This window comes from Peptostreptococcus canis (assembly GCF_014229965.1).
In the GTDB taxonomy this organism is placed as follows: Bacteria; Bacillota; Clostridia; order Peptostreptococcales; family Peptostreptococcaceae; genus Peptostreptococcus; species Peptostreptococcus canis.
Genome location: NZ_JABGBW010000006.1, coordinates 1 through 57,671 on the forward strand (window position 1 = coordinate 1; position 57,671 = coordinate 57,671).

60 protein-coding genes (1 of these 60 running past the window's edge) are annotated in these 57,671 nt (G+C 29.4%); 3 read left to right on the forward strand and 57 right to left on the reverse strand.

Annotated features, from left to right (window positions below; translation table 11 throughout):
* From HLB29_RS07115 to miaB, 5 genes are all read right to left on the reverse strand, one after another.
* On the reverse strand, positions 1-226 hold a 226-nt coding region (locus HLB29_RS07115; protein ID WP_185624481.1), incomplete at its 3' end, for a hypothetical protein.
* Positions 227-622: 396 nt separating this feature from the next.
* Positions 623-1,237, reverse strand: coding sequence for a recombinase family protein (locus HLB29_RS07120; protein ID WP_185624482.1), 615 nt, complete (start codon positions 1,235-1,237; stop codon positions 623-625).
* A gap of 279 nt (positions 1,238-1,516) precedes the next feature.
* Positions 1,517-3,181 (reverse strand): glutamine--tRNA ligase/YqeY domain fusion protein, encoded by a 1,665-nt coding sequence (locus HLB29_RS07125; protein ID WP_185624483.1) that lies wholly within the window; start codon positions 3,179-3,181, stop codon positions 1,517-1,519.
* Between the two features lie 101 nt (positions 3,182-3,282).
* On the reverse strand, positions 3,283-3,861 hold the full coding sequence (locus HLB29_RS07130; RefSeq protein WP_185624484.1) for a hypothetical protein: 579 nt from the start codon (positions 3,859-3,861) through the stop codon (positions 3,283-3,285).
* 24 nt (positions 3,862-3,885) lie between these two features.
* On the reverse strand, positions 3,886-5,334 hold the full coding sequence (gene miaB / locus HLB29_RS07135) for a tRNA (N6-isopentenyl adenosine(37)-C2)-methylthiotransferase MiaB (protein ID WP_185624485.1): 1,449 nt from the start codon (positions 5,332-5,334) through the stop codon (positions 3,886-3,888).
* Positions 5,335-5,642: 308 nt separating this feature from the next.
* On the opposite strand from miaB, the gene lexA reads away from it, so the two are divergent.
* Positions 5,643-6,275, forward strand: a complete 633-nt coding sequence (gene lexA, locus HLB29_RS07140; RefSeq protein ID WP_185624486.1) for a transcriptional repressor LexA — start codon at positions 5,643-5,645, stop codon at positions 6,273-6,275.
* 84 nt (positions 6,276-6,359) lie between these two features.
* On the opposite strand, the gene HLB29_RS07145 is transcribed toward lexA, so the two are convergent.
* The 3 genes from HLB29_RS07145 to HLB29_RS07155 are packed head-to-tail and all read right to left on the reverse strand — an operon-like array spanning position 6,360 to position 9,843.
* Entirely contained in the window at positions 6,360-7,022 is a 663-nt protein-coding gene (locus tag HLB29_RS07145; RefSeq protein ID WP_185624487.1) for a methyltransferase, read from the reverse strand.
* A 9-nt stretch (positions 7,023-7,031) separates the two neighbouring features.
* A complete protein-coding gene (locus HLB29_RS07150; RefSeq protein WP_185624488.1) occupies positions 7,032-7,967 on the reverse strand; it encodes a magnesium transporter CorA family protein in 936 nt (311 codons plus the stop codon).
* A 25-nt stretch (positions 7,968-7,992) separates the two neighbouring features.
* A complete protein-coding gene (locus HLB29_RS07155; RefSeq protein WP_185624489.1) occupies positions 7,993-9,843 on the reverse strand; it encodes a tetratricopeptide repeat protein in 1,851 nt (616 codons plus the stop codon).
* 147 nt (positions 9,844-9,990) lie between these two features.
* On the opposite strand from HLB29_RS07155, the gene HLB29_RS07160 reads away from it, so the two are divergent.
* Positions 9,991-10,554, forward strand: a complete 564-nt coding sequence (locus tag HLB29_RS07160) for a chromate transporter (protein ID WP_185624490.1) — start codon at positions 9,991-9,993, stop codon at positions 10,552-10,554.
* On the forward strand, positions 10,544-11,095 hold the full coding sequence (locus HLB29_RS07165) for a chromate transporter (protein ID WP_185624491.1): 552 nt from the start codon (positions 10,544-10,546) through the stop codon (positions 11,093-11,095). The genes HLB29_RS07160 and HLB29_RS07165 overlap by 11 nt, the downstream gene beginning before the upstream one ends.
* Positions 11,096-11,211: 116 nt before the next feature.
* On the opposite strand, the gene HLB29_RS07170 is transcribed toward HLB29_RS07165, so the two are convergent.
* The 49 genes from HLB29_RS07170 to mtaB all read right to left on the reverse strand — a co-directional run.
* Positions 11,212-12,315, reverse strand: coding sequence for a DUF3810 family protein (locus HLB29_RS07170; protein ID WP_185624492.1), 1,104 nt, complete (start codon positions 12,313-12,315; stop codon positions 11,212-11,214).
* Between the two features lie 72 nt (positions 12,316-12,387).
* Positions 12,388-12,726, reverse strand: coding sequence for a 30S ribosome-binding factor RbfA (gene rbfA / locus HLB29_RS07175; protein WP_185624493.1), 339 nt, complete (start codon positions 12,724-12,726; stop codon positions 12,388-12,390).
* A gap of 50 nt (positions 12,727-12,776) precedes the next feature.
* Entirely contained in the window at positions 12,777-14,720 is a 1,944-nt protein-coding gene (gene infB, locus HLB29_RS07180; RefSeq protein WP_185624494.1) for a translation initiation factor IF-2, read from the reverse strand.
* Between the two features lie 30 nt (positions 14,721-14,750).
* On the reverse strand, positions 14,751-15,059 hold the full coding sequence (locus HLB29_RS07185; RefSeq protein ID WP_185624495.1) for a L7Ae/L30e/S12e/Gadd45 family ribosomal protein: 309 nt from the start codon (positions 15,057-15,059) through the stop codon (positions 14,751-14,753).
* A 13-nt stretch (positions 15,060-15,072) separates the two neighbouring features.
* A complete protein-coding gene (gene rnpM / locus HLB29_RS07190) occupies positions 15,073-15,348 on the reverse strand; it encodes an RNase P modulator RnpM (protein WP_185624496.1) in 276 nt (91 codons plus the stop codon).
* A gap of 21 nt (positions 15,349-15,369) precedes the next feature.
* On the reverse strand, positions 15,370-16,662 hold the full coding sequence (nusA, locus tag HLB29_RS07195) for a transcription termination factor NusA (RefSeq protein ID WP_185624497.1): 1,293 nt from the start codon (positions 16,660-16,662) through the stop codon (positions 15,370-15,372).
* Positions 16,663-16,681: 19 nt separating this feature from the next.
* A complete protein-coding gene (locus HLB29_RS07200) occupies positions 16,682-17,149 on the reverse strand; it encodes a ribosome maturation factor RimP (RefSeq protein ID WP_185624498.1) in 468 nt (155 codons plus the stop codon).
* A gap of 132 nt (positions 17,150-17,281) precedes the next feature.
* On the reverse strand, positions 17,282-17,824 hold the full coding sequence (locus tag HLB29_RS07205; RefSeq protein ID WP_185624499.1) for a hypothetical protein: 543 nt from the start codon (positions 17,822-17,824) through the stop codon (positions 17,282-17,284).
* Entirely contained in the window at positions 17,821-18,294 is a 474-nt protein-coding gene (locus HLB29_RS07210; protein WP_185624500.1) for a type II secretion system protein, read from the reverse strand. Before HLB29_RS07210 ends, HLB29_RS07205 begins: the two co-directional genes overlap by 4 nt.
* 73 nt (positions 18,295-18,367) lie before the next feature.
* A complete protein-coding gene (locus HLB29_RS07215) occupies positions 18,368-18,958 on the reverse strand; it encodes a hypothetical protein (protein ID WP_185624501.1) in 591 nt (196 codons plus the stop codon).
* Positions 18,959-18,960: 2 nt separating this feature from the next.
* Entirely contained in the window at positions 18,961-19,347 is a 387-nt protein-coding gene (locus HLB29_RS07220) for a hypothetical protein (RefSeq protein WP_185624502.1), read from the reverse strand.
* Between the two features lie 211 nt (positions 19,348-19,558).
* The gene (locus HLB29_RS07225) at positions 19,559-20,794 is read right to left on the reverse strand and encodes a peptidase U32 family protein (RefSeq protein ID WP_185624503.1); all 1,236 of its coding nucleotides are present in this window, start codon (positions 20,792-20,794) and stop codon (positions 19,559-19,561) included.
* 156 nt (positions 20,795-20,950) lie between these two features.
* Positions 20,951-21,616: an O-methyltransferase gene (locus HLB29_RS07230; protein WP_185624504.1), complete on the reverse strand. Its 666-nt coding sequence runs from the start codon at positions 21,614-21,616 to the stop codon at positions 20,951-20,953.
* Between the two features lie 64 nt (positions 21,617-21,680).
* A complete protein-coding gene (gene mltG / locus HLB29_RS07235) occupies positions 21,681-22,808 on the reverse strand; it encodes an endolytic transglycosylase MltG (RefSeq protein ID WP_330604441.1) in 1,128 nt (375 codons plus the stop codon).
* Positions 22,809-22,828: 20 nt separating this feature from the next.
* Complete coding sequence (locus HLB29_RS07240; protein ID WP_185624505.1) at positions 22,829-23,641, reverse strand: purine-nucleoside phosphorylase; 813 nt, start codon at positions 23,639-23,641, stop codon at positions 22,829-22,831.
* 115 nt (positions 23,642-23,756) lie between these two features.
* The gene (locus HLB29_RS07245; protein WP_185624506.1) at positions 23,757-24,836 is read right to left on the reverse strand and encodes a DUF3866 family protein; all 1,080 of its coding nucleotides are present in this window, start codon (positions 24,834-24,836) and stop codon (positions 23,757-23,759) included.
* A gap of 1 nt (position 24,837) precedes the next feature.
* Positions 24,838-25,665: an MraY family glycosyltransferase gene (locus tag HLB29_RS07250; protein WP_185624507.1), complete on the reverse strand. Its 828-nt coding sequence runs from the start codon at positions 25,663-25,665 to the stop codon at positions 24,838-24,840.
* A 2-nt stretch (positions 25,666-25,667) separates the two neighbouring features.
* A complete protein-coding gene (locus HLB29_RS07255) occupies positions 25,668-26,357 on the reverse strand; it encodes a glycosyltransferase family 2 protein (protein ID WP_185624508.1) in 690 nt (229 codons plus the stop codon).
* An 11-nt stretch (positions 26,358-26,368) separates the two neighbouring features.
* Entirely contained in the window at positions 26,369-27,232 is an 864-nt protein-coding gene (locus tag HLB29_RS07260) for a copper transporter (protein ID WP_185624509.1), read from the reverse strand.
* Between the two features lie 24 nt (positions 27,233-27,256).
* The gene (steA, locus tag HLB29_RS07265) at positions 27,257-28,378 is read right to left on the reverse strand and encodes a putative cytokinetic ring protein SteA (RefSeq protein ID WP_185624510.1); all 1,122 of its coding nucleotides are present in this window, start codon (positions 28,376-28,378) and stop codon (positions 27,257-27,259) included.
* A 1-nt stretch (position 28,379) separates the two neighbouring features.
* Positions 28,380-30,086 carry a DNA repair protein RecN gene (recN, locus tag HLB29_RS07270; protein WP_185624511.1) on the reverse strand — a complete coding sequence of 569 codons (1,707 nt, stop codon included), beginning with the start codon at positions 30,084-30,086 and terminating at the stop codon, positions 28,380-28,382.
* 12 nt (positions 30,087-30,098) lie between these two features.
* Positions 30,099-31,004, reverse strand: coding sequence for a TlyA family RNA methyltransferase (locus HLB29_RS07275; RefSeq protein WP_185624512.1), 906 nt, complete (start codon positions 31,002-31,004; stop codon positions 30,099-30,101).
* A 56-nt stretch (positions 31,005-31,060) separates the two neighbouring features.
* Positions 31,061-33,073, reverse strand: a complete 2,013-nt coding sequence (dxs, locus tag HLB29_RS07280) for a 1-deoxy-D-xylulose-5-phosphate synthase (protein ID WP_185624513.1) — start codon at positions 33,071-33,073, stop codon at positions 31,061-31,063.
* A gap of 17 nt (positions 33,074-33,090) precedes the next feature.
* Positions 33,091-33,522 carry a divergent PAP2 family protein gene (locus HLB29_RS07285; protein WP_185624514.1) on the reverse strand — a complete coding sequence of 144 codons (432 nt, stop codon included), beginning with the start codon at positions 33,520-33,522 and terminating at the stop codon, positions 33,091-33,093.
* 17 nt (positions 33,523-33,539) lie between these two features.
* Entirely contained in the window at positions 33,540-34,427 is an 888-nt protein-coding gene (locus HLB29_RS07290) for a polyprenyl synthetase family protein (protein WP_185624515.1), read from the reverse strand.
* A complete protein-coding gene (xseB, locus tag HLB29_RS07295; protein ID WP_185624516.1) occupies positions 34,428-34,664 on the reverse strand; it encodes an exodeoxyribonuclease VII small subunit in 237 nt (78 codons plus the stop codon).
* Between the two features lie 42 nt (positions 34,665-34,706).
* Positions 34,707-35,903 (reverse strand): exodeoxyribonuclease VII large subunit, encoded by a 1,197-nt coding sequence (xseA, locus tag HLB29_RS07300; protein WP_185624517.1) that lies wholly within the window; start codon positions 35,901-35,903, stop codon positions 34,707-34,709.
* Positions 35,904-36,278: 375 nt separating this feature from the next.
* Positions 36,279-37,262 carry a SipW-dependent-type signal peptide-containing protein gene (locus HLB29_RS07305; RefSeq protein WP_185624518.1) on the reverse strand — a complete coding sequence of 328 codons (984 nt, stop codon included), beginning with the start codon at positions 37,260-37,262 and terminating at the stop codon, positions 36,279-36,281.
* Positions 37,263-37,491: 229 nt separating this feature from the next.
* Positions 37,492-38,604 carry a DUF5305 family protein gene (locus HLB29_RS07310; RefSeq protein WP_185624519.1) on the reverse strand — a complete coding sequence of 371 codons (1,113 nt, stop codon included), beginning with the start codon at positions 38,602-38,604 and terminating at the stop codon, positions 37,492-37,494.
* On the reverse strand, positions 38,604-39,827 hold the full coding sequence (locus tag HLB29_RS09790) for a signal peptidase I (RefSeq protein WP_185624520.1): 1,224 nt from the start codon (positions 39,825-39,827) through the stop codon (positions 38,604-38,606). Before HLB29_RS09790 ends, HLB29_RS07310 begins: the two co-directional genes overlap by 1 nt.
* Positions 39,805-40,101: a hypothetical protein gene (locus HLB29_RS07320; RefSeq protein ID WP_185624521.1), complete on the reverse strand. Its 297-nt coding sequence runs from the start codon at positions 40,099-40,101 to the stop codon at positions 39,805-39,807. Before HLB29_RS07320 ends, HLB29_RS09790 begins: the two co-directional genes overlap by 23 nt.
* 31 nt (positions 40,102-40,132) lie before the next feature.
* A complete protein-coding gene (locus tag HLB29_RS07325; RefSeq protein WP_185624522.1) occupies positions 40,133-40,855 on the reverse strand; it encodes a hypothetical protein in 723 nt (240 codons plus the stop codon).
* A gap of 95 nt (positions 40,856-40,950) precedes the next feature.
* Positions 40,951-41,592, reverse strand: coding sequence for a response regulator (locus tag HLB29_RS07330; protein ID WP_185624523.1), 642 nt, complete (start codon positions 41,590-41,592; stop codon positions 40,951-40,953).
* A gap of 18 nt (positions 41,593-41,610) precedes the next feature.
* Positions 41,611-43,218, reverse strand: coding sequence for a sensor histidine kinase (locus HLB29_RS07335; protein WP_185624524.1), 1,608 nt, complete (start codon positions 43,216-43,218; stop codon positions 41,611-41,613).
* Between the two features lie 813 nt (positions 43,219-44,031).
* Positions 44,032-46,095: a glycine--tRNA ligase subunit beta gene (gene glyS, locus HLB29_RS07340; RefSeq protein WP_185624525.1), complete on the reverse strand. Its 2,064-nt coding sequence runs from the start codon at positions 46,093-46,095 to the stop codon at positions 44,032-44,034.
* On the reverse strand, positions 46,088-46,972 hold the full coding sequence (glyQ, locus tag HLB29_RS07345; RefSeq protein WP_185624526.1) for a glycine--tRNA ligase subunit alpha: 885 nt from the start codon (positions 46,970-46,972) through the stop codon (positions 46,088-46,090). The genes glyS and glyQ overlap by 8 nt, the downstream gene beginning before the upstream one ends.
* Before the next feature lie 65 nt (positions 46,973-47,037).
* Positions 47,038-47,631 carry a DUF4342 domain-containing protein gene (locus HLB29_RS07350; protein WP_185624527.1) on the reverse strand — a complete coding sequence of 198 codons (594 nt, stop codon included), beginning with the start codon at positions 47,629-47,631 and terminating at the stop codon, positions 47,038-47,040.
* A gap of 17 nt (positions 47,632-47,648) precedes the next feature.
* On the reverse strand, positions 47,649-48,395 hold the full coding sequence (recO, locus tag HLB29_RS07355) for a DNA repair protein RecO (RefSeq protein ID WP_185624528.1): 747 nt from the start codon (positions 48,393-48,395) through the stop codon (positions 47,649-47,651).
* A 177-nt stretch (positions 48,396-48,572) separates the two neighbouring features.
* Positions 48,573-49,949, reverse strand: coding sequence for a magnesium transporter (mgtE, locus tag HLB29_RS07360; RefSeq protein ID WP_185624529.1), 1,377 nt, complete (start codon positions 49,947-49,949; stop codon positions 48,573-48,575).
* A 16-nt stretch (positions 49,950-49,965) separates the two neighbouring features.
* Complete coding sequence (gene era, locus HLB29_RS07365; protein WP_185624530.1) at positions 49,966-50,868, reverse strand: GTPase Era; 903 nt, start codon at positions 50,866-50,868, stop codon at positions 49,966-49,968.
* Positions 50,869-50,968: 100 nt separating this feature from the next.
* Positions 50,969-51,703 carry a diacylglycerol kinase gene (locus HLB29_RS07370; RefSeq protein WP_185624531.1) on the reverse strand — a complete coding sequence of 245 codons (735 nt, stop codon included), beginning with the start codon at positions 51,701-51,703 and terminating at the stop codon, positions 50,969-50,971.
* Positions 51,693-52,169: an rRNA maturation RNase YbeY gene (gene ybeY / locus HLB29_RS07375; RefSeq protein WP_185624532.1), complete on the reverse strand. Its 477-nt coding sequence runs from the start codon at positions 52,167-52,169 to the stop codon at positions 51,693-51,695. Before ybeY ends, HLB29_RS07370 begins: the two co-directional genes overlap by 11 nt.
* Positions 52,170-52,177: 8 nt before the next feature.
* The gene (locus tag HLB29_RS07380; protein WP_185624533.1) at positions 52,178-53,161 is read right to left on the reverse strand and encodes a PhoH family protein; all 984 of its coding nucleotides are present in this window, start codon (positions 53,159-53,161) and stop codon (positions 52,178-52,180) included.
* Between the two features lie 200 nt (positions 53,162-53,361).
* Positions 53,362-53,913 (reverse strand): ribosome hibernation-promoting factor, HPF/YfiA family, encoded by a 552-nt coding sequence (gene hpf, locus HLB29_RS07385; RefSeq protein WP_185624534.1) that lies wholly within the window; start codon positions 53,911-53,913, stop codon positions 53,362-53,364.
* 179 nt (positions 53,914-54,092) lie between these two features.
* Positions 54,093-55,349: a TDT family transporter gene (locus HLB29_RS07390; protein WP_185624535.1), complete on the reverse strand. Its 1,257-nt coding sequence runs from the start codon at positions 55,347-55,349 to the stop codon at positions 54,093-54,095.
* A gap of 181 nt (positions 55,350-55,530) precedes the next feature.
* Positions 55,531-55,971, reverse strand: coding sequence for a GatB/YqeY domain-containing protein (locus HLB29_RS07395; protein WP_185624536.1), 441 nt, complete (start codon positions 55,969-55,971; stop codon positions 55,531-55,533).
* 23 nt (positions 55,972-55,994) lie between these two features.
* A complete protein-coding gene (gene rpsU / locus HLB29_RS07400) occupies positions 55,995-56,174 on the reverse strand; it encodes a 30S ribosomal protein S21 (protein WP_002844447.1) in 180 nt (59 codons plus the stop codon).
* Between the two features lie 152 nt (positions 56,175-56,326).
* On the reverse strand, positions 56,327-56,671 hold the full coding sequence (locus tag HLB29_RS07405) for a histidine triad nucleotide-binding protein (RefSeq protein WP_185624537.1): 345 nt from the start codon (positions 56,669-56,671) through the stop codon (positions 56,327-56,329).
* Between the two features lie 89 nt (positions 56,672-56,760).
* A protein-coding gene (gene mtaB / locus HLB29_RS07410; RefSeq protein ID WP_185624538.1) for a tRNA (N(6)-L-threonylcarbamoyladenosine(37)-C(2))-methylthiotransferase MtaB crosses the window boundary here: on the reverse strand, positions 56,761-57,671 show its 3' portion. Its footprint extends 385 nt past the window's final position; the window shows 911 of its 1,296 coding nt (coding positions 386-1,296); its start codon lies off the right edge, out of view; the stop codon is at positions 56,761-56,763.

Here is a 57,671-nt window from a genome sequence, read left to right on the forward strand (position 1 = left end):
CAACAGTAACATCACTTTTTACACTTCCATTTGATTTAATGCGTACTTTTCCTTCTTTTATTTGTTTTGTTTTTAAATCATATTCTGCATTACCTTCTAGTTCCTGTTTTGTCATTTGACTTGTGAATCCTGAATGTATATCAGTTTCTAAATCATTCTTTATTTCGACATACTGCACTTTATTATTTTTTTCTATTATTTGTTCTATTAATTCCTCCTTGCTCAATTTATTTCCTTGGCAACCCGAAAGAAAAAAGATTGTGCCAACAAAAATTAATCCTAACAATAAACAAATCTTTTTTTTCATATTTTATACTCGACTTTCTATCATAAAATATTTGATACAATAATTTTGTTTATATTTTTTATAATGCTTTAATTAGTAAATTTATAATATATATTCCTCTAAAATTCCACCTCCTTTCCCTAGAATATCGTCTGTCTGGTATTTGATATATTGGAATTAAACTTAGACATTTAAAAACAATATATGTTATAATTATTTAAATATAATATTCATGTATTTATAATACCTCTAAAAATTTTAATATATACTTGATTCTTTTTTAGGAATAAATTTTATTGTAAATAAATGTCTACTTTTATATACAGTCTTTATAATTTATTTATATTTTAAATGCTGACTATTATAATATTCCTCAATCCACCTAGAAAATATTGTATGGCTTGAATCCAGTAATTTAGCCCCTCCTCTAAGACTAACTTCTCCTCTTTCCCATTTCTTTAATACTTCTTCAAAATTATTTGGTATTTTCTTTTTTGGTCTACCAAATTTTACTCCCTTTTTCTTTGCCTCTCTTATACCTTCCATTTGTCTTTGATGTGTATTTTCTCTTTCGATTTGTGCCACATATGACAGTGTCTGAAGCACTATATCCGATAAAAATTTTCCCGTAAGATCATTATTTTTACTTCTCGTATCAAGAAGTGGAAAGTCTAAGACAACAATTTCAGCATTCTTTTTTTTAGTGATTATATTCCATTCTTTAATAATTTCATCATAGTTTCTTCCTAGTCTATCTATTGATTTAATATAAAGTTCATCTCCTTTTTCCAACGTTTTAATTAATTTTTTATATTTGCTTCTATTAAAATTTTTGCCACTCGCTTTATCAATATATATTTGTTCTTTTTTTATTCCTTCATTTAGAATGGCAGTTAGTTGTCTGTCGATATTTTGTTCTTTAGTAGATACTCGTATATATCCGTATCTCATTTAATTACCTCCTGTTATTATATATTTTATTATTTACATTAGATATTTTATATTAATATCCCGAACAAAAACACCGTTTATTACAATTAAATTGATATTTATTAATATAATTTACGATACTCATTTTCAAATACATAAATTAATTTTTGATTAAAAGTTTAGATATAATATTCAAAACTTTTTTCCATAAAAAAAGACCACACAAACTGTGTAGTCATTTTTTATATTTAAATTTATACATATTTAAGATAATATTATATAATTATAAAACTTTTTGCATTATTTATTTAACTTAAAAGAACTCTTTAAAGGTACTATTCTGTTTAGAACAAGATTTTCATCAGTAGAATATTTTGAATCTACACAATAAAAACCATTTCGTATAAACTGGAATTTATCATTTTTCTTTACATCTTGTAATGCCGTTGTTTCTGTAAATCCATGTTTAACTATAAGCGAGTTTTCATTGATTTGTTCTAAAAAATGCTTTCCTTCATTTTCCGGATCATTGTCTAAAATTAAAGGTTCATATAGTCTGAATTCAGCAGGTTTACAATTATTTGCATCAACCCAATGTATAGTAGCCTTTACTTTTCTACCATCAAATCCTGAACCGCTTTTTGTAGCAGGATCGTAAGTACAATGTATTTCGATTACTTCACCATTTTCATCCTTAATTACCTCATTGCACTTAACATAATAGCCACCTTTAAGTCTTACCTCATTTCCAGGGAAAAGTCTAAAATATTTTTTTACAGGTACTTCCATGAAATCATCTCTTTCAACATAAAGTTCTCTGGAAAAACTAACCATTCTTTTACCCATTTCTTCATTTTTAGCATTATTTTCTATTTCAATCTGTTCAGATTCGCCTTCAGGATAATTCGTAATTACTAACTTTAGTGGATTGATAACTGCCATGGCAAGTGGTGCTTTTGGCTGCAAATCTTCTCTCAAAAAGAAATCCAGCATCTGACTATCAACAGTAGAATCAGCTTTGGATACACCGATTTCTCCGCAGAAATTTCTTATTGATTCAGGTGTATATCCCCTTCTTCTTAGTCCAGAAATAGTAGGCATTCTGGGATCATCCCATCCATCTGTTATACCTTCATCTACCAATTGTTTTAATTTTCTCTTTGACATTACAGTATTTGTCATATTAAGTCTGGCAAATTCAATTTGTCTTGGAATTGCTTCCATCTCACATTCTCTGACGGTCCAATCATAAAAAGGTCTTTGATCTTCAAATTCAAGTGTACATATGGAATGAGTGATTTTTTCTATAGCATCTTCTAAAGGATGTGCAAAAGTGTACATCGGATAAATACACCACTTATCTCCTGTATTATGATGTGCAGAATGCGAAATTCTATATATTACCGGGTCTCTTAAATTAATATTAGGAGAAGCCATATCGATTTTTGCTCTTAACACTTTTTCCCCGTCCTTAAATTCTCCATTTCTCATTCTCTTGAATAAATCAAGATTTTCTTCAATAGTTCTATTTCTATAAGGACTTTCTTTTCCCGGTTCTTTTAAAGTTCCCCTATATTCTCTTATTTGATCAGCACTCAAATCGTCTACATATGCAAGTCCTTTCTTTATCAATAGAACAGCTCTGTCATGCATTTCTTCAAAGTAGTTGGAAGCAAAATGTAGTTCGTTCCAATCAAATCCTAGCCATGATACATCTTCTTTTATCGACTCTACATATTCAACATCTTCTTTCAATGGATTTGTATCATCAAATCTAAGGTTTACTCTTCCTTTAAATTCCTTTGCCAATCCAAAATTTAAACATATACTTTTTGCATGTCCAATATGTAAATAGCCATTAGGTTCCGGTGGAAATCTGGTAATTATACTATCATGCTTTCCAGTTTCCAAATCGTCTATAACTATATTTCTAATAAAATTAGAATTTTCTCTTTCAAAAGCCATCTTTTACCTCCGTCTTTATTTTTATTCTATCTTATATTTTATAGCAAAATCAACAAAAAATAAAGGCAATTTATTTTATAAAACCAATCATTAAAAAAATTTTATCTTTGGTTTTGATATTTTATATTTTTATCGTTAATTTCTATAATATCCGACTGTATGGAATTTATTTTCTGTAAATCTTCTTTACTATACTCTCCATCCAGCCCCAATTTTAGACCAGATTTTATTAAATCTAATATTTTGTCCATATATTTTATATTATTCTCAACATTTGATTTGTTCTCAATCATCATATTGTGAAACTCGGGATCATTGACTTCCTTTTCAGAAATATTTTTTTCAACCTTTGACATCATTTTTCTCACACTTTTGATATCAATGCCATTAATTTGATCCTTTTTTGTTTCTACATCTTGAATTTTCTTTTCAACTATTTTCGGATTTAATTTATAGTCTACCTCATTTAAAGACGATATAAAATCCCCTAAATATTCCGAGAACCAGTTATATCCTGAGTCTACAAGTGCTACATTATATATCCTATATTCTAATTCTATACCTTGATCTTTCTGTGAACTCATTCTTCTATCTTCAAATACTTCTTTTCCACAACCGGAAAGAAAAATAAATGAAGAAACAAATACTAGAGTGATTGATTTACGTAAATATTTATTCATAATAACCACACTTTCATACCTTTATTATCTAATTACTTCTACAAGTTCGCCATTTAGAGAAAAAGATTTTGGATCAGTTATTCTAACATTAACCAACTTACCAACTAGATTTTCACCACCGCCTATAAAGTTCACGGTTTTATTCTGTCTACTTTTTCCAGTCATAATATCGTTTCTTTTTTTACTTGAACCTTCTACTAATACTTCTACTATTTTATTCAAATATTCCGAGTTGACTTCTCCGGAAATTTTATTGACTTCTTCCAGTACCCTATCAAATCTTTTGTGCTTTATATCCTCTGGTATTTGGTTTTCCATTTTTGCAGCAGGAGTTCCTCGTCTTTTAGAATAGATAAAAGTAAAAGCCGAATCGTATCTAACTTTTTTTACTACATCAATAGTATCATTGACATCTTCTTCTGTTTCACCCGGAAAGCCTATCATTATATCGGTAGAAAAGGCCAGATTAGGAACCTCTTTTTTAGCTTTTTCTACTATTTTTAGATAATCTTCTTTACTATAATGCCTATTCATCTTTTTTAACAGACTTGTACTACCTGCTTGGAAAGGAAGATGTAAGAACTCACAAACTTTCTCACAATCTCTCATTGCATAAATCACCTCATCCGAAATATCTTTTGGATGAGAGGTCATAAATCTAATTCTTTCCAGTCCATTGATTTCGTTGACTTTTCTTAATAAGTTGGCAAAATCGATTCTGTCTTTTTCATCTAATGTCTTTCCATATGAATTTACATTCTGTCCTAACAAAGTAACTTCTTTTACTCCATTTTGCACCAAATTTTCAATTTCAGTTATTATATCCTGTGGCAATCGACTTCTTTCTCTTCCTCTAGTATATGGAACAATACAATATGTGCAAAAATTGTTGCAACCATACATTATATTGACAAATGCTTTTACATCAAATTTTCTATTACTTTTTAGTCCTTCTACGACTTCACCATCCACATCCCATACGTCAACGAGAATATCTTCTCTGTCAAATACATTTGATAATAATTCAGGGAACTTATATAAATTATGAGTTCCAAACACCAGATCTACATGGTTATATTTCTTTTTGATTTCCTCGACAACATGAGGTTGCTGCATCATACAGCCACAGACAACAATTTTCATCCCCGGTCTTTTTTTCTTTATGCTTTTTAGATGTCCCAGATTTCCATATACTTTTAATTCGGCATTTTCCCTAACCGCACAAGTATTGTAAATAACAATATCTGCCATTTCCTCGGAAATTCCCTGAGAATATCCGATGGATTCTAGCATTGAAATCAGCATTTCAGAATCATGCTCATTCATCTGGCATCCATATGTTTGAATATAAAATGTTTTTCTTTTTCCTGTTTTATTAAATTCATCTTCATTCATTCTATGAATTAATTCTATATATTTTTCCTGTTCTTCTATTTTTTCTATAGCTACTTCAGTTTGTTTTCTCTTTGACAATTTATCATTTCTCCCTACTATTATTTTTAATACAATTTCTACCCCATTTGTACAAATATTACACTGTATTTATTATAATTCATAATTTTTATCGTCTTAAACCCAGAAAAACCACTGTTTGTACCAGTGGCTTTTACCTAATACTATTTTATCATATTTTAAAGAAAAATCAAATTATTTATATTTAATCATGTAATCAAAATGTCTTTTCTGTTTTTTATTTTAAATACTCATATTAGATTCTATTGAACATATGTTCATACCATGTTATAATCTAGTTACTATTAATTATGAATTGGGGAATTTTTATGTACGAAGAATTAAGAGAAAAAGATATTTTGGTTTTAAATTATATTAAAAAGCACAGCGGCAACAAAGGTTATCCACCTTCAGTCAGAGAAATCTGTAATGAATTGGGAATAAAATCTACATCGACAGTTTTCGGTATATTAAATAGACTTGAAAAATATGAATATATAAGAAAAGACCCTACAAAACCAAGGGCAATAGAAATACTTGATAAAAATTCTGAAAACCCAACTATCACTAGCCAGGAAATTATAAGTTTACCGGTAGTTGGAGAAATTGCAGCCGGTGAACCTATTTTTGCAGAAGAAAATATACAGGAATATATCCCTCTTCCTTCATCATATATAAAGGGTAGAAGCTGCTTTATGTTGAAAGTAAAAGGAGATAGCATGATTGATGCGGGTATTTTTGATAGAGATTTAATTGTAGTGGATTCTTCTGATAAAAAACCTAAAAAAGGAAAAATCATAGCAGCTTTAATTGATGGAGATACTGCAACTGTTAAGAGATTAGATATAAGAAACGGAAAAATTATACTTATTCCGGAAAATAAAATGTACTCAGAAATGGTTTTTTCCCCGGAAGAAGTGCAAATTCTCGGATCAGTTACGGGTGTATTCAGAACTTTATAAAATTTAAAAAAGAGAAGTAAAGTAATATTCTAATCACTCTACTTCTCTTTTTTAAAGTCAAATTTTGTATAATCAAAAATCCCTTTATTTGCATGGATGTATAAAATATTCTTTCATATATTCTTCACTCAATATATCAAATGTATTTCCAAACCTGTAAATAACAAATTTTTCTCTATAATTATCTTTTGTTATTTCTAATGGAATATCCATTAAATGTGTAAAAGTAGTATTTTTCTCTAAATAATTGATATATTCTGCAGATGGATAATAAAGAATTATATCTACTACTCTCTCATGTTCCTCCACTGATTCTATTATTTTATTAACTGTTGAAATAAAAATATTTAATGCAAATGGATTAAAAAAATAAAATTTATTTTCAAAACTTGAAACAGTGTATTTTTCTGCATAGTCATTTACAAAAAATAATTTATTTTTAGCACTTGGATTCTTTTTTCCATAATTCTCTAAATTTGCTAATGCTTTCAAATGAAATTCTTCAACTAACTCTACTCCTGTACACCCTGAATTATAATAATAATTTACAAAAAACGAAAATCTTCCTTTTCCGGATCCAAAATCAACGAAATGATCATCTTCTTTTGCTTCATAATGTTTGAATAATGTCAATAAAGCTCTATACGGTGTAGGTTCATATCTATTATACAATTTTGCATTATCCATTCTTGTTTCGGATTTTGATGTATTAATTCTCAATATTTTTTCAAAATAGGTTTCTTTCATAAGCCACCCCTATAATAATCTCTTTTTAATTAGATAAGCTGTTGAAAAAGCAACAAATAAAACGGTCAATAACACTACCCACCAAAAGCCCATAGGTGAATGTTCAAATGGTATTCCAGGAACGTTCATTCCCCATAAACCTGATATAATAGTTGGTACTGCCATAATTATAGTGACAATTGTCAAATATGTCATTACATTATTTTGGTTATTACTTATTATCGCACTAAAGGCATCCATAATTCTACTTAAAATATCACCATAAATCTTTGACATCTGCAAAGCCTGTTTGTTTTCAATTATTACATCTTCAAGTAAATCCTCGTCTTCTACGTATTGCTTAACTACATTTTGTTTTAATAATCTATCTAACGTCGCTTCATTTGCTGTTAAAGATGTAGAAAAGTATACCAACGATTTTTCAAGTTTTAACAATTGAAGCAGTTCTTTATTTTTCATTGATTTGTATACTTCTTGTTCTATTTCTGAAGTCGTTCTATTTATTCTCCTTAGATAATGTAGGTAATAAGAAGCATTTCTATAAAGTATCTGCAATATAAATCTTGTTCTCATAAACGTATAGAAATCCTTCACATGACCAACAATAAAATCATTTAATATTCTCGTCTGTTTCGAACAAATTGTAATTATACTGTCTCTTGCAAGTATTATTCCCATTGGTATAGTAACATAACCTGAAGATGTAGTATCGGAAATATCAAAAGGAATATCTATAAGTATTAATGTATAGTCATCATCGGTTTCAATTCTTGAACTTTCATCGTCATCGAGTGCAGCTGAAATTACATCTCTATCCAATTGAAGTAGTTCAGATAGATCATCTATTTCATTGGAAGTAGGCTCGGTAAGATTTATCCAACAACTTGGTTCATAATCATTCAGTTTTTCAAGCTTTAGATTAAGCGTTTTGTAATATCTTATCATCGCTCCTCCTTTCTGATAGATAGTTTTATATGTCTATATTTTCGACTTCTCCCTGATCTACCGCCATTCTCGTTTCTTTTCCTTCAAAATATGCAGTTATATCTTCATCTATATCAAGTATGTATAGTGGCTCAACATCCTCTTTTATTTCTTCATATTTTAATGGATATACTGAAAAATCAGTCATTAAAAGATGATCATCTATAAAATCAAGATTTCTTATCTCATATATCAATTGCTGAGTATTTTCGTAGTTTATATTTGCTAATGATTTAAACATATCCATAGATTTTCTAAAATAAAATGCAGCTAAAAAATATTCACATCTTTTATTGCCTTTATCAGCTCCTAATTTTAAATATCTCTCAGCTTTTTCATATTCATAGTTTCTCAATAGTAACTGAGCAAGATTATACATTGACTCTGTACATTCCAGTCTTATAGCCTTTTCATAATATTCAATTGCTTTTTTGGGATCACTAAAAAAATTATCATATATTACACCCAACGTATTTAACGCATAAACATTGCCTATTTCAGCAGGTTCCTCTAAATATAGTTTTGCTTCTTCATAATTTCTCTGTCCAAAAAACATTTGGCCGGCATGAAGTTTTGCAATATTATGACCATAGTCAGAAGCTATTCTGTAATATCGTATAGCCCCTTTTTCATTGCCCATTTTTTCATATATCGTACCTAATTTAAAACATGACTCAATATCTCCATTATCAGCGGCTTTTTTATACCAGGTAGTCATATTTTCTATATCATTTTTCTTTTCATACATATTTGCCAATTTAATTTGACAAGTCGTACTGCTAGGCATCATTTTATAATAATGAATTGCTAAATCGTAATCTTTTAAAGCCCTGCATAAATCTCCCATATTTTCGGATGAATTATAACATCCTTCATCTATTGCTTGTTTAAAATAAATTCCGGCTTCTTTAAAGTTTTTATCTTCAAATAATATACCTGCAAGATTATTCTTTGCTTCACGAACACCATCATCCGCAGCCATCTTGTAATATACCCTTGCATTATCGGTATCATTATTTCTATTATATAAATTTGCCAATCTATACTTCGCTAAAGTGTTGTTTTGTGCAATGGCAAGCTCATAGTAATGAATTGCATCTGATTCTTTTTTCATTTTATCAAGCAAAAAAGCCAATCTATATTGGGCTAGCGCATTTCCCTCTTCTGCAGCTATAGTATATGCCTTTTCTGCATCAGAGTAATTTTCAGATAATTCACATAAAATACCTAAATTAATACAAGCATTTATATTTTTCTTTTTTGTTAATTTTCTATACAGCTCCATTGATCTTGTAAAATTATTTCTGTTCATCTCAATAACAGCTACATTATATGTAGCATCTTCATCATTTAATTGAACTCCTTTTTCATACATTTCTTCTGAGAGTTCTTCATTCCCTAATTCACAGTTCAAAAGACCTAAATTAAAATATGATTTTGCAAAACCTTCTTCTGCAGCTGATTTAAGCATTTGTTCTGCTTGTTCATAATCTTCAAGTATATAATATATAACACCCATATTATTTTTTGCAGAAAGAATTCCTTTTTCTGCAGCTTTCTCATACCAATATAATGATGTATCATATATTTCATTGTTATAGTACATATTTCCAAGGTTAAAAGCAGCGTAATCAATGCCACTGTTAAAGGCATTTTTATACCAAGTTTCGGCCTTTTCAAGTTCTCCTTCACTATCATATAGCTGACCTAAAATCAATTGTGCTCTTTCATAACCAGCATCTGCAGCATCTATAAACTTTTCAACGGCCAATTCAGATTTTCCTATTTTTTCATAGAAATTGCCTTTTAAATAATCCATCTTTGGATTTTGCGACATATCATTCACCTCCTTTTATGCAAAAAATCACATAATAACTCACCTAATATTATATATTATTTAAAAAGTAAAGTAAAGAAAACTAAATTTTTTTTGGCAACTCTGATATAATAATACTTAGAAGATTATTATTTGGGTGGTGATTTTGTGCAAAATATCAGTTTTATGGACCTGTTTTTTATTTTTTTTAAAATTAATTCTATAACTTTCGGAGGCGGATATACAATCGTTCCCGTAATTATAGAAGAGTTTTCACAAAAAAGAAATTTAATTGATAGTAACGAAATGTTGGATATAGTGGCAATTGCTCAGTCCGGCCCCGGTCCTATGGCAATTAATACCTCCATACTTACAGGGTATCGTTTAAAGGGTTGGAAAGGTGCTCTAACCTGCTTGTTAGCATCTATATTGCCATGTATCATTATTATTTCTATACTTTACTATGTTTATGCCGGTATAATTGATATAAAATGGATAAAGTCCGCTTTGGAGTCTATGGGAGGAGCTATCAGTGCCGTTCTATTTTTCACTGTTTTTAATATGGCTAAAAAAAATTTGGCAAAACATAAAATTTTTGGATTGATATTGATGGTATCATCATTTGTAATAGGATATTTTACAAACATAAATACTATATATATCATAGCTATAAGTGGATTAATTGGCCTTATGGTTTTTACATTTGCCAAGGAGGAAGACGATGTTAAATAATTACTTTTTACTATATACTACATTTTTAAAAATCGGAAGTTTCGCTTTTGGTGGCGGATATGCAGTACTTCCTCTAATACATAGATATGTTGTTATAGAAAGAAATTGGCTTACTATGGACCAATTATCCGATTTAGTATCTCTTTCCCAAATAACACCCGGTCCAATAGGAATCAATTCCGCCACATTTATTGGTGTGAAAACAGCCGGACTATTAGGTGGTATTGTCGCTACAATAGCCGAGATAACTCCTTGTTGTATTTTAATGTTAATTTTAGGACATTTCCTGTTTAAAGGGAAAAAAATCAAATTTATGGACTATATTTTAAAGGGTTTAAAACCTGCCATTACAGGACTAATTTTAATAGCTGCTATAAATATGTTTAGCTCATCGGTTTATTCATCTAAAAATCAATTAAACATTATAGGCATAGTCGGATTTATAATCGGTATAATGTGCACTTTCTACAAAAAAATTGATATTGTAAAGATAATAGGAATTTCATCTATTGCCGGAATATTGCTAAGTTTTATATTGTAATTATAATCCAACATTTTATATAAATAATAGCGTTGAAAGTAAATTATGTATATTTTTACTATCAACGCTAAATATTATAAAACCAACATTTTCATGTATATGGCTAATCCGTATATTTAATTATATGTAAATAAAGAATAGTAAATAGATAGTAATTGAGTAACTTGATTTTCAACTCCGTCAATCCTTATATCTCCATTTAATCTTTTAAAATTATTTTTTATTAAGTCTTTAAATTCTGTTCCGTGCCCATAATTTTCTTTATAACTTTCAATTTTGGCAAGGTCACGTACCACATTTTCATCAATGCTGGTTACAAGATTATTATAAGCTACTCTATTATAATTTCTCATAGACTCTGAAACCATACTCAACATAACTAAATAACCTGAATACTTAAATTTAATATCAGAGTTGTTTGTACATGCTAAATAAGCAAAAAAACTCGCCTCATCTTCTCTGGCAATCCCTCTTTGATATGCCATATATTTTGAAATAACAAATGGCATATATTCATTTGGAATTTTTGTATTTACAGTTATCTCATTTGCAAACATAGAATATCTTGCATCTAATCCCAAAAACATCATTCCTTCATTAGCAAAAGATTTTTTAGGTAAAGAATATTTTCCACCTAAATTTGGAAAAGCTTCTGAAATTATGTTATAGCCCTGAACCGCCTGTTCAGATAAATCAAGAAAATTATATGATGTCAAACCTTCCGTTGTCTTTAAAATATCTCTACTTTCTTTGGTTTTTTCAACTAAATATTTAAACACTTCTTCTCGTTTTTGATTGTCAATGCTTACCTTTATTTCAGTAGAATATTTATTATTATATTTTTCAACTAAATTTTTATCCAAACTTAGAGTATGATAATTTAGACCAAACATTAAAATATAAATAAATAACAAAATAGATATAATATTTACACTTCCCCAAAAAAATCTTACTAAACTCTCTAACCACTTGCTTGGCTTTAATATTCGTCTTACAAAATTAATTAAAAAAACTATAATCAATATAAATATTATCACCAACAAAATCTCGCCTACCGATAAATTAGTCTTACCTACCAATAAACTTATTTTTTCTCTTATACCTCTATTGATTACATTTGTGTATATTAGCTCCGTAGCAGCATTATATTTTGAAGATAATCCTATTGTAAAAATTGAAAATAAAAGTAATAGCAATGGAATAATCCTAAATTTAAACAAGATTGTCACCTCCATTTATTGAAGATTATTATACTATTAAAGAGGGTTGAGTTACAACCCCCTTTAGAATCATTAAGAATTGAGATTTTTTATAAGCTCATCCATATACATTCCTCTCTCCAGTGAATCATCTATCTTGAAGATAATTTCCGGAACATATCTTAATTTAATGGCTTTTCCTACCTCTCTTCTTATATATCCCCTCGCACTGTTAAGTCCTTCTAATGACTCTTCTTTATTGCCACCCAATATGCTTATATATACAAATGCATATCTTAAGTCATTTGTTACTTCAACATCTGTAACGCTAATCATTGAAGTTATTCTAGGGTCTTTTATTCCGTTTATAAGCATCACACTTATAACTTTTTTTACTTCTTCGCTTATTCTTTTTATTCTATTTGAAGCCATTTTGTACACCTCTTTCTTTGCTAGATGTAACTAAAATCGAAATGCAGTTATTAGTCTATGGTTCTTTCTACTTCTTTAACTATATAAGCCTCTACTATATCTCCAACCTTAATATCATTGTAATTTACGAAACTTAAACCACATTCAAATCCCTGTGCGACTTCCTTTACATCATCTTTAAATCTCTTAAGTGCTGCTAATTCACCTTCATGAATTATAATTCCGTCTCTAACTATTCTTACTTTTGAATTCCTCACTATTTTTCCTGATAATACATAGCAACCGGCTACTGTACCTATTCCGGAAATCTTATATATTTCCCTAATTTCTACCTTACCAGTATCTTCATCTACATATTCAGGATCAAGCATACCACTCATCGCTGCCTTTATGTCTTCAATAGCTTTATAAATGATTGTGTATGTTCTAATATCTACAGACTCTTTTTCAGCAACTTGTTCCGAACCGGAAACCGGTCTTACATTAAATCCTATTATAATGGCATTCGATGCAGATGCAAGTAATACGTCTGATTCAGTTATTGCACCAACTCCACCATGAATTACTTTTATTTGAACCTCATCATTAGATAATCTTTCTAAACTCTGCTTAACGGCTTGCACAGATCCCTGAACGTCTGCCTTTATTACTATATTAAGATCTTTGACCTTACCTTCACTCATTTGTGCAAACAAATCATCAAGAGAAATCTTAGAAGAAGCCTTTAACATTTCTTCTCTCTGTAATGCATGTCTTTTCTCAGCAATTAGTCTAGCTGTTTTATCATTAGGAACCTCTACAAATTGATCTCCGCCAGAAGGAACTTCTGATAAACCTAGTATTTCAACTGCAGTTGAAGGACCTGCCTGCTTAACTCTTTTCCCTTTATAATTTATCATGGCTCTTACTTTACCACTTGCAACACCGGCTACAATAGGATCACCTACTCTTAAAGTACCACCTTGAACTAATACAGTGGCCACAGGACCTCTTCCCTTATCAAGTTCTGCTTCGATTACAGTACCTACTGCCCTCTTATTTGGATTGGCTTTTAATTCTTCCACTTCTGCAACTAATAGAACCATTTCAAGTAATGTATCTATATTTAATCTCTTCTTTGCAGATACTTCTACAGAAATCACATCTCCTCCCCAATCTTCGACAAGTAGACCCTGTTCAGATAATTCCTGTTTAACTTTATCAGGATTTGCACCCGGCTTATCTATCTTATTTATAGCTACAATAATAGGTACACTGGCTGCTTTTGCATGATTGATAGCTTCTATTGTCTGAGGCATTATACCATCATCTGCAGCCACCACAAGTATCGCAATATCAGTTACCTGAGCACCTCTAGCTCTCATAGATGTGAAAGCCTCGTGTCCCGGCGTATCTAAAAATACAATCTTTTGTCCATTGATAGTTACTTCTGATGCTCCTATGTGCTGAGTAATTCCCCCCGCTTCTCCGGAAATAACATTAGTATCTCTAATTGCATCTAAAAGTGAAGTTTTACCATGATCGACATGTCCCATAACTGTTACAACAGGTGGTCTAGGCATTAAATCTTTCTCATCATCTTTTTCAATTTCCATTAGGGCTTCTATTTCTAACTCTTCAATTTCTGAAGAATCATTTTTCATCAAATTAAAACCAAACTCATTACATACTAGTGAAGCTATATCAAAACTAATTTCCTGGTTAATTGTAGCCATAGTTCCCATCTTCATAAGCTTCATTATTATTTCAGATGCTGATTTTCCCGTTTTATTTGCTAAATCCTGAACAGTAATCTTGCTATCTACTTCAATTACATTTCCATTTGCTTCTCTAATTTCTTCATTAAGCATTTCAATAAGTAAATGTAAATTTTCACCTTCAATATGTTTTTTATCTTCTGTTATTTCTACACCAAAGTCATTTATTTTTTTCATAAGCTCTTTTTCACTCATGTTATAATCTTCGGCAATATGTTTTATACTAGTCATAGACATAATTACCACCTCCTAAAAATAAGCCCTTTACTACTCTTTTGATAGTAGTTTTACTATTTGAATAGCCATATTTTTATCGCTAATACCAAGTACAGCCCTCGGGCTTTTACCTATTGAATTCCCTATTTTTTCTTTTGTTCCGAAAAAATAATATTCAATATTTCTAAAACTGCACTTATCTTTAAATAATTTTTTTGTATTGTCAGATGCATCTTCTGCAATTATGACAAGACTAAGTTTATTTTTTTTGACATCTCTCAATGTAGTGTCATCTCCTGAAACCAGGTTCCCGGATCTCATACATAGACCAAGCCATGAATAAATTTTTTTATCATCCATAATTATTCCCTATTTAAGAATCAATTTTTTCAAGTTCATCAAGCAGATGTTCATATATACTATCTTCTACATCCATTTTAAATGCTCTATTAAATGCCTTGCTTTTTATAGCTTTAGACAAACATTCTTTATTTGCACATACATAGGCACCTCTTCCATTTGCTCTACCTGTAGGATCTAAAAAAATATCATTTTCTTTATTCTTTACAACTCTTACAAGACTTTTTTTATCTCCTCTTACTTGACAAGCAATACATTTTCTTTGAGGAACTTTTTTCTTTTTTTGCATTATGCTCACCCCTAGACTTAATTACTCTTCTATATCGTCTTCAAAATCATCTTCATATATTTCTGTACTATCTTCAATAATATTTTCTGATTCCTCTTCATACATTTCGTCCAAATCAATCGATTCTATGACTTCTAAAGATTCTTCTTTTAATATTTCTCTTTCTTGTTCTTCTTTTTCACGTTGCGTTCTGGCAATTTCTTCTTGTTCAAAAATTTCATTATCTGATTCTATCTTTTCAAGAAGTGTTCTTTCATCATCTTCATTAAAATCTGATTCCGGCTTTATATCTATTTTCCAATTTGTAAGTCTGGCTGCCAATCTCGCATTCTGTCCCTCTTTACCAATAGCAAGAGATAACTGATAATCAGGAACAATAACGACTGCTGATTTTTCTTTGTTATTTACAAATACTTTGGTAACCTTTGAAGGACTAAGTGCAGCTTCAATATATTCTGCCGGATCATCGCTGTATTTTACTATATCAATTTTTTCATCGCCTAATTCACTCACTATATTTCTAACTCTTGATCCCTGTGTTCCCACGCAAGCACCAATTGGATCTATATTGGAGTCTGTAGATTTAACTGCCATCTTTGTTCTTGATCCGGCTTCTCTCGACATGGATTTAATCTGAACTATTCCTTGCTGTATTTCAGGAACTTCCATTTCAAATAGTCTTTTAACTAACCCAAAATGTCCTCTAGACACTACTATCTGAGGGCTTTTATTAGTCCTATTTACTTCCACAACATAGAATTTCATATTTTTACCAATTTTATATTCTTCTCCTGGAATTTGTTCACTTTGAAGAAGGATACCTTCACCTTTACCTATTTGAACAAATACAATCTTTTTTCCATCCCTTAAAGAAACTCTTGATATTTCTCCTGTTACAAGCTCATCCTGTTTTTCGACAAATTCATTATAAGTCATTTCTCTTTCAGCTTCACGAATTTTCTGAACTACAATCTGTTTTGCTGTTTGTGCAGCTATTCTTCCAAAATCCTTAGGAGTTACTTCATACTCAAGTATATCACCCAACTCATAATTAGGATTAATTTTTCTTGCTTCTGATAACTCTATTTCTAAGAAATTATCATAAAGATCTGATTCATCAACTACAACTCTCTGAGAATATACTTTTATATCCCCTGTTTCTCTATTCATATCAACCCTGACATTCTGAGCCGAGCCAAAATTCTTTTTGTATGCCGATGTTAGAGCCTGTTCAATTGTCTCAAGCAATACATCTCTGTCAATTCCTCTGTCTTTAACAAGTTCATTAAGAGCCTGTATAAATTCCGTATTCATCTTATTTTCCTCCATTTAATTAAAATACCACAGCAAGACGTATCTGTGCTATTTCTTTTCTACTTAGTACCAATTTATTATCGTTATATAATAGGATTACATCTCCATCTTCATTCAATCCGGATAAAATAGCCTCAAACTGTTTAGTTTTAAGATCATCATGATTTTTATAAAGTTTCACTTCTACCTCTCTGCCGGAATATTTAGTAAATTCTTTATCTCTCTTCAACACCCTATCAATTCCCGGAGAACAGACCTCTAAAAAATAGTTTTCTTCTATAAAGTCCTTTTCATCCAAAATTGGATTTATTTCTCTGCTCATTTTTTCACATTCGTCTAATCCAATTCCTTTTTCACTATCAAGTATTACTCTTAAATAGTACATACCCGCTTCTTTGACAAATTCAACATCAACCAATTCAAAATTAAATTTGTCAGCAATAGGTAAAACTAGCTCTTCCACCTTTTGTGCAATGTTTTTTTTCAATCCTCACACCTCCATATTCAATTGTAAACAGTATTGCATTAAAAAATGTGAGCCAAAAATGCCTCACATTCCCTAAAAACTATACTTTATTTATTATAACACAAAAAATCCATACATACAATATTTTAAAGCTTATTTATTTTTCTTATATACTTTAAACTTACTCATATACTTTACTTTGCTTTTTTTATATTCTATTTTAAAAGAAACTGCTATTAATTCATCATCTTTATTTTTTTCTTCTGAAATAAAAATTTTATCTACATAATTTCCTATCTGATATTTACTTTTTTTGCCTATATATAGTTTTTCATCGCTTATACTAATATTTTTTTGAACTATATTTTCTCTATTTTCTCTATCTCTACATATATAATATAATCTTTTTATCTGAGTATATTGACCATCTTTAACAGAGTTTAAATATTTATCATACCCTACTATATCAATGGATTCAGATATTTCCATTCTTATTTTATCCTGCACACAAAGAGAAATTTCTTCAAGTTCACTATAATAATTAACAGTGTTAAATTCGTGTATTGCGAACATTATAATTATATAAGATGTCATTATTATAATCATTGAAACAGTTAAAAAAATTATCATTTCTATAAGTATATATCCTTCTCTTTTCTTTAAAAATTTCATATTTTCATTTAAAATTTTTATCACCTTGCTTTTATCAACTGATCAATTTCCTGTTTTCTTTCCAAATAATTGTCCTTATATGACATTACTCTCCCACTTCCCAACATTATTGTTATTCGCTCTAGCCTATGAGTAACTGAATCAAATAAGTAAATTGTCATACCACTTTCAGGTGCACCATATCGATTGACTGAATTAAAATTTATATCCTCTTTTTTCGAAACTATAAATAAGTCACTTGGTAGATTACACTCTTGTATTTTTTTAAAATTTCTATAAACTCTAAATCTTTTTCCATCTAAATTTATTGTATATTTGGATTTGGAATATAATGATTTTATTGAATACATTCTTATATAAGATTTCATCTGGTAAATCGTCGATTCAAAAAGTTTATCTCTACTAAGTAATTTAGGTACACTAAGAGATAAAAATATACCTAATATGCTGATAGCCACTATTAATTCTACTATTGTTATACCTTTTCTTTTCATGAAACACCTACCGATACAATTTTTTTATAAAAACAATTTTTATTTTTTTCACATAAATTATATACAAAGCCTCTTAATACAATATTTTAAAAAGAGTTTTTACATCCTTTTTACTAAGATTTCTTTTTATGGTTTTGTCCTCATTTTCGTAGATATCATCAAATTTTTTGTATGGATTATAAATTCTGCACTTTAAAATTTCAGCTCTAAATGCGCCTTTTTCATCATACTTTACAGTTATATAGAATTCTATATATTCTTCTTTTATTTCTATATTGCTTTCTGATTTATCATTCTCGATTTTCTCTATCTGGACTTTTTCATCTTTGTAATAATCACATTGAAATACTTTTCTAAAATATTCAGTAGAATATTTACTAAAATATTTACTAAATTCATCATCTTTATTGCTTTTCTCATAAGCTTCTTCTATTGCGTTATAGAAATTCAGTTTTACAACCTTATATGTATATTCATATTTGTAATCATTTTTAAACAATGCATCATCTTCCAATATTAATCTGTTTCTACTTTTCAATATTATTGTGGTTGAACTTACAATCGTACATATAAATAGTAAAAAAATAACGACATTAACAGAAGCATTCCCCTTGCTCTTTTTTATTTTCATCAATACAGATATTCTTCGATATAACTTCTCCATAATTACTCTCCAATTATAGAATAAACCTCTATATTATCTTTTCTTCCATTTTTGACAACTTCAATATTTGTTTTTATTAGACCATACTTAGAATCAATTAAATATCTGTTTTTTCTTATACTCATACTTTTAAGTTTCATAAATTCATGATTTTGATATATATCATCATCTGTAAGAGATAAAATATATTCCTTTTCCTTTTCTGCCTCATCAATCAATTCATTTTTTAAAGAATTATGGTTTTTTAGAGAAATATTCACGCTATATGTATAAACTGAAAAAACATATATTAATATTGAGAAAAACGATAGTGCAAATACTATATCAATAGATGCAAAACCATCTTTCTTAACATAAGTTTTTTCAAATTTTTTATTTGATAAAAACATTTTGACTATCTCCTATCTTCCCATTCATTTTAAATCAGCATTTTTTAGACTTAAATATCAATATTTTTTCTAATATTTTATCTGTTATATTTTATTTTCAATTACATAATAAGTTCTTTATCTTTTTCAATTATCTATAGATATATAGACAAAAAATTAAAAAATTAAAACACTACCAAATTTAGCAGTGTTTCAAATATTCATAATTAGATTAATTTGTTTCTTCAATTTCTTTTCTCAACATAAAGTTCGGTCCAACCTGTTTTGGTAGTTTCATTCTTACTAATTGTCTGGGATGCGGTGCTTCAGTAATAGGATTTTTTTCCTCATCATACATTTCCTCAATTGTTGCCAGTAGAGTATCAGTATACGGACCTATTATTTCTATTTCATCACCTACCACCATCTTATTTCTCTGTTCTACAGTCACATAGCCATCTTTATCAGGTGCATCCAAAACAATTCCGACAAAATCATAATTTCTTACATAAGATGCAGATGCATAATTTTGTTCTTCTGTTCCTGGTTTATCATTATAGAAACCGGTAGTAAAATGTCTATGACTTCCTTTTTTTAATTCATCCAACCACACCGGATTGAATTTCCATTGGTCGGGATTTTTATAATACTCATCTATAGCCATTCTATATGCCCTAACAACCGTTGCTACGTAATATGCAGTCTTCATCCTTCCCTCTATCTTTAAACTTGTTATCCCTGAATTAATTAATTCAGGAATATACTCTATCATGCACAAATCTTTAGAATTAAAGAAAAAGGTTCCTTTTTCATCTTCATACACAGGAAAATATTCTCCAGGTCTTTTTTCTTCCACTAAACTGTATTTCCATCTGCAAGATTGAGCACATGAACCTCTGTTTGCATCTCTTCCAGTCATATAATTACTTATCAAACATCTACCCGAATATGAAATACACATTGCTCCATGCATAAATGCTTCAATATCCATATTTTTATCTGTCTTTTCTCTAATTTCCTTTATTTCTTCAAAAGAAAGTTCTCTGGCTACCACGACCCTCTTAACACCTTGATTATACCAAAAATTTGCACTATGATAATTTGTGGTATTGGCCTGCGTACTCAGATGAATTTCCATATTGGGCAAAGTTTCTTTAATTACTTGTATTACGCCCGGATCTGCAGCTATTAAAGCATCTACTCCCACTTTTTCAAGTTCGATAAGATATTCCTTAAAACCTTCAAAATCCTCATTATGAGGAATAATATTTACTGTTACAAATATTTTTTTCCCTTTTTTATGAGCAAAATCGGCTCCTTCTTTTATATCATCTATACTAAAATTCTTTGCAGCTGATCTCATTCCAAAATTTTCACCACCAAGATAAACTGCATCCGCTCCATATTCAAAAGCAATTTTTAATCTTTCTAAATCACCTGCAGGAGCGAGTAATTCTACTCTTTCCATTTTTATCTCCCTTCTATATAAATAATAACTTATTTCTGCGTTTATATATGTTAAAATGGCTTTCTTGCCATTTAATGAGCTAATTCTATAATACACATCTTTATTGTATACCCGCACATAAATTTTTTATTCATTATGATTATAAAGGCTAGACAACTATTTTTCTACATTTTTGTCCGACTTTTTATAACTGATTGCGACCCCGTCTCCTATCGGTATAATAGATGTATTTAAATATTCAGCCTTGCATATATAATCCAGATAGTCTCTCATTCTTTTAACAATAGTTTTTTTTCTCTTTACAACATATTCATCACTTGCTATCATACCTTTGTATAATATATTATCCGATACAATAATTCCGCCGTTTTTTAATTTATCGATAACTAAATCGAAAAATAATTTATATTGTCCCTTAGCTGCGTCAATAAAAATCATATCAAACTTGCCTTCTAACAATTTTATAGTTTCTTCGGCATCACCTTCCAATAGTTTTATTTTATCCTCAAGACCCGCAATTGAAATATTTTCTCTGGCTTTTTCGATCATTAATGGATTTCTTTCCGTCGTAATTATTTCTACATTATTTTCAAGTACAGTAGTAAAAAATATAGATGAATATCCTATTGCACATCCAATCTCCAATATTCTCTTTGGTTTGTGTATCTTTAATAATACTTTCAAAAATTCTGCAACTTCTTTATGGATAATAGGTACTGAGTTTTGCTCTGCATATATTTCCATGTCTCTTATTATACCAGTGCTTTTTTCTAAAGTTTTTCTGATATATTCTTCAACCAGATTATTAACAATATTACTCATTTTTTATTCCTCTCAAAAAGCAGGGAGAATATCATCTCCCCGCTATATAATACATCACACTTAACTAATTATTTTTGCTTTCACTTGCCTTTTTTTCTTTTTCTTTATCTTTTGCCTCTAGAGCATCTAATTCTTTGTGATATTTTTTTGCATATTTCATATGTTCTTCATAGGTTTCACTATAATAATTTTTATTATCTGTACCCGTAATAAAGTATAAATAATTTGTTCTTTTTGGATTTGCAGCTGCAACCAAAGACTTTATGCCCGGACTCGCTATTGGAGTTGGTGGCAAACCATCATGGATATAAAGATTATATACAGTATCAACTTTTAAATCTTTATATCTTACCCTGCTTTTTCTCTCCGGTAGTCCGTATTGCAACACTGCATCCGACTGCAATTTCATTTTTTTATCCAACCTATTATAAAAAACGCCTGCAACTATATCTCTATCAACATCCTGTACTGTTTCCTTTTCAACTATGGATGCCATAATCACTGTATCATAGAAGTCATATTTTTGTTTATCTACATAAGCCTTAACATTTTTGTTATAGTTTTTCTCAAATTCTTTTAGCATTTTTGAGAATATTTGTTTCTCAGTACTTCCTTTTTTAAAATAATAAGTTTCAGGATATAGAAATCCTTCTAAAGTTTTGATTCTACTATTATCTAGAAACTTGTATTCTTTAGAAAAAGCCTTCGGTTCTCTAAAAAGTTTTACAAAAACTTGCCTATTTCCAAGTCCTTTATTCACAAGCTTATTTACAATATCAGTAGATAGACTTCCTTCTGGAATAGTTATTTTTATACCATCCTGATAAACCATTCCATCTATCATCTTATGAATAATATCATCATTTGACATACTCTGAGATAACTTGTATTTTCCAGCTTTCATTAAATTAGATTTATCGGTGTTTTTGGCATTAGAAATAAATACCCTTTCATTTCTTATAAGCTTATTTTTTTTCAATATTCTTGCTATCTCTGGAACTGTAGAGCCATCTGGTATATCTACAACAATATTTTGCTTGTTTGACGAATCAACTGCGCCTGAAGCTATTTTAAAATAAATATTTCCGCCAGCTGCTAATATTGAAAAAATCAAGAAAATTATTATTAGAAATCTATATACTACAATTCTTTTTCTTTTTTTACCTTTTTTTCCGAAATTGTTTTTTTTCACTAATTTTATTCCTTTCTTATTTAAATTTTAGTAACTAACATCCGTACTAAACCAGAAAATTTTTCTTTTGCAACTTTTGTTGTTTCTATCACTTCTTTATGATTCAAAGGTTTATATGTAATACCTGCTGCCATATTAGTAATACAGGATATACCAAATACTTCCATACCACAATATTTAGATACTATAACTTCCGGAACCGTTGACATACCAACTGCATCTGCACCTAAAATACTTGCCATTTTTATTTCTGATGGTGTTTCATAACTTGGTCCAGAAAAAAACATATAAACACCTTCTTTTATTACGATATTAAGCTCTTCAGCACATTTTTTTATCAATTCAATCCCTTTTTTACTATATGCTTCTGACATATCTGGAAATCTAGGCCCTTCTTTTTCATCGTTTGGACCTATCAATGGATTTCTGCCGCTAAAATTGATATGATCTTTTATTATCATTAAATCTCCTGGTTTGAAATCTTTATTGCAACCACCTGCTGCGTTTGTTACCAATATTTTATCAATTTCCATTTCTTTAAAAACTCTAATAGGATATGTTATTTCTGCCTGGGAATAACCTTCGTAATAATGAAATCTTCCTTGCATAATCAACACATTTTTTCCATAAAATTTCCCTATTACCAGCTGGCTCTTATGCCCTTCAACATTTGAGCTTTTAAAATTTGGAATATCTTTATACGAAATTATAGTAGGATTTTCAACCTCATCAGCTAAATCACCTAACCCGGAACCCAATATCAAAACAATTTCCGGCTTACAATTGATTTTACTGTTTATGTAATTTACACTTTCTTGTACTAAGCTCAACATTTTTTTCTCCATTTCAAAATCACTTCAATAATTAATTATGAATATTATTTATATTTAATAATACACCAAAATTGATTATATTACAAATAATTATGTATTATAGTTTTTACCCATCTTATTCATTTAATTTCTTTGCTATTACACTTGCTACACATGATGAAGCATCAAATAATTCACTATCTTCATCATAAGTTCTTCCCATACTTCTTACTTTCAAATCATAATTATCCAAATCTTTTTTAGTATCATTATATTTGGCATAAATAATTTTATGTTTGGAATTTATGTCATTTTGAGATAATTGAACAATCATTTTTTCAATTTTTTGTCTATCATAACCGTTATTTATTACTACATTTGTCTGTTTATTGGCAATATCTTTTAAAATTGTCATTGTATGATGTGATATTCCATTGTGTCTATCTCTAGAATCTGAAAAGCTGATTCTAGGAATTATAAAAGATTCTCCTCCCATATTTTCTACGGCATCAATTATCATTCCCTGATCTATTCCGCTAAATCCGTATTTAGTTCCTGTTCCTGCAATTCCAGGCCCCATTGCTATAATTACACAATCCGCCTTACAGATTTCTTTAGCAGTTATCAATGCTGTGTATATGTTCACACACTCATAATCTCCACCAAAAGCATTTCCATAAGTTATTGTATTCTCAAGTAGCCCTTTTTTCTTAAGTATATCTATATTCTTACTAAAAGCCAATGGTAATGCAGCTCCATCTGTCATTATGTATACCAGTCTTTTATTTGGACATATTTTTTTAAATGTTGCCACAAAGGGAGGAATAATGCTATGTAATTCTCCAATTGCAACCGGTAATTTATCTAAATCAGTAAAATTTTTGATAGTATCATGATAGGGACTTCCCTGTTCTTCTACAGAATCTACCTTTATTTGAATAGGAGTATATCTAAGTTTCATTATATGACCACCTTCTGTAAAGGATGACTCCGGATTATCCAGATTAGTTATTATATAATGAAATCCGCCCGTACCCAAACTTAATTCGACAGCTGTTGTATTCATGATTACTCTGTCCCCAACTTTTGCTTTTCCGGATATCTGTATATAGTTATAAGCTCTTTGAATGTCTCCATGGATATCCACGAATAAATCTTGGATAAGGTCATTTTCACTTTTTATATTTTTTACAATGCCTAATCTTTTACTTATCATACTAATTCCTTCCTAATTTATCTATATAGTTTAACACCTTGTTATTTGCTATAATTTTTGTAAGAGAAAAAATTTCAGTCAAAATATGGATTAATATCAATAATATTAACCATACTATTTGAACTTTTATATTAAAAGACAATACCACAAAGATTCCTAAAGATACCCCCAAAACATTTGAGCCTGCATCTCCCATCATAGCTAAGGCTTTTAAGTCATAGTAAAAATAAGCAATAACTGATGGTAATATTATCATCATTATTTCTCTATTGAAATTGCTACAAAATGGCATTGATAATATTATCAAAAATAAATATACTTTTATAGCTCGTCCGGGCCTTAAATCCAAAAGGTTAATAAAATTTGTGGAAAGTGCTATTACTAAAGTTCCAACAATAATACCCGATAAAGACTTTGAAATAGTAACAGATATAAGTAACCCTACTAGTCCGCCCAACATTGCTTTTAGTCCGCCTGTTGTAAGCTTACCTTTGAACATAGATTTAAAATGTCCTTTTATTCCGGTAACATTTCTATTTCCAATACTATCATCTATAATTCCTGCAAAAGACATTGCCATAATTCCAAATAATAAAATATATATGCTTAGCATTCTTTCAGAATCTACGTTTGAAAATAATAATATTACTGAATTCACTACCATCGCCGGTATAAATACAATTCCCATTCCTACAGGAATCAAATCCCCTCTAAAATTTTGTCTTATCATACCACATTCATCTAACATCCTGTTTAACATAGGTATACATATCAATGTGACAGCTATTCCAATACAAAATAACATTAAAAGCATTAAATAAGTGTACATAGTTAATTCCCCCACTCTCTTCTCTTTTTATTAACTATTCTTTTAATATGTAAATACTGTTTACCTCTATGAATAAAGCCTTTTAAATCTCTTCCTGTTTCATTATGTGTCATATCTACTATATATTCTCTTACCGTGTATCCCCATTTTAAAATATCAATTGTCATGCCGACCTCAACTCCATAGCCATCCGGTATTTTTGAAAATCTATCAATTACCTCTTTTTTAAAGGCTCTTTGTCCTGAAATAGTCGAATTTAATTCTACTCCTGTCATTTCATATACAGAATCTCTTGCTAGTCTTTTTACAAATCCCATACCGCCTTTTTTCTTAGCAGGTCTAAATCTTGCAATAGCAACATCACATTCATTATTTATAACCGGCATTATAATCTTTACGACTTCAGATGATGTATTTCCTAAATCAGCATCAAGAAAAACAACGATATCAGAAATTGAATTACATAATTCTAATCCTTTTTCCAAAGCTTTTCCTTTACCTTGATTTGAATTTTGCACCCAAAATTTTAATTTGTCGGATTTGTATCTCGACAAAATCTCAACAGTTGAATCGCTTGAGCCATCATCTATCACCACTATTTCATCTATAATATCTATATCAACTATACCATTTAGAGTATTTTCTATCCTATCAGCTTCATTATATGCAGGTATAATTACGCTCGTAAACATAACTTTTCTCCTTATTTTACAGAAGGAATTAAACTATATCCTTCTTGAATTTTCCCAAAATTACCTGTTATATTACTATCATTTAATATTAAAGCAAATGAAATATGTCCTATTTCTTCATTTATATTACTAATAGTCGCCAGCTTTAACTTTCCAAATTTATTTGCCACATCAATTGTAGAACCGCTAGATTGTACTATTACAGTTTGCTTTTTGGACTTCATAAAGTCTGAAATAAGATATTCCATATCAACTTCACCTTTCTTTTTCATATTAGCAGAATTATTAACAATTATGCTATCAATATTTTCAAATTGACTAGCCATGCTATTTATTTTAATAATTCCCAATTCCTGTAAAGCAGTTAATCTACCATCGTTATTTGATGAAACAATTGATTCTTCAATCAATTTAACTATTTCTTCTTTTTTAGATAAATTCAATTGCAATTTTTCATTGATTTTTTTTAAATTATCATCATTAACAGATGAACCGTTTATATTTATATTAAATCCTACTTCGCCACCAAATTTAACAATTGTTTTTTCTGTTTCTTCATTGGCTCCATCTTCATTAAATGAAATAATAGCTATCTTTTTGCCTATTAGTTTACCGCTAACTAAAACATCTTCGTTTTTACCAATATATTTTTTCAAGTCTTCAATATTGATATTTAACTTTTCATTTTCACTGGTTAATTTATCATCCTTTTCTTTTAATTCATTAAAACGATTATCTATATCTTTTACAATTGCAGCATTTTGTTTTTGTATAGTTTCATTAGTTCCTATATTAGACCCAATTAAAATACCTACTCCTAATGCTAAAAATATAGAACCTATTGATACTATAAAATATTTAAAATTAATATGCATATTTTTTACCTTCCAATCTATAAATTACATCCTCATCAAAAGCAAAAGCTTTATATACATAAGCTGAATAAGTGTCTGAACCTTTGGAGATAATGATATAACTATTAAAACAGGGAATATCGCTGTCATTATCAATGCAACTATATACTTAATTTTCAACCTGCTTTTATATAGTATACTTACTCCTCTAGCATCAATCAATTTAGATCCAATTTTTAGTCTGACAAGAAATGTGGATGCCATACCTTTTCTACCTTTTTCCAAGAAATCTATCATATTTGAGTGAGTTCCTAAAGCTACGATTAGTTCTGCATCATATTCATATGCTGCCAACATAGCTATATCTTCACTTGTACCAGGAGCTGAAAAAACAACTGCTTCTAATCCAAGTGACTCCACTCTGGCAAGTCCGGGAGCTCTCCCATCAGTATATGCATGCACAACAATTTCATTTGCTGCCTTTAAAGCCTCATCCGAAACACTGTCCATATCGCCAACAATTACATCGGGACTATATCCAAATTCTAAAAGTGCATCTGCACCACCATCAACTCCTACAAGTACCGGCTTCATTTCTTCAATATATGAAATCATCGCTTCTAAATCATCTTTGTAATTATGGCCTCGAACTACTACCAAAACATGTTTTCCACTATACTTGGTTTTCATTTTTGGTATTTCAAGTTCTCCCAGTATCATACCTTTTTCTTTTTTAGCATATTCAATGGTATTATCAATAAATCTGTCTAACTCCACACCTATATTTTCATATGCCCTTTTTATTTTTTCCTTTACAACCTGTTCATTCAATAGCTGCCCAGATCCTATTTCTTCGCCATCTCTAATTATTCTTCCATCCTCGACAATTATCATTTCATCTTCATTCAATATATCAAATACTTCCATCCCTACATTATCAACGATAAGTATGTTGTTACTTGTCAGTATTGTGGGACCCATATTAGGATACCTCCCGCTTATAGACTCTGCAGCATTTATAACGAGCTTAATCTTTGCTTCAACTAAAGATTTTGCAGCAACCTCATCTATATCAATGTGATTTATAAGAGCTATCTCACCAGCTGATATTCTTTTTGCGAGTTTTTTAGTTTTTCTATCTTTTTTTAAATTTGCCTCTACTCGCATATTATCCTCCTAGATTTTCATTACTTTTTTTTATTTTTTCCGCAATTTCGAGTATTTCAATAGCATGTTGAACGGTTTTTTCTGTTATTATTTTACCAGAAATTAACCTAGCTATTTCATTAGTTCTTACTTTATCATCTAATAATGTTATCGAAGTATTCGTTCGATTTTTTTCTACATTTTTTTCTATATGGTAATGGTGATCGGCAAAAGATGCAATCTGAGGCAGATGAGTGATACAAATAATTTGTTTATTATTTGATATAGCAGATAATTTCTCACCGACAATTTGCGCAGCTCTCCCACTTATCCCACTATCTATTTCATCAAAAATTAGTGTATCTATCTTATCCAAATTAGATAGAATAGATTTGAATGCCAACATAAATCTGGACATTTCACCACCAGATGCTATTTTATTAAGTGGATTTAAGTCCTCACCAAGATTAAACGAAACAAAAAATTCAATATCGTCACAACCATTTTCATTATAATCTGTTTTCTTAAAATTAACCTTAAATTTAGTATTTTTCATATTTAAACTTGATAGTTCTAAAAGCAAACTTCTTTCTAAATCTGATGCTATTTTTTTTCTGGTTTCAGACAATTTTTTTCCAACTATTTCAAGTTCTTTTTTCTTTATATTTAACTCTTTTTTTAAATTTTCAATTCTTTCTTCACGGTTATCAATATTATCTAATCTCTCTAACATTTCTTGGTGATATTTAAGTATTTCGTCTATAGTGTTTCCATACTTCCTTCTAAGCGTGTTGATAACATCCATACGCGCTTCTATTTCATTTAAAATATGAGGTTCAAAATCAATTCTATCCAAATAATTACGGATATTTAAAGATATTTCCTGAAGTTCATACATTACCTTTTCTGTTGATTCACTTATTTCGGATATCTTTTCATCGTATTTTATAATATCGGATAATAGAGAAAATGATTTTCCTACATTATCCTCAGAATTTATTTGACCGTTGTGAATTAATTCGTATACCTCACTTAGAGAATTGAAAATTTTTTCACTATTTGCCACTATATCTCTTTGTTTTTTCAGTTCATCAAATTCACTTTTACTAAGATTTGCTGCACTGATTTCATTAATTTGAAATTTCAATAAATCCTTTTCTCTTTGAACTTCCATATCAGATTTATTGTCATTCATTCTATAAATCCTTTTCTTTATATCATTAAATTCCTCAAAAATTGTTTGATACTCTTTGAATATTGATGAAAGCTCTTCCTTTCCATAAATATCTACAAATTCTATATGATTTTCCTTGTTATACAAGGCTTGATTTTGATGTTGACCATGCATGTCAACTATAGATGACATAACAAATTTCAAATCAGATACTCTGATATTTTTACCATTTATTTTGGTTGTACTTTTTCCATCCTGAAAAAGTTTCCTAGATACAATTATAGCCTCACCTTTTGGGATATCAACATCAATAGAATTAAGTCTTTTCAAAAATTTTTCATTATCAGAAAAAACTACTATTTCTACTTCTCCAATTTCTGTCCCTTTTCTTAAAAAAGTTCTGTCATATTTTCCACCAAAACATAAATTTAATCCCTCTAAAATAATTGATTTTCCAGAACCTGTTTCTCCTGTCAATATATTTAATTTTTCACCAAAATTCACTCTAGCCTCTTCAACGAGAGCGCAATTTTTCATATATAATTCGTGAATCATATTGTCCTCCAATTATTTATCCAAAGAATGTGATGCTTCAACTAATTCAACTATCTTATCATAGTATTCATCATAGGTTTTATACTTATCTAAAGAATTATATTTTGAAGCAAATTCAAATATGACTTTGTTTTTTTCACCATCAAAATCGTTAGTATTCTCTATTTTCTCCATATCAGGTTTTTCATTGATTTTCTCAAGATAAATCAGATACTCTATATTTCCCTCAGGACCTTTTATAGGGGAGAAATCCAACTCTAAAATTCTAAAACCTTCTTTAATTGCTATTTTGGAAACAAAATCAATTACTTCAACATGAGTAGATTTTTCTCTGACAACTCCCTTTTTTCCTACTTTTTCTCTACCAGCTTCAAACTGCGGCTTTATAAGAGCAACAATTCTTCCTTTTTTATTTAGTATTTCCCATGCTTTTGGCAATACTAACCTCAATGAAATAAATGATACATCAATAGAAGCAAAATCAGGTCTATCTCCCAATGAATCAACCTCTAGATGCCTTATATTCTGTCTTTCCATACATACAACTCTTTTGTCCTGTCTTAATTTCCAGGCTAGCTGACCATATCCTACATCTATGGAATAAACCTTAGTGGCTCCATTTTGAAGCATGCAGTCGGTAAATCCTCCTGTAGATGCACCAATATCCATGCATATTTTACCGTCCAATGTGAGATCAAAATTATTTAGTGCCTTTTCTAACTTTAATCCCCCTCGACTGACATATGGAATAGGCTTACCCTTCACGATTATCTCCGAATCTATTCTGACTGCTGTTCCTGCTTTATCAATTTTTTGATTATCTACAAACACATTTCCAGCCATTATATTTCTTCTTGCCTGTTCTCTGCTTTCAAAAAAACCCATATCAACAAGCAGTACATCTATTCTTTTTTTCATTATAATAAAACCTCATCATTTATAAAATTCGACCATTATGTAACTATGCAATTTAATCATCTGCAAAACTCAATTATTCTTTCTTTAATTATTTCAGGTGACATTCCTATTTTATCCATCAATATCTCAGTATCTCCGTGTTCAATAAACGCATCTGGAATACCTATTATTTCTAATTTAGTTTTCAGATTATTTTGGGCAATTATTTTTTCAATATTTGATCCAAATCCACCCGTTACTACATTGTCTTCTATTGTCACTACATAGTTAATTCCATCTAGTAATTCAAGATATTTTTCTATATTAAGTGGTTTTAAATATCTTGAATTTATTATTCTATACTCAAAGCTTTCATCTTTTATATTATCAATTGCTTTTATCGCCGGTAAAAGCATATTTCCAATCGTAATAACAGCTATCTTTTTTCTTCTAAAATCATCATTATGAATGTTTTTAACATCTTCAATTTCTTTTTTTGAACATTTGATTTCCGGATTGCAATTATCCTTTTCCAAATTTTCTTTTTTAGTTATATTATCAAAAATCACTTCAGGATTTCCTATGTTATAAGTATCAATAGGTGTGTTTTCAAAACTATGCTCTTTCTTAAATAAATTGTATTCGCTCTTATCAAAATAATATTCTGTACCTCTTGGATACCTAATTGACAGTGGATAGTCACATCTCTCAGAATACTTTATCATCTCTACCATTTCATCCGTATCTTTTGGAGCCATAACTATCAAATTGGGTATGATATTCATATATGATAAATCAAACTGACCATGATGAGTTTCTCCGTCGTTTCCTACTAACCCTGCTCTATCTACTAAAAAAGTAACCGCCTTCTTGGTAATACATACATCATGTATTAATTGATCATACCCCCTTTGCAGAAAAGTAGAGTAAACGGCAAAATAAGGTTTCATTCCCGCTTTTGCTAATCCTGCAGAAAAAGTAGTTGCATGTTGTTCTGTTATACCAACATCAAAGTATCTATCCGGATGAAATTTTTCAAAAATATTTAACCCTGTTCCAGTAGGCATCGCCGCTGTTATTGCAACTATTTTATCATTGTAACTTGCCATTTCGGAAAGAGTTGTTCCAACTATTGAAGAAATAGAACGACTACCGGAATGTTTTACACCTTCTTTATAATCAAATTTACCAACTCCATGATAATTTTCAGGACATTTCTCAGCAAATTTATATCCCTTACCTTTTATCGTTTTAACGTGAATAAATTTTGGTCCGTCAACATGCTTTGCATATTCAAAAATATCTATTAATTCATCTAAATTATGCCCATCAAGCGGACCTATATATTTTATTCCTAAAGCATCAATAAATCCGCACTGTTCCGGCGAAAAACTTGATATAATGGAATCTGTAAGTCTATTTGCCTTTTTTGAAATTATTTCCCCTACTTGAGTTAGGTTCATAATTTTATCTACGTTATCCTTAAATATCAATGTCTCACTATTCCTGATTATTTTAGACATATATGTCGAAAAAGCACCCGTATTTTTATCTATAGACATTTCATTATCATTGAATACGACAATCATATTTTTTTTCAAAAACCCTAAATTATTTAAAGCCTCAATTGCCATACCTCCTGTAATTGCTCCATCGCCAATCACTGATATTACATTGAATTTTTCTTTGTTTATATCTCTTGCTACTGCAATTCCCAAACCTGCTGATATAGATGTGGAGCTATGACCTGTGTCAAATATATCATGTTCACTTTCGGATTCTTTTGGAAAACCTGATAAACCTTTAAATTGTCTTAATGTATCGAATTGTTCTTTTCTACCTGTTATTATTTTATGCACATAAGCTTGATGACCAACATCCCATATAATTTTATCAGTCGGACTATCAAAAACTTTATGAAGTGCCAATGTCAATTCTACTACCCCTAAATTTGATGCAAGATGACCTCCAGTTGCAGAAACTTTTTTAACAAGAAACTTTCTTATTTCTTTTGAAAGTTCTATCATTTGCATTTTGTTCATTTTTTTTATATCTTGTGGCGAATTAACGCCAGATAAATATCTATACATAAGATTCACCTTTTATATTAAAATATAGTACCTATCAAAATCCCCAGTAAACCACCGAAAAAAACCTGCTTAGGCGTATGACCAATCAATTCTTTAAGTTTTTCTTGTTTGATAGGTTTTTTCTGATGCCAATCTTCAATTAGCTGATTCAAAAGTGTAGCTTGCTTACCTACTGCCTGCCTAACACCTGAAGCATCATACATTATTATGCATGAAATTACAGCCGATATAGCAAATATAGCTGAGTCAAACCCGTATTGTACTCCAACCATAGTCGACATACAAGTCACAAAAGAACTATGTGAACTGGGCATCCCTCCGGAAATAAACATTCTCCCTATATCAACCTTTCTCTTTCCTGTAAAAATTTTTAAAAATTGGGCTAAAAAACACGAAAAAACACTAACCCATAGTATTTTATTTGCAAAAATTTCACTAAAAAATTCCATAAATCCCCCTAAGAAATTTAATTACTTCTACTCATTATATAGTCAGCCAAAGATAATAAAAATTCTGTATCTCCATTAAATACTTTGAGAGCATCCTTAGATTCTTTAATTAATTCTCCAGCTATTTTTTTAGATTCTTTCATTCCTAGAATGGCTGGATAAGTCGACTTATTATTTTCCAAATCGCTACCTGTTTTCTTACCCATAATTATTTCATCACCTTCTATGTCCAATATGTCGTCAATTATTTGAAAAGCTAGCCCTATTTTCTTTCCATAAACAGTCAATGCATTTAATTTTTCTTCTGATGCTCCAGCTAATATTGCACCTGAACGCATGCATGCTATTATCATTGCTGCGGTTTTATTAATATGAATAAAATCCAGCTTTTCTTTATCTATTTTTTTACCTTCACTTTCTACATCAGCCACTTGACCTGCTATCATACCATATATACCGGCTCCTTTTGATATTTCATATGTAGCATTTAACGCCCTATCAGGATAGTTGGTGTTCATACCCGCTCCAAGCATAATTTGAAAAGCATGACTTAAAAGAGCATCACCTGCCAGTATTGCCATCGCTTCACCAAACACTTTATGATTAGTTTGTTTACCTCTCCTTAAATCATCATTATCTAATGCCGGCAAATCGTCATGAATCAAAGAATAGGTATGTATCATTTCAATAGCCACTGAATATGGAAAATAATTATTATCATTTCCACCACAAATTTTATATGACTCCATAAGTAATATTGGCCTTAATCTTTTCCCACCAGCATTTAGGCTATAATTCATAGCTTGAAAAATTGTTTTCTGATATCCAGTTTCCTCAGGCAAATATTCTTTCATTTTATTTTCAAACTCATTTATTTTTTTTGTTAGTTCTAATTTGAAATCCATTTAAAATTCCACCTCTACCTCTTCACCTAACTCATTAAACTTGCTAACCTTAAGTTCGGCTTTCTCTAGTATTTCGCTACAATGCTTATATAATTGTATTCCTTCTTCATACAAATTTAATGAATCGTCTAATTTAATATTCCCAGTTTCCAATATCTGTAATATTTCTTCCATTCGTTTAAAAGCTTCCTCATAACTTTTATCTTTTATTATACCTGCTTTTATATCATTTCTCATAGTTTTATCCTCTTCCAATCTAAATCATTTCAGATCAAATGTTTAATCAAAAATATCTTCTACATTACACAATATTTTACCATCATTCAAAATGAGTTCTAATTTATCATTTATTTCAAGATTTGATATACTACTCAATATATTATCATTCTTTTCTACAATGCAATATCCTCTTTCAAGAACCGAAAATGGATTTAAGTTTCCTATACCACTTGCAAATACATTTAACTCTTCCCTTTTAACTTTTAAATAAAGGTTTATATTATTATCTAATCTTTCTTTAAATCTATCAAGATCCATATATCTATCATTTAAAAGAGTTTTTTGAACAAATGCATTGTATCTTTCAAAGTTTGATTTCAATTTGTGCTTTTCAATATTCATTTTTGAAGATATATTTCTTCCCATCGCTTTCAAAAGATTATACTGTCTAGAAATTAAGTCTTCTTCATTTGGAGTAGCAATTTCTGCTGCAGCAGATGGAGTTGGTGCTCGCATATCTGACACAAAATCACAAATAGTAAAATCAGTTTCATGTCCTACTGCTGATATTACTGGTATTGTTGATTTATATATTGTTCTTGCAAGTTCCTCATCATTAAAAGACCATAATTCTTCCAAAGAACCTCCTCCTCTACCAATAATAATCGTATCAATATCCCCCAAATTATTAAAAAATTCAATACCACTTTTTAATGTTATTGCAGACCCCTCTCCCTGCACCAAGGCCGGATACAATTTTATATTTACCCTAGGATATCTTCTTGATATGACATTTATAATATCTTTAATTACAGCACCAGTTGGAGAAGTTACAACTCCGATATTTTGAGGGAATTTCGGTATGTTTCTCTTTTTTGCATGATCAAAAATTCCTTCTTTTTCCAATTTTTCCTTGAGCTTTAAAAACTCAAGATACAAATTACCTTTTCCTTCTAATTCTATACTTTTTATATATAGTTGATATATACCATCTCTCACATATGATGATACATATCCTTCCGCAATAATTTTAGAGCCATTCTCTATCTTAAGATTTCTATTATAATTCGTTTTATATACCATGCAGTTCACTTTTGATTTGTCATCCTTGAGAGTAAGGTATACATTACCAGAAGAATGTATTTTAAAATTTGATACTTCTCCTCTTACTCTAATATTATTTAGAATCGGATCATCATTTATAAGTTTATTAATATAAATATTCAATTCAGATATTTCTAAAGTTCTAATTTTCATTCTTTCACCACCAAACCGCATAATATCCTAAATTACATTATAACATATTTATTAAATAAAAAGTTAATGCTAAGATTATTTTTTTTATCAGTATTATTTTTCTTAATATATCTTCTAAAAAAACAATTTTCAAATTAATATTTTTAAATAATTTCAAATTCTAAATATTAACTGTTTTTATTCAAAAAAAAAGCGTCGATAGTATATTTCTTTTATCTATAAATAAAAGTTAAATATATTCTATCAACGCTATAAATTATGATTCTAATTTTATAACATATTCATAGTATCTAGTTATTAGTAGAAACAAAACATATTATAAAACTAATTTACTTCATTTTACTAATGTCGTTTATTCTGATTTTATTTTTAATATTATTTATTCTGATCTACAAGAATATTAGGGTTAGCAGCATCTTTCCCTACATTGAACTGATCCCATAGTAAGTCTATAGAAACTTTAACGGCTTTCTTCTGGCTTAACTTATCATCGTTAGCTGGATTCATATTTTCAACTGTTCCTGTAGTATATTTACCACTTGCATCTGGATCCATAGCAACACCTAAGAATAAATCCATTCTATTCTGAGTAGGAGTACAAAGGATTTCATTGTTCTTTAATGCAGCCTTAATGTTAGCATTCTTTAGTGCAGATAATCTGATAAACTGTACACCACCTACTGTGAATGTATTATCACCATTTGATAAAGTTTTAGCTAGTTTAAATACTTCATAGTCAGCTCCACTTGTTCCTGGTTTAAGTTCTCCATTGATAAGAACAGCTATACCTATCATATCTTCTAAATTACCAACATCTGAACCGGCACCAACAGTAAACTTCATATCAGAAAGCTTAGCTGCTATATCACCAATATTTATGATATCTGTACGGAATGCCTGAGCATATCCTGGATACATCTTGTTTATTTCTAGTTCTATTTTATCAGAACCATTTGTATTTGCAGTTGTATAAGGTCCAACTTGCTTAGGTATAGGTTTTGCATCTTTCAATTTAGCATCGAAATCAACATTGTTATATCCTTCTGCACGTTTCTTATATTCAGCTATACTACCATCTTTAGCTATCTTGTTGTAATCAGAAACTCCTCTCATAAAGAAGTCATCAGCAACATAACCACTATCTCCAATACCATCAACTATACTCCAACCTTTAGGTTTAGTTTCATTATTATACTGTGCATATAGACCTAAATCTACAAATTCAACACCGAAATCACCTGTTGTGGCTTTAGTATTTACATTTAAAGTATCCGTCCAATAAGCATACCCTGTGCCTGCTAGAATTAGAGACAAAGCTAAAATACCACCTATTAAATTTTTCTTACTTGAGTTTTTCATAATTCTTCCCCCTTTTCTTACAAAAAACATTTACAAACTTAATTTTTCAACTGCACCTCACATTTGTTTTTTACTGTAATTAAAGTATATAGAAATATGAAAATATTCAAAACCCTCCTGAGATATATTTTAACTGCCCAACAAGTATAAACCTTTATACTACTTTAGTAGTATTTTTAGTACTATTTCTTATTCTATTTTTAATATTTTTTATATAAATACTCTTAGATTATTCAACTTTAAACATATATACATATTTTTCTCCAAAAACATAAAATTCTCCTTTGTCTGGAAGTAAATTTACACCTAAAGCATAAAATATTGGTTTTCTTATTTCTTCAGAAAGTATAATCATACTTTCTATATCATCCAATTTCAATATATTTTTTTCTATAATTTCAGGCATATTCTTCAAACATATCATCCTATTACCATATTTTTTTATAATATTGTTCAGTTTTAAATCCCACAACTCTTCCTCACTTTTTTCTTTTGTTTTTGTTCTTAAAAGAGTAAATACAATAGCTACAATCCCTATTAAACAGAATAGAATATAGGGAATATATGATTTAATATTTGATAATGTTTTCTTATTGATAGGTTCACCTATTCCACCTTTTTTTATAATAGTTTTTGGTTTTGTAACACTATAAAAAGTTTCATCATCTATATTTATTGATACTTTATATGAAAAAGGATATTCTTTTGAATCAAAAATGTATTTCCCTTCAAAAAGTATATAAAAATCATTTAGTGTACTTCCTCCTATTTCTGTTTCTGCACTATCAATAATTTTTTTATATTCTTTAGGATTGATTGACAAACTTTCTTTTATAGAAACATTTTTTCTTTTTTCTTTATCTATTCGTCCTGATTTTAGTGGAAACTTTTTCTCATATACATTTAACCTTGATTCTTCATCAGTTTGATATCCATTTATAACAGCAGAAATACTATATGTTCCTGACAATTTTATATTTTCTTTTAAAAACACATTTGATCTGAAATATATTTCAATATAATCAGTTAATTTTACCGGATATAAATATTTTTCACCCAACCATTCTTTCCCCAAGGTTTTATTAGGTAACATATAAACCTTGTAATTAGAATCTGCATTTATATAATATGTATTTTTATATGAGAGGGGCTGTGAATTCTTTTCATTTTTGCTTGGAGCTAAAAATAAGATCCCTACTCCCCCTATGAGTAATAATACAATCCCTATTATTACTATTGCTTTTCTTTTTCCTTTTTCTATAGTAATTATATTTTCGTTATTTTCAAATTCATTTATATTATTATCTTTTCCCTTTTTTTTATCAAATAAATTACTTCCCATTAATTTACAACCCCCTCTGGAATATCATCATTACTTTTTAACATATAAATCGGAATGCCTATTTTGGGAATTACTTTTATTACTATTCCTTTCACATCATTAGGATTAACAGAATCTACATCCTCACTTTTATTGTTGTCTCCCTTTGTCCTAAAAGTAATATTTCCTGCCTCATCTTCCTCTATCTTTTTAATTCTATGAGTTATGGTAAAATTTTCACGTTTGAAATTTATGATATCCCCCTCTTTTAGTTTGTATATTTCTTTTTCCTCTAGTATTTTTTTAATAATTATTACATCCCCGGGATACATCTTTGGTTGCATACTCCCCGTAAGTATAACAGATGGATAAAATAAAAAAACACCTACTATAAACCAGGAGAAAATAATTGAAACAGAAAGTAGTATAAAGTAAAAATATCCAAACTCTGCCTTACTACTTCTTACGATTTTATCTGCCCTATATATTTCACAACGCTCCCAAAAATACATTCCAAGTAGTATCGGAATTACCAGTCCTATTGCACCATCTACCAACCATGAAAACTCGGGTATAAAAGGAAAAAACTTAAAAAAACCTTCTACCATTCCATAATATATAATCCCTGATATTGCCCCTCCATAAAAAACTAAAACGGATAATAAAAAGTTTCTTGAAAATACCGGTAAAATATCACGCACCAGATATGCTAAAATAGATTCTGCATCTTTAAGATTTTGTATTTTTCCAAAATTTATTTCCGTTAATGCAATTATAATTGTAAATATAACAATTGCTGTCAATTTATGTTTTAATATTTTCCATGATACACTTACAATATAGTCTCTTATCATTTCCCTTGATACTATTACCGGTACAATTGTTATTATATTTAAAAAAACACCTAAAAATGAACTATCATATGGACTTCTTTTTAAACATTTCATAAGTACGCCTACCAAAAAACTAACTGTTATAAAGAAAATCGCCCCAGATATAGAATACATTTTAGCTTGTTCTTTCACTTTGGTTCTTCTTATCATATAGTTAGATGGTATAAATAATAACTGAATTATTATAATGCTCCCCCAATATATAAAAGCAATATATGGAGAAGCATTAAAAATATTCCTTAAACTGGGTACTACTGGTACTACTAACAGCATTAAAAGTATTATCACAAACATTTTAGGTGAATAATTATATCCTATGTCAAACTTTTTAATCTGTATGTTCTGTAGCACTATTATCTACCCCCTGTTCCGGAATAAGTTGTTCACTTTCTATTTTATCAACATTATCATCTGAATTCTTTTCATCAGCAGATTTATCACCATTAGATTCATTCTTTGAATCTATTACTTTATCTTTATCTGATTCACTAGTATAATTAATATTTATGTCATAGAATACCGCTGTCTCGGTTTTAATCAATAATTTATCACACCAATATCCACACACTTTTACTCCTGATAATAGAAAAGCTATCGAAATAATAAATAATGTTATTTTTTTCATTTGGATCCCTCCTTTTTTGCCCTTTGTTTTGCTATTGTTGTTCTAAATGGTATGGAATTTCACATGAATAAATAACTATAGCTCCGTTTTTTTCTCTATTTTGGTTTCTCAATCCCACATATTCATTCAATTTATTTCTATCAATTTTTAAATCTGATGGTAATTTATTTATTTCATCTATACTTTCTTGAGTTAAACTTAAATATATATTTCCATTTTGATTATTTTGTCCATTAAATTCATTATAAAAATCAAATTTTAATGGTATCATAAAATCATTCAGGTCAGCATAATATGACTTTCCCTCCATTATGAGAATAACCTTCTGTGCTTTAAGTTCAACTGTATCCATTTTTTTATTTAACTCTAATTTCCTTTCTTTAAACCTATTCACAGAGCTTTTTTCACTTTTATCAACTGTGAATTTTATTCTAATTAAATTTCCATCAAGCAAATCATTTTTTGGAATCCCTTGATTAAACATTATATTTAAAATTTTTCTTTTATCATCTAGCACAAAATCTGCATCAATTGATTTAATTACATCGCCGTTCGATTTGACAATATCAGCCGAGTATTTCTCGTCTACTGGTCCATTAAATAATACTTCCATTGAACCACTTGATAAAAATGTGTCTATATTCATGTTAGAATTCCATGTCGAATAAGTACTTCCCATCGCTGTCATACTTACCATAAATAACAAAAATATAGATATTTTTCCTAAAATAACACTTGCTTTCTTTCTTCGCATCATCTTCATCCTTTCAAATAAATATATAGTAATTATAAGTAGAATATTGTTTTCATTATGCTTTTTATTTAATATCAAAATACAAAGTATATACTTTAACTGCTAAATTTCATACTTAACTTTAATTTAGCCCTATTTCTATTTGCAAATAAAATAGCTTCTACTCTATTTTCTAACTCTAATTTACTTAAAATATTTGATATATGCTTTTTTACAGTACCTTCAGATATAAAAAGTTTTTTGCTTATTGTCATGTTGGAATAACCATTATTTAATAAACACAATACTTCTTTTTCTCTTTTCGTAAGTGTATTTAACAATTTTTCTTCATCTGACAAATCACCTATGCTCTCAATTAAAGCAGCCGAATAAAATTTCTCACCTCTTCCAACTACTTTAAGGCCATATACTATATCGTCTATAAAAGCATCTTTTAGTAAATAAGCATCTACTCCTAAAGATTTTGCGTACAAAAAATCATTTTCATCTGATGAAGATGTAATCATGAAAGTCTTTGTATCAATATGTTTTCTTTTCATCCATTCTAGAAAATCAAAACCACTTTCTTTACCAAGATTTATATCAACAAATACCATGTCAATGTTAGATTCTTTCATATAGTCGATCGCTTCGCTAACATTACCTGCTTGAAGTATCTCTTCCTCTGGTTTATACATATGTATAATTGCCTCCAACCCCTGCCTAGCTATAGGATGATCATCTAAAACAAGTATCATTTTTTCTCCCCCTTTTCACTATCTAGGTAAATTAAATTTTATTTTTGTCCCTATATTGTATTTTGATTCTAATGCTACAGTTCCTTTTAGTAAAGATGTTATATTTCTCATATTTTTTAGACCATTTCCTTCTAAAAATTCTTTGTCTTCCTTGGAAAATCCAATTCCATCATCTTCAATAACTAAATTGATATTTTTTGAATCTAATTTTAACTTCAAACTGATGTTATTAGCTTTTCCATGCCTAATGGCATTATTGACCGCTTCACATGAAATTCTATAAATAGCTATTTTTTGCGCTGCAGTCATATAATCAGAATCTGAATCAATATCTAAAATAATCGATGCACTACTTAGGTTCTGAACCTCTTGCATATATGCTTCAAGAGTTCCTATAAAAGTATTTATGGTTTCCTTAAAACTTCTTCCATATATACTCTCTCTCAATTCAGACATAGTAGACTCAACAGACTTTTTTAACATACCTATATAACTTTTTAACTCCTCTTTGCTATCATCATCTAAATCACTTTCAAAAACCTTCAAACTACATACTATGCCAAAAAGCTTTTGTATAACAGTATCGTGAATTTCATTTGCTATACGATTTTGTTCTTGCATAATAATAAATTTTTCCATTTGACTATAAACATCAAGATTTTTAAAAATAATTTCTATTAGATGCAAATAAAACTCCTCTTTTTTTTCATTTTCTTCATTAGATAATTCTCTAATTAAGGCTCCCCTACAAGTTATCTCCTTTCCTATAATATTTGCCTCATAACTTTTATTTTTTCCTAATATTATTTTTTTAATATCAGAATTATCTTTAAAAATATTTTCACTAATTTTCAAACATAATTCTTCTATTAATTCACCGGAAATCTTTTTATCAATTCCATAAATCTCATTTAACTCGATTTCTCCATTCGCATCAAATTTCAGTAAAATACATCCTGAATTAGCTACAGTCCCCCTCAGCAGAACAGATAATTCTTTTAGTATTTCACTTGGATTTGTCATAGCAAATAGATTAAATGTTTCATGTAAATTTGTAAGTTCTGTAAAAGCTTCTTCACTTTTTTCTTTTTCATATTCAAGTTTTTTATTTAATGAAGCTAAAAGGTCATTTTGCTTATCTATATATCCAATATAGAAACGTAATACATAAAACCCACCTATTGTCATTATCATTCCCAAGCAAACATTTAGCTCTTGATAAGATAATTTACTATTTGAAACACCTATTGCCGCCCATGAAAAAGACCACAAAGATGCCATAAGTGTAATTAATATACTCTTTTCTAATGCAATCATCGTAAGTATACATCCTATCTGATACCATAAATATGGACTTGAAAATCCACCGCTAAGAAAAATGAATATACTGTGTGCTACTACTTCAATTGTAAACATTAATCGAAGCCATAACTCATATTCTGCAATTTTTTTATATATCCAAGAGCTTATTAAACAAGAACTACACATCCCTAACGCAACTCCCCAATAAGCCAGACTTCCATAGTTATCGGCTGTTGCAAAGTACACAATAGTAGAAATTACTAAAGTAAGTATTCTATATCCTATACATATATCGAGATATGATGGTAAACATTTTTCTTTCAAAGAAACACCTCTTTCGTTAACTATCTCTATCTTTAAATTTTAAAAATTTATGAGTAATAAAACAAATATAAGATACAGTATAAAAAATAAATTTTTAAAAACATACATACAAAAACAGAATAAAGTGAATACTTAAATTACTAATTTTAAACACTGCTTTTTCAGTTAAACTATATAAATTTATGGAATATAGTGATAATAAAAACTAACATATTTTAAAAAATATTAAGTTGTCAAAGTTCATATATTTTTATTATTTATACCAAAAATACATTTTAAAAGAATAGAATAATATATTAAAAATTGCATTCTAAATTAAATTCATAATATTAAAAAAACGTTTTCCTATTAAGCACACTCTATTAATATTTCTAAAGAAAATCATTAGTTTACTTGTTATATATATTATAGCAAAGTAAGCGAATAAAAACAACTTTTTTTCATTCGTTAAAAATGCATGCATTATTAATCATCATAAATAACAATATTATTATTCTTTATTTTATAAAGTTTATTTATGTATTTTATAAAAATATTAATATATAGAAAAATAATTATATTTTTTTAAAATACATTTAATATACTCTTTGCTTTTTAGTAATTATATATTTATGTACATGATGTGTTTTATTACAAAAATAACATTGATAGTATATCAACCTTTATACGTTAACCAAATACAAAAATTGATATATTCTATCAATGTTATAACTAATTAAAGCATTAAATTATTATTTTAATATTTATTTAAATTCTCATAAAAATAATCTTACATTTTATGATTAAATTCAAATACTATCAATTATACTAACTCTATTTGTATACTATTTTTGATAGATCACAAATCAATAACATTGAATTATAAATCAATTTTAATAGTGACAATCTGTTATTTCTAATATCAATGTTATCATCCATTACCATTACCGAATCAAAGAAAGCATCTATATTACTTTTTAAAGAAGCAAATCTATCAAGTGATTTAGTATATTCTTTTTCTTCCATTAATTCTTTTATATCATTATCAACCTCTTTAAAAGAATTAAACAAGTTTTTTTCAGATTCCTCAACTAATAAAGATTCATTTATTTCAATATTTTCAGCTTTTTGAGCAAGTGTCGATACTCTATTAAACGCAACAAGCATATCTGTCAAAGATTCTCTATCAATCCATCTGTTAATTGCCTCTGCCCTAGTATATAGATCAAGAACATTTTTTTCATCTATAGATAAAACTGCATCTATAACATCATATCTCATGCCCATATCTTTAAACATATTAGAAGTTCTATCAGTAAAGAAATCTACAATATCATTTACCACTTTTTCTCTATCAAATTCTATATTTGTATATCCGTCAAGGGCAAGTCCGGCTAATTTTGCTATATCTACTTCAATATTATTTTTTAAAAGTATTGTAAGTATTCCCAAACACTGTCTTCTCAATGCAAATGGATCTGCAGAACCCGTTGGTTGAATCCCAATAGCAAAAAATCCTGCAATAGTATCCATTTTATCAATTATAGAAAGCATTGACCCTTCCATAGATTCCGGCACTATATCGCCACTAAATCTAGGAAGATAATGTTCAAATATAGCATTCGATACAATTTCACTTTCTCCATCTAATTTTGAGTATTCCATCCCCATATATCCCTGAAGCTCATCAAATTCAAATACCATATTCGTTACCAAATCAGCCTTACAAAGGAAAGCCGCTCTCTCTAGATACTCAGAACTTATTCCAAAATCAACAGGAACTTTTTTAGCCAACTCATGTATTCTATTTGATTTATCAAGTAATGTTCCCAATTTTTCTTGAAATACTACTGAATCAAGTTTTGTTCTATAATATTCCAGATTATTCTTTGTATCCTCTTTAAAGAAAAACAACGCATCTGCTAATCTAGCTTCAAGAACTTTTTCATTTCCTTTTTTCACGTTTTCTATCATATACTCATTACCATTTCTTACTGCGATAAAATTTGGTAATAAATCTCCCGCTTCATTGACTACCGGAAAATATCTCTGATGTGCTTTCATAGGAGTTTTTACAACCTCTTTAGGAAGTTCTATATACTCTTTGTCAAACTCCCCATAGAAAGCAGTAGGATATTCAACTATATAGGTTACTTCATCCAGCAATTCCTCATCTATATCTACTATTCCGTTTATGCTTTCAGCTACTTTATGAATCTGTTCTGTTATTATGGACTTTCTTTCACTTTGATCTAAAATCACATAATTTTCTTTCAGTTTTTTATAATAATCTTCTATACTATTTATTTCTATTCTCTTTTTACCAAGGAATCTGTGTCCAACTGTTATGTTAGATGCTATTATTCCTTCCAAATCCACGGGTACTATTTCATCATTCATAAGAGCCATCAACCATCTGATAGGTCTTACAAATCTTATATTTTTTCCACCCCAACGCATTGATTTTGGAAATACTACTGATTTAACTATACTAGGAAGAACTTCAAGAAGAACTGATTTTGTATCTATACCTTCTTCCTTTAAAATTGCAAATAAATATTCAGTTCCATCGATTTCTTTAAAATATATATCTTTTTCTTCTAAATTTTTTCCTCTCATAAAACCAAGAGCAGCTTTAGTCAGACTTCCATCTTCTGCTATAGCTATTTTTTTAGAAGGTCCCTTTATTTCTTCCTTGTAATCAGATTGTTTACCAGCTAATCCATTTACGACTAAAACTACTCTTCTAGGAGTTGCAAAAGTATCTATCCTTTCAAAAGAAACTCTCTTTTCGTTCAAGGCACCTGCTAAATTATCTTTTAACTGCGTCATTGTAGATTCAACAAATCTAGATGGCATTTCCTCAATACCGATTTCATATAATAGATAATTATTCATTTTCTTCACCTGCCTTTAATAATGGAAAACCTAGTTCCTTTCTTTGCTCTACATATGTTTCAGCTACTATTTTTGCCAAATTCCTTATCTTACCTATAAATGCGGCTCTCTGACTCACACCTATTGCACCTCTTGCCTCAAGTGTATTAAATATGTGTGAGCATTTTAGAACATTATCATAACAAGGAATTACAAGTCCTATTTCAGCTAATCTAACTGCTTCTCCTTCATACATATCAAACATTTTAAATAACATTTCAAAATCACATTCATCAAATGCATATCTTGAATTTTCATATTCTTGCTTTTTAAATACTTCACCATAGGTAATTGTATCATTCCACATCAAATCATATACACTATCCACGTCTTGAATATACATACCTATTCTTTCAAGACCATATGTAATTTCTCCAGTTTCCAATTCGCATTCGATATTACCAACTTGTTGAAAATAAGTAAACTGAGTAATTTCCATTCCGTCTAACCAAACTTCCCAGCCAAGTCCCCAAGCTCCTACAGTAGCTGCTTCCCAGTTGTCTTCAACAAATCTAATATCATGTTCATCCGGATTAATACCTATAGCTTTTAATGATTCCAAATACAAATCCTGAATATTATCTGGTGATGGTTTTAAAATAACCTGAAACTGATGATGTTGATATAACCTATTAGGATTTTCACCATATCTACCATCAGCCGGTCTTCTTGAGGGCTCAACATAACAAACGCTCCAAGGTTCTGGCCCCAAAGATCTTAAAAAAGTATTTGGGTTCATTGTACCTGCCCCTTTCTCAACGTCATATGGTTGAGTCATAATGCAACCTTGCTTTGCCCAAAAATTTTGCAAGGTTAAAATCATATCTTGAAAATTCATACAAACATCCTCCTGAATATTTTAATTTTTCTTACTTTTGAAAATTATTCTTAACGATTAATCAATTATTTTTTATCTTCGTCTTCCTCTTCTTTTAACAGCTCATCTGTAATATCACTTGAATCTTCTTTTTTATTATTTTCATTATCATTATCAGAATAGAAAGTTGACTTTATATCTTGAAATGAATTCAAAAACATCTCCTTTAATATTTCTAGTTTTTCAGGTGTCATACTTCCTAAATCAACTTCATCACCAGAAGTATCATCTACAATTTTAACAGAATATTTGCTCAATACTGCTGCTGATAATCCAAGTAACGCGAATACCGGCATAATGGCTGCTCCCACAACACCAACTGTAAGAGGTATATTTATTATGTTTCTTCCTTCCTTTTCTACTTTTATTCTAACTACAGTAGCTTTTTTTAACAACTCCATTAATTGAGATTTTATTTTTTCAGCGTCCTTACCTATTTTTTCCTCAAACTCATCAAATTTAGCTTTCCCAAAACTTTTAGCGTCACCTTCTTCAATATATATAATAGCCTCTAACACATCTCCATCAGTTTTCAAAAGAGCTTCTTTAGCTTCCTTGTAAGTTGCATACGGAAGTCTTTCTAATACCTGATCCACCATTTCAATTGTTATCTCTGTCATATTCTTTCTCCTTTCAATTATTTTAAATTTTTCAACATATCCAAAGACTTAAAACTGATACCATCAAAATAATTAATTAAATATTTTTTCATCAAATAAAAAAGTTCCTCAATTAATTGCTTCGACACCTTTGCCTTACTACATACTATTATATCATTATTTAACACGTATTGCATAAGTGATATAGTTGATTTGTCGAGTTTTATATAAAAATTATCTGATTTTATACACCTATCACACACAATACCTCCATTTATAATTGAAAAAACAGCATATTGAAAAATATTTTTCCCACATTCTGTGCATTTAAAAACCTCAGGTCTATATCCCGCATAATCCACAAATTTTAAAATAAAAGCAGTTAGAATAAAATACTTATTGTCAATATTTTCCGATAATAAAAATAATGTCTGAGCTAGTAATTCAAACATTCTATTATTGGGCTGTCCTTCAACAATTGTACTTTCAACTAACTTTACTATAAAAGAAGAATATGAAAAACTTTCAAAATCAAGTGAAATATTATAAAAATTCTTTATTGATTCACTCTGTGATATTGAAAACATATCTTTTTGTTTTTTCAATACATAATTATTATATGAAAAAAGTTGTGTAGTGGGTAAAAATCTACTTTTTTGCCTTTGTGCACCCCTTGCAATAGCTGAGGTCTTGCCATATTTTCTGGTGAAAATAGTTATGATAAGATCATTATCATTATATTTTAATGTTTTTAGGACAATACCTTGTGTTTTTAAAATTATCATTTTTCATCTATCCTTTTACAAAAAAACCCCTCTTGAGAGGGGATTATTAACAAAATCTGACAATATTGGACTATAGCAATAATATTATATAGTACACAATAAAAATTTTAAATTCTCAAATCAATTAATCTATCTTTTTAGTCGATAGTTATTTCTAAAATTTAAATTATGATACTTCTAAAAAAAGATGTTGGAAATCAATGCAAAATACACCATCATACCTATAATATCCATAATTACAGTTACTATTGGTGATGATATGGCAGACGGATCTGATTCCATTTTTTCTAATATAATTGGAATCAGAGTTCCTAAAGTTGCTCCCAATACCATATTTATTAATGTAGCTAATGAAACAACCAAAGCTATATTTCTATTTGCAACGAACAAAGATATTACTATAGCTACAATTACGGAAACTACTATTCCATTTATTATACTGCTAATTACTTCTTTTAAAATCGTTGCAAAATCTACATCTTTATTTTTATTAGTAAGATTTATAATAGTAACAGCGGATGACTGAGAACTTACATTTCCACCCATAGCAATAACTAAAGGTGCGAAAAAAATTAGTTTAATATGTTCTGTTGTCACTAAATCTTTAAAATTCATAAAAACATATGAAGTTATAAAAGATAATCCCGCTGTGAGAATTAGCCAAAAAATCCTACCCCTTACACAAGAAAAAACCTGTTCCCTAAGTGTTGATTTTTCATTTTCTGCAACATCTCTCTCATGTTCACTGCTTCCGGCAAATTTGTACATATCTTCTGTAGCTTCTTCTTCCATAACATCAAGTATATCATCAACAGTAATGATACCTTTAAGAGATCCATTATCATCAACTACAGGAATTGCGACCAGATTGTACTTAGAAACCAGTTTTACAGCTTCCTCTCTATCATCATTATCTCCAACGGATTTGACATTTTCTACCATAATATCCTCTATAAGAGCTGAATCTCTGGAAAGAAAAAGATCTCTAAGGGAAAGAACTCCAACTAGATGTTGTTGATTATCAACCACATATATATAATATATTGAATCCGCATCAAGTGCTTCCGCTCTTATATGCCTAATCGCTTGAGCTACATTTAAATTTTTATTTACAGTAACATATCCTTTTTTCATTGTGGATCCAGATGTTTCATCCACATAAGCTAAGAGCTCTCTTAACTCTATTTCATCTTCTTTACTCACAATATCTAAAATCTTTTCTTTTTCATCTTCATCCAGCTCTCTTAGCATATCAGCTAGGTCACCTAATGACATTTCATCAAAAACACTTCTAGCGTGCTTTTCATCAAGTCTAGATACAATACTTATAAAAAATTCTACTTCACTCTCTTCCAAAATTGATGCAGCAGTATCTAAAGGAAGTATTTCAAATAGTTTAACACGATCTACTTCTTCTAATTCTGTCAACACATCATATATATCCATAATATGATACTCTTCAAGCATCTCCCTAAGCTCAATGAGCTTATTTTCATCCATCATGTCTTTTACTTCATCATACAACTCTTGCGACGAGTCCTGTTTTTTGTCCATTACAACCACCTTTTATCTAGTCTTTATTTTCATTTAAACCAAAATTATTAATGTAGTTTGGTAAATTTCTCCAATTTTCCTTAACTTTAACCCAAATTTGAAGATTGACTTGCGTATTTAACAAGAATTCTATTTCTTCTCTGGCAGATTTGCCTATTCCTTTGAGTTTTCTTCCATTTTTCCCAATTATTATGCCCTTATGAGAATCCCTTTCACAATAAATCACAGCAGAAATATCAATTAAATCTTTGTTATTTCTAGGTTTCATTTTTTCTATTTCAACTGCTATGCCATGAGGAACTTCCTCATTAGTATACATCAAAACTTTTTCCCTTATTAACTCTGCCACCAAAACCCTTTCAGGCTGATCAGTGACCATATAATCCGGAAAATACTTTGGTCCCTCTTCAAAATTACTTTTAATTACTCCAATTAAGGATTCTATATTAAAACCTTTGATTGCAGATACAGGAATAATTTCTTTAAAAACATTCAATTCATCATACATCTGAATTATTTTTAACAATTCCTCTTTATCTGCTATTTTATCTATTTTATTAATAACCAAGAAAACAGGCGTTTTTGTTTTTTTAAAATTTTCTATAATCATAGAATCTCCTTTGCCTATATTTCTTGAATCATCTACTACAAAAATGATACAGTCGACATTTTTAAATGCATCTGAAGCCGATTTAACCATCATTTCACCAAGTTTGTTTTTAGGCTTGTGAATACCCGGAGTATCTAAAAATACTATCTGCGCTTCTTCATCTGTGTATACTGCCTGTATAGTATTTCTAGTGGTTTGTGGTTTATCACTCATTATTGCTACTTTTTCACCTACAATATTATTCATTAGAGTGGACTTTCCCACATTAGGTCTTCCAACAATACTTACAAAACCTGATTTAAAACTCATATTTTTCTCCTTAATACATATATTTACACTATGCTATATTATATCACATGTAAACGATTTAGTAAATTAATACATAAATCAATAATCATTTCCTAAAAAATTAATAAAACAGTCCTAATTGGAATACAATAACTGCTATTAATGTTCCTAACATTGCTCCAGCCATTGTTTCCCAAAAAGTATGTATCTTTCCTTCAATTCTACTCTGTGCAACAAGTACAGCCATTAAAAAAGCTAAAGAAGAAGCTTCTACCCTTTCTGTCATCAGTGTAATTGAAGTAGCAAGTGCAAAGGCAAGTGCTGAATGACCACTCGGCATTCCTCCTCTTAAAGGAGTTCCTGAAAAAGTAATGGCTTTCACAACTACAACAGCAATCAAGACAATCACTATACATATAAGGGTAATATGTAATTCCGATTCTCTAATTCTATACACTAAATTTCCTGTTAACATATTAAGTTTATTATAGAATAATATGTATGCCACTACTACTGAGTATAAAGCTGAAACTAGTACAGCTCCGGCAGCAACATCTTTTGCTATTTTTGCAAGAGGGTTAAATTCCCTCGTTACTAAATCGACAGTTTTTTCAACCGCAGTATTCATCATTTCTGCAACCACTACGAGCGTTATAGCACTTAACAATAGTATAAATTCAATCTTTGAAAAATTAAAAAACAAACTTAGCATCAATACTCCAAATGATGCTAAATAATGAAGTTTCATATTTCGTTCATACTTAAAAGTATACATTATGCCTTCTATGGCTGCATTGACTGATTTTACAAAACTTTGTTTTCTACTCCTCTTAGGTTTTTTGCTATTATCTTCCATATTCTTCGTCCCTGGTAATTCCTAACTTATTTAAAACAAATTCTTCCTTTTTATGCATTTCAACAGCCTCATCTTCTTCAAGGTGATCGTATCCCAACAAATGAAACATGCTGTGACATATTAAAAAACATATTTCTCTTTCTAAACTATGATTAAATTCTTTTGCTTGTTCATTTGCTCTTTCTATTGAAATAACTATATCACCTAAAGAAATTTCCTCATATTCTATTTCGAAGCTATCGTCAGTTAACAATGGAAAAGAAAGAACATCTGTAATATTGTCAATTCCTCTGAATTCTTTATTTATTTGTTGAATCTCGTCATTTGTAACAAAGGAAAGACTCACTTCATAGTCGCTATCATATCCTTCAAATTCCAGACATTCTAATATGACCATTCTTATTTTATCTAATAATGAATCCTTTATATCTATAAATTCCTGTCTATTATCGAATATTATATTCAAAATACCACCTACTTTGTTTTTTTCTTTTCTTTGAACTCTGTTCTTTTTTCATGTTTGGCATAAGCTTTAATTATTCTCTGAACTAATTCATGTCGAACAACATCTTTTTCCGTTAATTCTTTATATCCTATGCCTTTAACACTGTCTAAAATTTTTATAGCTTGTACAAGCCCGCTCTGTTTATTTTTTGGAAGATCTGTTTGAGTTATATCTCCTGTTACCACAGCCTTTGAACCGAATCCTAATCTGGTTAAAAACATTTTCATCTGTTCCGGTGTAGTATTCTGAGCCTCGTCTAGTATTATAAACGCATTATCAAGAGTTCTCCCTCTCATAAAAGCCAAAGGAGCTACTTCTATAGTACCTCTCTCTAAAAATTTATTAAATTTATCCGGACCAAACATATCAAAAAGCGCATCATATAACGGCCTCAAATATGGGTCTACTTTATCTTTCATATCTCCCGGTAAAAAACCAAGCGATTCTCCTGCCTCTACAGCAGGTCTAGTTAAAATAATCCTTGAAACCTCATCTTGTTTAAAAGCCTTTACCGCCATTGCAACTGCCAGATATGTTTTACCTGTACCAGCTGGCCCAATTCCAAATGTAATATCATTACTTTCAATAAGATTTACATATTCCTTTTGTCCGTGTGTTTTGGGTTGTACGGGATTACCTTTCTTTGTAATTACAATTGTTCCTTCAAGCTCTTTCATTTTTTCACCAGAACCCGAAAACAATACATCAATAGAATAAAGTATTGATTGTCTGTCTAAGCTTTTTCCAGACTGAACCATTCCATGAAGTTCTTCCAGAAGTTTTACTGCCACTTCTACATTTCTTTCTTCACCAAAAAGTACTATTTTGCCTTCTCTCAAAATTATATCTATATTTAAATTCTTTTCAATCAATTTTACATGTTCATCAAAATTACCAAATAATTCTCTCTCAAATCTTGGATCGTATATCTGAAACTGTTCTTGTTTTATCAAATTATCTACCCCTTTCTAATATTATTTATAATAGATCTATTTTATTATACCATGAATTAGTTTAGTTGCATACACACGCATATGGAAAAGAGGTAGTGCAAATTAATAATCTACACTACCTCTTAAAAATACTGTGAGTCTTTCTTAAGGAAAAACTCTATATATTAACCCTCTAAGGATTCAACATTAACAATTTAATATTAATCTTGTTCAATCAATCCATATCCGCCATCGCCTCTTCTATAAACCAGGCAAACTTCAAAAGTATCTTGATCTTTAAATAAGAAGAAATCATGTCCAAGTAAATTCATTTGAAGAACAGCTTCTTCTGGACTCATTGGTCTTAAATTAAATTTTTTTCTTCTCTCAAATACCAATTCAGTTTCTTCAGGCAAAATTTCTATTTCTTCCTCTAATAAATCCTCAAAATTTTCAAACCTTATAGTATCATTACCAGATGTTCTTGATTTAAATTTATTTTTATACTTAACAATCTGTCTATTAAGTTTATCACAAACTAAATCAATTGCAGAATATAAATCCTCTTGCACATCTTCAGCTCTCACTACATGACCATTGATATTATCAAGAGTAACTTCAACTTTTTGTTTTTCTTTTTTATTCGCACTTACAGTAACTCTTAATTCAGCATCATCATTTAGTAACTTTTCAAGTTTACCAAACTTCTTTTCAATGTAATTAGTGATTCCTTCAGTTAACTTAATTTTTTTACCAGATATAATTATTTTCATAAAAACATCTCCCTTCAGTATCAAATTATGATACTAATTTTATTATATAAATAATATACCCCATTTATATACTAAATAAAAGTCTTTTTTTTATTTCGATTTTATGATAAAATAAAATGGAGGTTGAGTTTTAGGATGGAGCAAAAAATAGTCCTAAAACTGACCTTCTTTTTTGTTTTTTAATCAATTAAATCAAAAAAATCGCTATTTTTTTCCCCCGTATCTCCTATAGTTTTATATTCTTTACTATCATCATCAATTATTTTTTTATTTTCATTCACATTACAACTTTCCAGGTTATCATCAATAACATTGTCTGAAGAAATTTTGCTCAACTCTCTATATTTATCTAATAATTCTTTAGCACTGTCTTCAGAAGCTCTATTTCTTCTTTCTGCTCTCTTTATAAGCCTTTCTTCTTTTTTCTTTTCAATATCATTTCTTCTGTTTATCGCTATCTTTTTCTTTGCCTTTTGTATCTTCTCGTTTGAATCCAGATTTAATTTTGCAGAAATAAATCCCGGACCACTAATTATATTCACAAGATAGGCAAAAAGTACAGCCAAACATATAGTAAATACTATGACATATTCCACAACCACAAACATCTGTAAAAAATCATACTGTCTATTATGCGACATTAGATTGTTTAAGACTGATGTTGCATATAGTGTAATAGAAGAACTTAAAGTGTAGCAAGACCAACTAGAATAGAATCCATTGAATATCTGTATAAAAATACTTAACAAGACTATTACAAATAATATCTGTAACATATAAAACATTATCATCAATTTCCCTATACTAATAGTTTCCGCAGTGAATATATATGCAGGAATAATTATTCCAAGCGGAATTGTTATTAACGAGAAAAAAGGTTTAGCAGCATTTTTCTCTGATTTTCCATTTAAAAACATAGAAAAAATGACAAATGGAGATATAATTAGAGTTGTAATAACTATCATAGCAAATGTAAATTTTCCAAATATAATCATACCAAAATCTCTACAAGTTATTATTGCCATTCCTAGACCAGTATAAATCAAGAACCATGTAGCATATACTTTAGTATCCTTTATATTAATAAAATATTTCACAGTAAATATAATAAATATTATTGTATGTAAAACTACACCAGCTACCCATATATAGAAATTTGATTTACCAAAAATACCCTTCATCCACACAGAAATCATAATCAGTGTTAAACTGAATGATGAAAACATAGAAAGACCTATTGGACTTTTAAGACTTGCATAAAAACTTCTCGGGTGCCTGATAACCCTTGTCATTGTCATTAATAACAGTAATAAAGATATTACCATGCAAACATCTCTTAAAAAGGGTATTTCTCCCTGAAATACAGTTCCTAAAATAACCCACCCAAGGGCCAAAGCAGTTATAGGTAGAGGTATTCTGGATGTGTAATCCTTCAAAAAAATCACCTCTCATTTAAATTGTACTCTTCATTATATCATAAAATTTAAAAAAGTGGAAATTTATTCTTTATTATAATAATTTTTTATATTTATTTTTTTATAATTTTGAAATAAACTTTTTTATAAAAACAAAAAACCCCTATAAGCATTGAAAATTCAATACTATAGGGATTTTATCTTACAAATTCTTTTTCACAAGTTCATTAATTTTTCTGCCATCAGCACGTCCTGCTGTTTTTGGCTTAATAATAGCCATAATCTTTCCCATATCCTTCATAGATGTAGCACCTACTTCTGATATAGTTTCGACCACTATTTTTTCTAATTCTTCTTCGCTTAATTGTTGAGGTAGGTATTCTTTCAAAACTTGTATTTCAGATTTTGTTTCTTCAATCAGATCTTCCCTTCCAGCTTTTTCAAACTCTGCTAAAGAATCATTTCTTTGCTTTAGCTGTTTAGAAATGATATCGATAATTCCAGCATCATCAAGATCAACACGATTATCAACTTCGTATTGTTTTATAGCTGCTCTTACCAAAGTAATCACCGATTTTCTGACTGTGTCTTTATTCTTCATTGAAGATTTTAAATCTTCTTGCAGTCTTTCTTTAAGGGACATTCCCTTCACCTCTTCTTATATAACTATCTTTTAGCGTTTTTTCTTCTAGCAGCCTCTGCCTTTTTCTTACGCTTAACACTAGGCTTGTCATAGTGTTCTCTTTTTCTAACTTCTGACATTATGCCAGACATAGCACACTGTCTTTTAAATCTTCTAAGCGCACTATCTAATGATTCATTTTCTCTTACTCTTACTTCTGACATTTGTTTCACCTCCCTACAACTAGCGATTTGTTAATCTAATCAAATTAGTTTAACACCATAATATTATAATCTATTTTCATATTTTAATCAAGTATTTTTTAGAAGTTTATATTCTTAACTAAAAATAAAAATCAGCGATTATAATCTGTATTTTAGTCGGTAACTAATTTTGTCAATTGTTTACCTGCAAGAACATGGTAGTGAATATGAGGCACTTCTTGACCACCATCCTTACCACAATTATTAATAATTCTGTATCCATTCTTAGAAAACCCCTCTTGTTCAGCAATTTTTCTTATGGCTTTATGAATATCAATTATCACATCCATATTCTCAAAATCCACATCTTCCAAACTTGAATAGTGTTTTTTAGGAACCACTAATATGTGAACTGGAGCAACAGGATTTACGTCTTTAAATGCTGCTATCCTTTCATCCTCATACACCATATTTGTAGGTATTTCTCCATTAGCTAACTTACAAAAAATACAATCCATAACATCATCTCCTAATAATATAAATAACTTAATAAATAACTCATAATTAAATCTCTTATATATATTATATGCTCTTTACATTAATTTTGCTATACCAAATTAGCATAACAAAAATCATCCATAATATCTGAAATTATGACATATTTAAATTCTCCACATATATCACTTTCTGATTTTACTTTCACTCTAATATAGTTATCTGTCAATCCCTCATAAAAACCTTCTGCATCACACTCTTCAAATAAAACTCTGAGTTTCTGATCTTCGAATTTCTCAACATACTTCCTAAAATTTTTTGTACAAAGTGATAATAATGTATTACTCCTCATATTTTTCATCTGTGAATCAACTTGATTTTTCATAGTTGCAGCTGGTGTCCCTTTCCTTGGAGAGTATTTAAAAATATGTGTATGCATAAGCTCAATTTCTTTCAAAAACTTTAACGTTTCTGAAAACTCATTGTTATCTTCTCCAGGAAAACCTACAATTACATCAGTAGTAATGGATACATTAGGGATTCTATTTCTAAGAATTTCAACAATTTTTTTATATTCTTCTATAGTGTATCTTCTATTCATTCTCTTAAGAGTTTCATTACAACCACTTTGCAAAGAAAGATGATAATGAGGAGCCAGCTTTTTAATTTTGCAAATATCGTCGACAAACTCTTCAGAAAATAAAATTGGCTCTACTGAACTAAGTCTAATTCTTTCTATACCTTCTATTTCATCAATCGCCTTAATAACTGTCAATATACTACTCCCGTCTTTTATATCCTTGCCATAAGAAGCAACATGAATACCCGTAAGCACGACTTCTTTAAAACCTTTGTCAGCAAGATTCTTTACTTCTTTGACAATATCATCTAAATCTCTTGATCTTATTCTCCCTCTTGCGTAAGGTATAATACAATATGTACAAAATCTATCACACCCATCTTGTATCTTTATAAAAGCTCTGGTTTTACCATTTGTTTGATTAATTTCTATAGTTTCAAATT

Coding starts and splice junctions, on each gene's coding strand:
- HLB29_RS07130 (WP_185624484.1), bottom strand. CDS start 3,861: ATGAATAAATATTTACGTAAATCAATCACTCTAGTATTTGTTTCTTCA.
- HLB29_RS07275 (WP_185624512.1), bottom strand. CDS start 31,004: ATGAAAAAAAGAATAGATGTACTGCTTGTTGATATGGGTTTTTTTGAA.
- HLB29_RS07210 (WP_185624500.1), bottom strand. CDS start 18,294: ATGAAAAGAAAAGGTATAACAATAGTAGAATTAATAGTGGCTATCAGC.
- rbfA (WP_185624493.1), bottom strand. CDS start 12,726: ATGGCTTCAAATAGAATAAAAAGAATAAGCGAAGAAGTAAAAAAAGTT.
- HLB29_RS07325 (WP_185624522.1), bottom strand. CDS start 40,855: ATGCGAAGAAAGAAAGCAAGTGTTATTTTAGGAAAAATATCTATATTT.
- xseB (WP_185624516.1), bottom strand. CDS start 34,664: ATGAGAAATGATATAAAAGCAGGTATAATAAAAGATAAAAGTTATGAG.
- glyQ (WP_185624526.1), bottom strand. CDS start 46,972: ATGAATTTTCAAGATATGATTTTAACCTTGCAAAATTTTTGGGCAAAG.
- HLB29_RS07350 (WP_185624527.1), bottom strand. CDS start 47,631: ATGACAGAGATAACAATTGAAATGGTGGATCAGGTATTAGAAAGACTT.
- HLB29_RS07155 (WP_185624489.1), bottom strand. CDS start 9,843: ATGTCGCAAAATCCAAAGATGGATTATTTAAAAGGCAATTTCTATGAA.
- HLB29_RS07320 (WP_185624521.1), bottom strand. CDS start 40,101: ATGAAAAAAATAACATTATTTATTATTTCGATAGCTTTTCTATTATCA.
- HLB29_RS07220 (WP_185624502.1), bottom strand. CDS start 19,347: ATGTTTTTATCAAATAAAAAATTTGAAAAAACTTATGTTAAGAAAGAT.
- HLB29_RS07185 (WP_185624495.1), bottom strand. CDS start 15,059: ATGGATGATAAAAAAATTTATTCATGGCTTGGTCTATGTATGAGATCC.
- HLB29_RS07150 (WP_185624488.1), bottom strand. CDS start 7,967: ATGATAAGATATTACAAAACGCTTAATCTAAAGCTTGAAAAACTGAAT.
- HLB29_RS07125 (WP_185624483.1), bottom strand. CDS start 3,181: ATGGCTTTTGAAAGAGAAAATTCTAATTTTATTAGAAATATAGTTATA.
- hpf (WP_185624534.1), bottom strand. CDS start 53,913: ATGAAAATAATTATATCTGGTAAAAAAATTAAGTTAACTGAAGGAATC.
- recN (WP_185624511.1), bottom strand. CDS start 30,086: ATGATTCACGAATTATATATGAAAAATTGCGCTCTCGTTGAAGAGGCT.
- lexA (WP_185624486.1), top strand. CDS start 5,643: ATGTACGAAGAATTAAGAGAAAAAGATATTTTGGTTTTAAATTATATT.
- nusA (WP_185624497.1), bottom strand. CDS start 16,662: ATGAATACGGAATTTATACAGGCTCTTAATGAACTTGTTAAAGACAGA.
- era (WP_185624530.1), bottom strand. CDS start 50,868: ATGAGTTTTAAATCAGGTTTTGTAAGTATTGTTGGAAGACCTAATGTG.
- HLB29_RS07145 (WP_185624487.1), bottom strand. CDS start 7,022: ATGAAAGAAACCTATTTTGAAAAAATATTGAGAATTAATACATCAAAA.
- HLB29_RS07250 (WP_185624507.1), bottom strand. CDS start 25,665: ATGTACACTTATTTAATGCTTTTAATGTTATTTTGTATTGGAATAGCT.
- rnpM (WP_185624496.1), bottom strand. CDS start 15,348: ATGCAAAAAAAGAAAAAAGTTCCTCAAAGAAAATGTATTGCTTGTCAA.
- HLB29_RS07310 (WP_185624519.1), bottom strand. CDS start 38,604: ATGGGAAGTAATTTATTTGATAAAAAAAAGGGAAAAGATAATAATATA.
- HLB29_RS07255 (WP_185624508.1), bottom strand. CDS start 26,357: ATGTTTACGAGCGTAATTATACCTGCATATAATGAAGCTGATAGGATA.
- HLB29_RS07120 (WP_185624482.1), bottom strand. CDS start 1,237: ATGAGATACGGATATATACGAGTATCTACTAAAGAACAAAATATCGAC.
- infB (WP_185624494.1), bottom strand. CDS start 14,720: ATGTCTATGACTAGTATAAAACATATTGCCGAAGATTATAACATGAGT.
- xseA (WP_185624517.1), bottom strand. CDS start 35,903: ATGAAAATTAGAACTTTAGAAATATCTGAATTGAATATTTATATTAAT.
- HLB29_RS07405 (WP_185624537.1), bottom strand. CDS start 56,671: ATGGATTGTATTTTTTGTAAGTTAGCTAATGGAGAAATACCTACAAAT.
- rpsU (WP_002844447.1), bottom strand. CDS start 56,174: ATGTCAGAAGTAAGAGTAAGAGAAAATGAATCATTAGATAGTGCGCTT.
- HLB29_RS07215 (WP_185624501.1), bottom strand. CDS start 18,958: ATGGAGAAGTTATATCGAAGAATATCTGTATTGATGAAAATAAAAAAG.
- dxs (WP_185624513.1), bottom strand. CDS start 33,073: ATGTATAGATATTTATCTGGCGTTAATTCGCCACAAGATATAAAAAAA.
- HLB29_RS07285 (WP_185624514.1), bottom strand. CDS start 33,522: ATGGAATTTTTTAGTGAAATTTTTGCAAATAAAATACTATGGGTTAGT.
- HLB29_RS07260 (WP_185624509.1), bottom strand. CDS start 27,232: ATGCATATTAATTTTAAATATTTTATAGTATCAATAGGTTCTATATTT.
- glyS (WP_185624525.1), bottom strand. CDS start 46,095: ATGAATAATTATCTATTATATGAAATCGGTATTGAGGAAATGCCATCT.
- HLB29_RS07245 (WP_185624506.1), bottom strand. CDS start 24,836: ATGATAAGTAAAAGATTAGGCATTGTAAAAAATATAAAAAGTGAAAAT.
- HLB29_RS07370 (WP_185624531.1), bottom strand. CDS start 51,703: ATGGAAGATAATAGCAAAAAACCTAAGAGGAGTAGAAAACAAAGTTTT.
- HLB29_RS07230 (WP_185624504.1), bottom strand. CDS start 21,616: ATGAGTAATATTGTTAATAATCTGGTTGAAGAATATATCAGAAAAACT.
- mgtE (WP_185624529.1), bottom strand. CDS start 49,949: ATGGACAAAAAACAGGACTCGTCGCAAGAGTTGTATGATGAAGTAAAA.
- HLB29_RS07240 (WP_185624505.1), bottom strand. CDS start 23,641: ATGTTGAGCTTAGTACAAGAAAGTGTAAATTACATAAACAGTAAAATC.
- HLB29_RS07395 (WP_185624536.1), bottom strand. CDS start 55,971: ATGTCCCTTAAAGAAAGACTGCAAGAAGATTTAAAATCTTCAATGAAG.
- HLB29_RS07305 (WP_185624518.1), bottom strand. CDS start 37,262: ATGAAAAACTCAAGTAAGAAAAATTTAATAGGTGGTATTTTAGCTTTG.
- HLB29_RS07225 (WP_185624503.1), bottom strand. CDS start 20,794: ATGGAAAGAGTAGAATTACTCGCTCCTGCAGGTGATTTAGAAAGATTA.
- HLB29_RS07330 (WP_185624523.1), bottom strand. CDS start 41,592: ATGATACTTGTTTTAGATGATCATCCTATAGCTAGGCAGGGGTTGGAG.
- HLB29_RS07290 (WP_185624515.1), bottom strand. CDS start 34,427: ATGGATTTCAAATTAGAACTAACAAAAAAAATAAATGAGTTTGAAAAT.
- recO (WP_185624528.1), bottom strand. CDS start 48,395: ATGATAATTTTAAAAACACAAGGTATTGTCCTAAAAACATTAAAATAT.
- steA (WP_185624510.1), bottom strand. CDS start 28,378: ATGCGAGTAGAGGCAAATTTAAAAAAAGATAGAAAAACTAAAAAACTC.
- HLB29_RS07165 (WP_185624491.1), top strand. CDS start 10,544: ATGTTAAATAATTACTTTTTACTATATACTACATTTTTAAAAATCGGA.